The 57671-nt window shown below is 36.0% G+C and carries 61 protein-coding genes and 7 pseudogenes; 15 read left to right on the forward strand and 53 right to left on the reverse strand.

Going from position 1 to position 57671, the window contains the following annotated elements:
- Window positions 1–68: 68 nt before the first annotated feature.
- From OR571_RS12520 to OR571_RS12560, 8 genes are all read right to left on the reverse strand, one after another.
- Window positions 69–233, reverse strand: coding sequence for a hypothetical protein (locus OR571_RS12520; RefSeq protein ID WP_282243163.1), 165 nt, complete (start codon window positions 231–233; stop codon window positions 69–71).
- Window positions 234–317: 84 nt separating this feature from the next.
- Entirely contained in the window at window positions 318–758 is a 441-nt protein-coding gene (locus OR571_RS12525; protein WP_282243164.1) for a BrxA/BrxB family bacilliredoxin, read from the reverse strand.
- A gap of 40 nt (window positions 759–798) precedes the next feature.
- On the reverse strand, window positions 799–1893 hold the full coding sequence (gene meaB / locus OR571_RS12530; RefSeq protein WP_282243165.1) for a methylmalonyl Co-A mutase-associated GTPase MeaB: 1095 nt from the start codon (window positions 1891–1893) through the stop codon (window positions 799–801).
- Complete coding sequence (gene scpA / locus OR571_RS12535; RefSeq protein ID WP_282243166.1) at window positions 1893–4049, reverse strand: methylmalonyl-CoA mutase; 2157 nt, start codon at window positions 4047–4049, stop codon at window positions 1893–1895. Before scpA ends, meaB begins: the two co-directional genes overlap by 1 nt.
- On the reverse strand, window positions 4036–5685 hold the full coding sequence (locus tag OR571_RS12540; RefSeq protein WP_282243167.1) for a methylmalonyl-CoA mutase family protein: 1650 nt from the start codon (window positions 5683–5685) through the stop codon (window positions 4036–4038). Before OR571_RS12540 ends, scpA begins: the two co-directional genes overlap by 14 nt.
- 228 nt (window positions 5686–5913) lie before the next feature.
- On the reverse strand, window positions 5914–7038 hold the full coding sequence (locus OR571_RS12545; protein WP_282243168.1) for a Ger(x)C family spore germination protein: 1125 nt from the start codon (window positions 7036–7038) through the stop codon (window positions 5914–5916).
- 367 nt (window positions 7039–7405) lie between these two features.
- Window positions 7406–8128, reverse strand: coding sequence for a hypothetical protein (locus OR571_RS12550; protein WP_282243169.1), 723 nt, complete (start codon window positions 8126–8128; stop codon window positions 7406–7408).
- Between the two features lie 72 nt (window positions 8129–8200).
- Complete coding sequence (locus tag OR571_RS12560) at window positions 8201–9490, reverse strand: spore germination protein (protein ID WP_282243171.1); 1290 nt, start codon at window positions 9488–9490, stop codon at window positions 8201–8203.
- 190 nt (window positions 9491–9680) lie between these two features.
- Between OR571_RS12560 and OR571_RS12565 the strand changes: the two genes are divergently transcribed.
- On the forward strand, window positions 9681–10373 hold the full coding sequence (locus OR571_RS12565) for a ZIP family metal transporter (RefSeq protein ID WP_282243172.1): 693 nt from the start codon (window positions 9681–9683) through the stop codon (window positions 10371–10373).
- 51 nt (window positions 10374–10424) lie between these two features.
- Here the strand turns inward: OR571_RS12565 and OR571_RS12570 are convergent.
- From OR571_RS12570 to OR571_RS12580, 3 genes and pseudogenes are all read right to left on the reverse strand, one after another.
- A pseudogene (locus OR571_RS12570) lies at window positions 10425–12375 on the reverse strand (ABC1 kinase family protein).
- Between the two features lie 234 nt (window positions 12376–12609).
- Window positions 12610–13734 (reverse strand): DUF2812 domain-containing protein, encoded by a 1125-nt coding sequence (locus OR571_RS12575; protein WP_282243173.1) that lies wholly within the window; start codon window positions 13732–13734, stop codon window positions 12610–12612.
- A complete protein-coding gene (locus OR571_RS12580; RefSeq protein WP_142538603.1) occupies window positions 13731–14024 on the reverse strand; it encodes a PadR family transcriptional regulator in 294 nt (97 codons plus the stop codon). The genes OR571_RS12575 and OR571_RS12580 overlap by 4 nt, the downstream gene beginning before the upstream one ends.
- A gap of 484 nt (window positions 14025–14508) precedes the next feature.
- Between OR571_RS12580 and OR571_RS12585 the strand changes: the two genes are divergently transcribed.
- Entirely contained in the window at window positions 14509–15099 is a 591-nt protein-coding gene (locus OR571_RS12585; protein WP_282243174.1) for a hypothetical protein, read from the forward strand.
- A gap of 37 nt (window positions 15100–15136) precedes the next feature.
- Here OR571_RS12585 and OR571_RS12590 read toward each other — a convergent pair whose 3' ends face one another.
- The 9 genes and pseudogenes from OR571_RS12590 to OR571_RS12630 all read right to left on the reverse strand — a co-directional run bounded on the left by OR571_RS12590 (window position 15137) and on the right by OR571_RS12630 (window position 23366).
- Window positions 15137–16246, reverse strand: a complete 1110-nt coding sequence (locus OR571_RS12590; protein ID WP_282243175.1) for a sensor histidine kinase — start codon at window positions 16244–16246, stop codon at window positions 15137–15139.
- A gap of 179 nt (window positions 16247–16425) precedes the next feature.
- Complete coding sequence (locus tag OR571_RS12595; protein ID WP_282243176.1) at window positions 16426–16710, reverse strand: hypothetical protein; 285 nt, start codon at window positions 16708–16710, stop codon at window positions 16426–16428.
- 639 nt (window positions 16711–17349) lie between these two features.
- Complete coding sequence (locus tag OR571_RS12600; RefSeq protein ID WP_282243177.1) at window positions 17350–18822, reverse strand: protein adenylyltransferase SelO; 1473 nt, start codon at window positions 18820–18822, stop codon at window positions 17350–17352.
- A gap of 58 nt (window positions 18823–18880) precedes the next feature.
- Window positions 18881–19423 (reverse strand): D-glycero-alpha-D-manno-heptose-1,7-bisphosphate 7-phosphatase, encoded by a 543-nt coding sequence (locus tag OR571_RS12605; protein ID WP_282243178.1) that lies wholly within the window; start codon window positions 19421–19423, stop codon window positions 18881–18883.
- A 228-nt stretch (window positions 19424–19651) separates the two neighbouring features.
- Window positions 19652–20422 carry an STAS domain-containing protein gene (locus tag OR571_RS12610; protein ID WP_282243179.1) on the reverse strand — a complete coding sequence of 257 codons (771 nt, stop codon included), beginning with the start codon at window positions 20420–20422 and terminating at the stop codon, window positions 19652–19654.
- 67 nt (window positions 20423–20489) lie between these two features.
- On the reverse strand, window positions 20490–20924 hold the full coding sequence (locus OR571_RS12615) for an NUDIX hydrolase (protein WP_282243180.1): 435 nt from the start codon (window positions 20922–20924) through the stop codon (window positions 20490–20492).
- Window positions 20925–21081: 157 nt separating this feature from the next.
- A complete protein-coding gene (locus OR571_RS12620; protein WP_282243181.1) occupies window positions 21082–21519 on the reverse strand; it encodes a GNAT family N-acetyltransferase in 438 nt (145 codons plus the stop codon).
- 23 nt (window positions 21520–21542) lie between these two features.
- Complete coding sequence (locus tag OR571_RS12625; protein ID WP_282243182.1) at window positions 21543–22001, reverse strand: GNAT family N-acetyltransferase; 459 nt, start codon at window positions 21999–22001, stop codon at window positions 21543–21545.
- A 125-nt stretch (window positions 22002–22126) separates the two neighbouring features.
- Window positions 22127–23366 (reverse strand): annotated as a pseudogene (locus OR571_RS12630) (MDR family MFS transporter).
- Between the two features lie 99 nt (window positions 23367–23465).
- Between OR571_RS12630 and OR571_RS12635 the strand changes: the two are divergent.
- Window positions 23466–25115 carry an ABC transporter substrate-binding protein gene (locus OR571_RS12635; protein WP_282243184.1) on the forward strand — a complete coding sequence of 550 codons (1650 nt, stop codon included), beginning with the start codon at window positions 23466–23468 and terminating at the stop codon, window positions 25113–25115.
- A gap of 94 nt (window positions 25116–25209) precedes the next feature.
- On the opposite strand, the gene OR571_RS12640 is transcribed toward OR571_RS12635, so the two are convergent.
- Both OR571_RS12640 and OR571_RS12645 read right to left on the reverse strand, forming a co-directional pair.
- The gene (locus OR571_RS12640; RefSeq protein WP_282243186.1) at window positions 25210–26088 is read right to left on the reverse strand and encodes a phosphotransferase family protein; all 879 of its coding nucleotides are present in this window, start codon (window positions 26086–26088) and stop codon (window positions 25210–25212) included.
- Window positions 26089–26209: 121 nt separating this feature from the next.
- On the reverse strand, window positions 26210–26737 hold the full coding sequence (locus OR571_RS12645) for a ClbS/DfsB family four-helix bundle protein (protein WP_282243188.1): 528 nt from the start codon (window positions 26735–26737) through the stop codon (window positions 26210–26212).
- A gap of 153 nt (window positions 26738–26890) precedes the next feature.
- On the opposite strand from OR571_RS12645, the gene OR571_RS12650 reads away from it, so the two are divergent.
- Window positions 26891–27664 carry a Cof-type HAD-IIB family hydrolase gene (locus OR571_RS12650; RefSeq protein WP_282243190.1) on the forward strand — a complete coding sequence of 258 codons (774 nt, stop codon included), beginning with the start codon at window positions 26891–26893 and terminating at the stop codon, window positions 27662–27664.
- A gap of 207 nt (window positions 27665–27871) precedes the next feature.
- A pseudogene (locus tag OR571_RS12655) lies at window positions 27872–28111 on the forward strand (chromosome condensation regulator); the annotation flags it as partial.
- 176 nt (window positions 28112–28287) lie between these two features.
- On the opposite strand, the gene OR571_RS12660 reads toward OR571_RS12655, so the two are convergent.
- From OR571_RS12660 to OR571_RS12690, 7 genes and pseudogenes are all read right to left on the reverse strand, one after another.
- On the reverse strand, window positions 28288–29034 hold the full coding sequence (locus tag OR571_RS12660) for an aminoglycoside phosphotransferase family protein (RefSeq protein WP_282243191.1): 747 nt from the start codon (window positions 29032–29034) through the stop codon (window positions 28288–28290).
- A gap of 51 nt (window positions 29035–29085) precedes the next feature.
- A complete protein-coding gene (locus OR571_RS12665; protein WP_282243193.1) occupies window positions 29086–29550 on the reverse strand; it encodes a GNAT family N-acetyltransferase in 465 nt (154 codons plus the stop codon).
- A 29-nt stretch (window positions 29551–29579) separates the two neighbouring features.
- Window positions 29580–29741, reverse strand: a pseudogene (locus tag OR571_RS12670) (SMI1/KNR4 family protein); the annotation flags it as partial.
- 56 nt (window positions 29742–29797) lie between these two features.
- A pseudogene (locus OR571_RS12675) lies at window positions 29798–30610 on the reverse strand (NAD-dependent epimerase/dehydratase family protein); the annotation flags it as partial.
- Between the two features lie 62 nt (window positions 30611–30672).
- Entirely contained in the window at window positions 30673–30834 is a 162-nt protein-coding gene (locus OR571_RS22960; RefSeq protein WP_142538547.1) for a DUF2197 domain-containing protein, read from the reverse strand.
- A gap of 35 nt (window positions 30835–30869) precedes the next feature.
- Window positions 30870–31154, reverse strand: coding sequence for a hypothetical protein (locus tag OR571_RS12685; protein WP_282243196.1), 285 nt, complete (start codon window positions 31152–31154; stop codon window positions 30870–30872).
- Between the two features lie 38 nt (window positions 31155–31192).
- Window positions 31193–32002, reverse strand: a complete 810-nt coding sequence (locus OR571_RS12690) for a class I SAM-dependent methyltransferase (protein WP_282243197.1) — start codon at window positions 32000–32002, stop codon at window positions 31193–31195.
- Between the two features lie 139 nt (window positions 32003–32141).
- Here OR571_RS12690 and OR571_RS12695 point away from each other — a divergent pair, with 139 nt between their 5' ends.
- The 3 genes from OR571_RS12695 to OR571_RS12705 all read left to right on the forward strand — a co-directional run bounded on the left by OR571_RS12695 (window position 32142) and on the right by OR571_RS12705 (window position 33782).
- Entirely contained in the window at window positions 32142–32429 is a 288-nt protein-coding gene (locus OR571_RS12695) for a hypothetical protein (RefSeq protein ID WP_282243198.1), read from the forward strand.
- A gap of 26 nt (window positions 32430–32455) precedes the next feature.
- Window positions 32456–33109 (forward strand): bile acid:sodium symporter family protein, encoded by a 654-nt coding sequence (locus OR571_RS12700; RefSeq protein WP_282243199.1) that lies wholly within the window; start codon window positions 32456–32458, stop codon window positions 33107–33109.
- Between the two features lie 115 nt (window positions 33110–33224).
- Complete coding sequence (locus tag OR571_RS12705) at window positions 33225–33782, forward strand: uracil-DNA glycosylase (RefSeq protein ID WP_348775045.1); 558 nt, start codon at window positions 33225–33227, stop codon at window positions 33780–33782.
- Window positions 33783–34684: 902 nt separating this feature from the next.
- Here the strand turns inward: OR571_RS12705 and OR571_RS12715 are convergent.
- Window positions 34685–35230, reverse strand: coding sequence for a GNAT family N-acetyltransferase (locus tag OR571_RS12715; RefSeq protein ID WP_282243201.1), 546 nt, complete (start codon window positions 35228–35230; stop codon window positions 34685–34687).
- Window positions 35231–35316: 86 nt separating this feature from the next.
- Window positions 35317–35508, reverse strand: coding sequence for a GNAT family N-acetyltransferase (locus OR571_RS12720; protein WP_282243203.1), 192 nt, complete (start codon window positions 35506–35508; stop codon window positions 35317–35319).
- Window positions 35509–36021: 513 nt separating this feature from the next.
- On the opposite strand from OR571_RS12720, the gene OR571_RS12725 reads away from it, so the two are divergent.
- The gene (locus OR571_RS12725; RefSeq protein ID WP_282243205.1) at window positions 36022–37533 is read left to right on the forward strand and encodes a LysM peptidoglycan-binding domain-containing protein; all 1512 of its coding nucleotides are present in this window, start codon (window positions 36022–36024) and stop codon (window positions 37531–37533) included.
- Between the two features lie 83 nt (window positions 37534–37616).
- Here the strand turns inward: OR571_RS12725 and OR571_RS12730 are convergent, their stop codons facing one another.
- On the reverse strand, window positions 37617–37790 hold the full coding sequence (locus OR571_RS12730) for a hypothetical protein (protein WP_282243207.1): 174 nt from the start codon (window positions 37788–37790) through the stop codon (window positions 37617–37619).
- 67 nt (window positions 37791–37857) lie between these two features.
- On the opposite strand from OR571_RS12730, the gene OR571_RS12735 reads away from it, so the two are divergent.
- Window positions 37858–38271 carry a hypothetical protein gene (locus OR571_RS12735; RefSeq protein WP_282243209.1) on the forward strand — a complete coding sequence of 138 codons (414 nt, stop codon included), beginning with the start codon at window positions 37858–37860 and terminating at the stop codon, window positions 38269–38271.
- 67 nt (window positions 38272–38338) lie between these two features.
- Here the strand turns inward: OR571_RS12735 and OR571_RS12740 are convergent, their stop codons facing one another.
- The 7 genes from OR571_RS12740 to OR571_RS12770 all read right to left on the reverse strand — a co-directional run bounded on the left by OR571_RS12740 (window position 38339) and on the right by OR571_RS12770 (window position 43443).
- Window positions 38339–38722 (reverse strand): hypothetical protein, encoded by a 384-nt coding sequence (locus tag OR571_RS12740; RefSeq protein ID WP_282243211.1) that lies wholly within the window; start codon window positions 38720–38722, stop codon window positions 38339–38341.
- Between the two features lie 52 nt (window positions 38723–38774).
- Complete coding sequence (locus OR571_RS12745) at window positions 38775–40085, reverse strand: FtsW/RodA/SpoVE family cell cycle protein (RefSeq protein WP_282243213.1); 1311 nt, start codon at window positions 40083–40085, stop codon at window positions 38775–38777.
- Between the two features lie 7 nt (window positions 40086–40092).
- On the reverse strand, window positions 40093–40497 hold the full coding sequence (locus OR571_RS12750; RefSeq protein WP_282243215.1) for a PadR family transcriptional regulator: 405 nt from the start codon (window positions 40495–40497) through the stop codon (window positions 40093–40095).
- Window positions 40497–41030 carry a sigma-70 family RNA polymerase sigma factor gene (locus OR571_RS12755; protein WP_282243217.1) on the reverse strand — a complete coding sequence of 178 codons (534 nt, stop codon included), beginning with the start codon at window positions 41028–41030 and terminating at the stop codon, window positions 40497–40499. Before OR571_RS12755 ends, OR571_RS12750 begins: the two co-directional genes overlap by 1 nt.
- A 174-nt stretch (window positions 41031–41204) precedes the next feature.
- Entirely contained in the window at window positions 41205–41675 is a 471-nt protein-coding gene (locus tag OR571_RS12760) for a DinB family protein (RefSeq protein WP_282243219.1), read from the reverse strand.
- A 339-nt stretch (window positions 41676–42014) separates the two neighbouring features.
- Entirely contained in the window at window positions 42015–42134 is a 120-nt protein-coding gene (locus tag OR571_RS12765) for a YjcZ family sporulation protein (RefSeq protein WP_142538538.1), read from the reverse strand.
- Between the two features lie 409 nt (window positions 42135–42543).
- Window positions 42544–43443, reverse strand: coding sequence for an STAS domain-containing protein (locus tag OR571_RS12770; protein WP_282243223.1), 900 nt, complete (start codon window positions 43441–43443; stop codon window positions 42544–42546).
- Between the two features lie 160 nt (window positions 43444–43603).
- Between OR571_RS12770 and OR571_RS12775 the strand changes: the two genes are divergently transcribed.
- Window positions 43604–43945 (forward strand): ATPase, encoded by a 342-nt coding sequence (locus OR571_RS12775; RefSeq protein ID WP_282243225.1) that lies wholly within the window; start codon window positions 43604–43606, stop codon window positions 43943–43945.
- Window positions 43946–44146: 201 nt separating this feature from the next.
- On the opposite strand, the gene OR571_RS12780 is transcribed toward OR571_RS12775, so the two are convergent.
- The 10 genes and pseudogenes from OR571_RS12780 to OR571_RS12825 form a co-directional block, all read right to left on the reverse strand.
- A complete protein-coding gene (locus OR571_RS12780; RefSeq protein WP_282243226.1) occupies window positions 44147–45079 on the reverse strand; it encodes an ABC transporter permease in 933 nt (310 codons plus the stop codon).
- Window positions 45057–45973: pseudogene (locus OR571_RS12785) on the reverse strand (ABC transporter ATP-binding protein). Before OR571_RS12785 ends, OR571_RS12780 begins: the two are co-directional and overlap by 23 nt.
- On the reverse strand, window positions 45957–46679 hold the full coding sequence (locus tag OR571_RS12790) for an ABC transporter ATP-binding protein (RefSeq protein WP_282243227.1): 723 nt from the start codon (window positions 46677–46679) through the stop codon (window positions 45957–45959). The pseudogene OR571_RS12785 and the gene OR571_RS12790 overlap by 17 nt, the downstream one beginning before the upstream one ends.
- Complete coding sequence (locus OR571_RS12795) at window positions 46676–47047, reverse strand: GntR family transcriptional regulator (protein WP_282243229.1); 372 nt, start codon at window positions 47045–47047, stop codon at window positions 46676–46678. The genes OR571_RS12790 and OR571_RS12795 overlap by 4 nt, the downstream gene beginning before the upstream one ends.
- A 1-nt stretch (window position 47048) precedes the next feature.
- Window positions 47049–47843, reverse strand: a complete 795-nt coding sequence (locus tag OR571_RS12800) for a hypothetical protein (RefSeq protein ID WP_282243231.1) — start codon at window positions 47841–47843, stop codon at window positions 47049–47051.
- A gap of 232 nt (window positions 47844–48075) precedes the next feature.
- A complete protein-coding gene (locus OR571_RS12805) occupies window positions 48076–49026 on the reverse strand; it encodes a hypothetical protein (protein ID WP_282243233.1) in 951 nt (316 codons plus the stop codon).
- A 66-nt stretch (window positions 49027–49092) separates the two neighbouring features.
- Window positions 49093–49827 carry an alpha/beta hydrolase gene (locus OR571_RS12810; protein WP_282243235.1) on the reverse strand — a complete coding sequence of 245 codons (735 nt, stop codon included), beginning with the start codon at window positions 49825–49827 and terminating at the stop codon, window positions 49093–49095.
- Window positions 49828–49902: 75 nt separating this feature from the next.
- Window positions 49903–50181, reverse strand: a complete 279-nt coding sequence (locus OR571_RS12815) for a GNAT family N-acetyltransferase (RefSeq protein ID WP_188713320.1) — start codon at window positions 50179–50181, stop codon at window positions 49903–49905.
- A gap of 24 nt (window positions 50182–50205) precedes the next feature.
- Window positions 50206–50451, reverse strand: a pseudogene (locus OR571_RS12820) ((4Fe-4S)-binding protein); the annotation flags it as partial.
- Between the two features lie 320 nt (window positions 50452–50771).
- Entirely contained in the window at window positions 50772–51923 is a 1152-nt protein-coding gene (locus OR571_RS12825; RefSeq protein ID WP_282243237.1) for an MFS transporter, read from the reverse strand.
- Between the two features lie 130 nt (window positions 51924–52053).
- Between OR571_RS12825 and OR571_RS12830 the strand changes: the two genes are divergently transcribed.
- Entirely contained in the window at window positions 52054–52962 is a 909-nt protein-coding gene (locus OR571_RS12830; RefSeq protein ID WP_282243239.1) for a LysR family transcriptional regulator, read from the forward strand.
- 61 nt (window positions 52963–53023) lie between these two features.
- On the opposite strand, the gene OR571_RS12835 is transcribed toward OR571_RS12830, so the two are convergent.
- Window positions 53024–53758, reverse strand: a complete 735-nt coding sequence (locus tag OR571_RS12835) for an SDR family oxidoreductase (protein WP_282243241.1) — start codon at window positions 53756–53758, stop codon at window positions 53024–53026.
- A 242-nt stretch (window positions 53759–54000) separates the two neighbouring features.
- Here OR571_RS12835 and OR571_RS12840 point away from each other — a divergent pair, with 242 nt between their 5' ends.
- Entirely contained in the window at window positions 54001–54186 is a 186-nt protein-coding gene (locus OR571_RS12840) for a hypothetical protein (RefSeq protein WP_282243243.1), read from the forward strand.
- 116 nt (window positions 54187–54302) lie between these two features.
- Here the strand turns inward: OR571_RS12840 and OR571_RS12845 are convergent, their stop codons facing one another.
- Both OR571_RS12845 and OR571_RS12850 read right to left on the reverse strand, forming a co-directional pair.
- Entirely contained in the window at window positions 54303–55010 is a 708-nt protein-coding gene (locus OR571_RS12845; RefSeq protein WP_282243245.1) for a DNA alkylation repair protein, read from the reverse strand.
- A gap of 89 nt (window positions 55011–55099) precedes the next feature.
- A complete protein-coding gene (locus OR571_RS12850) occupies window positions 55100–55336 on the reverse strand; it encodes a hypothetical protein (protein ID WP_348775046.1) in 237 nt (78 codons plus the stop codon).
- Between the two features lie 573 nt (window positions 55337–55909).
- Between OR571_RS12850 and OR571_RS12855 the strand changes: the two genes are divergently transcribed.
- Window positions 55910–56242 carry a DMT family transporter gene (locus OR571_RS12855; protein ID WP_282243247.1) on the forward strand — a complete coding sequence of 111 codons (333 nt, stop codon included), beginning with the start codon at window positions 55910–55912 and terminating at the stop codon, window positions 56240–56242.
- A gap of 19 nt (window positions 56243–56261) precedes the next feature.
- Entirely contained in the window at window positions 56262–56600 is a 339-nt protein-coding gene (locus tag OR571_RS12860) for a DMT family transporter (RefSeq protein ID WP_282243248.1), read from the forward strand.
- 34 nt (window positions 56601–56634) lie between these two features.
- Here the strand turns inward: OR571_RS12860 and OR571_RS12865 are convergent, their stop codons facing one another.
- Complete coding sequence (locus OR571_RS12865; RefSeq protein ID WP_282243253.1) at window positions 56635–57627, reverse strand: LLM class flavin-dependent oxidoreductase; 993 nt, start codon at window positions 57625–57627, stop codon at window positions 56635–56637.
- Window positions 57628–57671 lie beyond the last annotated feature (44 nt).

Here is a 57671-nt window from a genome sequence, read left to right on the forward strand (position 1 = left end):
TCTCGATTGAAAATTACCTTTTCCTCATTAATTTCTTCTCTTTTGGTCGATTTTCAATCGTTTTTGCGTTAATCCTTCTTATAACAATCACACATTATTGCTTCTTGGTGTGTATGGAAGTGTTCTGTTTCGACAATTACACCACCATCGGGTTGAAACAGTCCCTCTGTTATCGAACAACTAAAACACTCCACTTCTATCATTTGTCCATTTGCTAAGGTTATCTTTCTCATTTTTGCACTCCCTATCTTCTCCATTTGAATGCTCACAAAAACAGCGAAAGCATATTTAAATGCCTTCGCTGTTTTATACTTGAATTAAACTTCTTCACAATGTTCTTCAAATAGTCCTTGAAGATGTGTAATAACTGATGTTGGAGCGTGCCCTTCGATTTCATGACGACCGATTTCTGCTACTGTTTGTCCATCTTTTAGTAATACAAATGAAGGTGATGAAGGTAAATGATCTTCACCAAAAATATTACGTGCTTGTTGTGTTGCTAATTTATCTTGACCAGCAAATACTGTTACCAGATGGTCCGGGCGTTTATCGTAATGGATCGCATTAGCTGCTGCTGGTCGAGCGATACCACCTGCACATCCACAAACAGAGTTAATCATTACGAGTGTTGTCCCCGGACGAGATAAAGCCGCGTCTACTTCTTCTGGTGTTGTTAATTGCTCATAACCACTAGTTTCCATTTCTCCACGTGCTTGCATAACCATATCATTCATCAATAAATTAAAATCCATATTCATTGTTCAACACTCCTTTTCAAACTAGTATTATCTTATCAGATTATTGTTTAGAGTTCGAGGAAAATAACTCATCAACTGCCTGTGAAACAGTGATTTGTTCGCCCCTTACTAATTGTTCTAATTCCTTCATCGATTGTTTCTTTTCATTGGAAGAGAAAAAGTCATCATACAACCGGTCGATGATCATTGTTTTATACCAATCAACGGTCTGTTCTTTTCTTCTCTGTACCCAAACACCATTTTCTAGCATACTTTTTTGGAAAGACAAGATTGTGTCCCACACGATATCAAGTCCCTTTTTATATAGGGAGGAAACTGCTAGTGCTGGTGTTGTCCAATTGGGTGTAGACGGTGCTAGAAAGTGAAGTATTTGTTTATATTCTGCCACTGTTTTTTTGGCAAGTTTTTCATTCGCTCCGTCTGCTTTATTCACAACAATAGCATCGGCAAGCTCCATTATGCCTTTTTTCATACCTTGCAATTCGTCTCCTGCTCCAGTCAATGCTAGAAGCAAGAAGAAATCAACCATTCCCCGAACGATCGTTTCGCTTTGTCCGACGCCTACTGTTTCTACTAAAATGACATCATATCCAGCTGCTTCACATAAAAGCATCGTTTCGCGAGATTTTTTGTGAACACCACCAAGAGTACCGGCAGATGGAGACGGTCTAATAAATGCATTAGAGTTTTTCGCTAGCTCTTCCATCCGCGTTTTATCGCCAAGAATACTGCCACCAGTTAAAGAAGAACTCGGGTCAATCGCAAGGACCGCCACTTTATAGCCTTGATCACAGAGCATTTTTCCGAAGGCTTCGATAAATGTACTTTTCCCAGCTCCCGGAACACCAGTTATCCCAATTCGGATACTGTTTCCTGTGTGTGGCAGAAGTTGTTTTAATAATTGCTGACCGATTGCTTGCTGATCACTTACCGTACTTTCGATAAACGTAATCGCTTTTGCTAAGTGTAGTCTTGAACCATTACGGATTTCACGAATAAACTCTTCTACATCGATAAAAAGCTTTTTCTTTTTCGTAAATTTCTTTACAATCGCTTTTCCCATACCATCATGCTGCGATTTAATCCCACTCATGACATGCATTGAAGTTTCGTTATTTTTTCTCGATTCGGCCATTATCCTTCTACTTCCTCATAACCCAATCGTTTATATACTTCTTCGATGACTTTTTGAGCGGCAACGGGAATAACTGTACCCGGTCCGAAAATAGCAGAAGCTCCATTTTTACGTAAAAATGCATAATCTTGAGCAGGGATTACTCCACCGACCACGATTAAAATATCTTCTCGTCCTAGTTTTGCTAGCTCTTCTCGTAATGCAGGAACAAGCGTCATATGACCGGCCGCCAATGAACTTACCCCTACTACATGGACATCATTTTCCACTGCTTGTTGCGCCGTTTCAGCCGGTGTTTGAAATAAGGGGCTAATATCGACGTCGAATCCTAAGTCTGCAAATGCTGTTGCAATGACTTTAGCACCTCTGTCATGCCCATCTTGGCCCATTTTGGCGATCAGAATACGAGGACGTCTTCCTTCGTTGTCACGGAAATCTTCTGCCATTTGTTTGACTGCTTCTATTTCTTCTGCATCACTAAAGTTTGCACTATATACGCCGCTCACTGAACGAATCACCGCCTTATGTCGTCCGGCAACATATTCAATTGCATCGGAGATTTCTCCAATCGTTGCACGTTTTCTAGCTGCATCCACCGCAGCTGCTAATAGATTTACTTCACCTGTTTTTGCTGCTTCAGTTAAGGCCTTAAGTGCTTTTTGTACTGCTTCTTCGTCGCGATTTGCTTTTACTTCTGCCAAGCGTTCCATTTGTTTTTGACGCACGACTGTATTGTCGATATTCAAAATATCAATGGCATCTTCTTGTTCTAAACGATATTTATTGACCCCGATAATGATTTCTTTTGAAGAGTCAATTTGCGCTTGTTTTTTCGCAGCTGCTTCTTCAATTTTCATCTTCGGCAGTCCAGTTTCAATTGCTTTTGCCATGCCGCCAAGCTCTTCGATTTCTTCGATTAGTGCCCAGGCTTTTTCCATCAATTCGTTTGTAAGTGTTTCCACATAATACGAACCGCCCCAAGGATCAATTACTTTAGTCATATTCGTTTCTTCTTGTAAAAACAGCTGCGTATTACGTGCGATTCGGGCAGAGAAGTCGGTGGGAAGTGCTATCGCCTCATCTAGTGCATTCGTGTGAAGTGATTGCGTATGCCCCATTGCAGCGGCATTTGCTTCGACTAGAGTTCTCGTTACATTATTAAATGGATCTTGCTCCGTTAAACTCCAGCCGGATGTTTGAGAATGTGTACGTAGCGCCAATGTTTTTGGATTTTTAGGGTCAAAGCTAGCCATCATTTGTGCCCAAATTCTACGAGCAGCGCGCATTTTTGCTACTTCCATGAAATAGTTCATACCGATCGCCCAGAAGAATGAAAGTCTTGGTGCGAATGAATCAATTTCAATGCCGGCTTTTAAACCTGTCCGAACATATTCCAAACCATCTGCTAAAGTATAAGCAAGCTCAATATCTGCAGTAGCTCCCGCTTCTTGCATATGATATCCAGAAATCGAAATCGAGTTGAACTTCGGCATATACTTGGCAGTGTATGCAAAAATATCGGCAATTATTTTCATCGACATATCTGGTGTGTAAATATACGTGTTTCGAACCATGTATTCTTTTAAAATATCATTTTGAATTGTCCCTGCAAGCTGCTCTGGAGTTACTCCTTGCTCTTCAGCAGTGACAATATAAAAGGCTAGTATCGGTAAAACGGCTCCATTCATTGTCATTGACACGGACATTTGGTCGAGTGGAATACCACTAAAGAGAATTTTCATATCTTCTACAGAATCGATAGCAACTCCCGCTTTTCCAACGTCCCCTGTCACTCGTTCATGATCCGAATCGTAACCTCGGTGAGTAGGTAAGTCGAATGCTACCGACAAACCTTTTTGTCCCATTGCTAAGTTTCTTCTATAGAAAGCGTTACTTTCTTCCGCTGTTGAAAATCCTGCATATTGACGCACAGTCCATGGTTTTGCCACATACATCGTTGGATAAGGTCCCCGTGTATTTGGCGCGATTCCTGGTAAATCATTTAAATGCTGCACATTGCTTCGGTCAGATTCTTCATATACTTTTTTTAGCTCGATTCCTTCATTTGTTAAAAAGGAATCTCCTTGTTGTGGACTATTCATTGATTTTTCTATTAGTTTTTCGATAGAAACGGCTGAATAATTAGGCGTTGACATTGGAATCCTCCTTTTGCGCAAGTGCTAGCAATTGTTGTCCCTTTTCAAGTAATGACTGTCCGGCAAAAATGCGTCCAGACAAACCAGCTTCTAACCAGTCTTCATACTCCTCGCATTTACCTGCCACATCCATTGGAACGGACAATTGCTCATTCAATAATGCAGGAACTAAACCTGCTGTTTGCTCGTCATTTCCGACAAAGATGACATAGTCAATACGTTGTTCATCAATCCACTTTTGTAAATCGAACGGTTTTAAGTTTTCCGGTGCAACAGTTGGAGAAATACCTAATGCGACTAAATAACCGCTAACGAAATCCATTCGCGCTTTATATTCTTTTAATAAGCCATATGGAATAATAGTTGTATTTAATGGTTTTTGTTGAAATGCTTGTCTTAGCTGTTCGAATGGTTCGGCAAGACGTTTAAAATCTATCTGTTTAATAGCTTCCGGTAATATATCAGCTGGATTTGCGTAAATATTCGTTCCGATAAGCGATTTTTTTCGAGTAGCTAGTAGAGCAAGCTGCTGCTGCCATTTTTCATCTGCTCGAGCTAAAAGCTTGGATTCTCTATCTTCTAGCGTTGCTTCCTTCATTAACTCAAAAAAATAGGTCCATGCTTTTTCCACTAATTCTTTTGTTAAACTCTCCACATAGTAAGACCCACCGGCCGCATCGATTACACGCTGAATATGCGTTTCTTCTTTTAATACGAGTTGCATATTACGCGCGATTCGATTAGATGTCGGTGTAACTTTTGTCAAATAATCATGTGGGTACGTTGTTACGCTGTCTGCTCCTCCAAGCACCGCGGCAAGCGCACTATTTCCTGCCCGAAGAATATTAACATATGAGTCTAGTACTGAAAATGAACGCAATGAAGTTTCCACATGCACAGGAATTGCTTCTAGATTAGTCTGTCCAAATCCTTCGCCAAAAGCTTGCCAAAGGACACGGAAAGCACGAATTTTTGCTATTTCCATAAAGAAATTTGTATCTACCGAAAACTGAACAAATGCCTTTTGAACAAGCTCCCCTATGCTTGTTTCACGAGCAAGTGAATCTGCCTGTACAAGAACACTCGCTAGTTCACTGACAGCGTCTCCTCCAGCTTGATGAATGCTTGAGCCATTTAAGAAAGTCGTTCTAGCATGTAAAGTAGTAGCATTTTTTGCTCCCTTCACTAAACCATTTAACTCCGTGAAGTGGTCCAAAAAGGACGGATTGTTTGTTACATCTAAAATAGCCTTATGTTCTGATAATAGACCTTTCCATTCCTCTATTTGCTCAGCATTCCATACATGTTCTTTTTCCACTTTATAATGAATGACATCATTGCCTTTTCCAAGCGATTCTTTTATATCCATTAAAACTTCCTCACTTGTACCACCCTCTGCAAGTTGCGCGATGGACCATTCGGAAGAATTTTTCGCTTGTCTTACAATATCCGTTTGTGAAACAGGTATAAATGCCGCATCAGCTAATGAATAAAGCGGTTTCAAAATGATATCCTCTAAGGTTTTTGTAGAAAGGGAGTCTAATGTTTTCCCTTTTAGTGATTTAAGTGCTGTTTGTTCCCAATCACCGAGTGTTGCTCTATTAAATATTGTTTGTTTCATTTTATCTATTGTCATATGAACGCTCTCGCTTCCCCCTATGTAAATAAAATTAACTTAATTATATATTAACGGACAATGATTACATTAGAAAGGGAAACTTCCTCAGAAGTCTGAAGAAAGAGCAAAAGGACTGGAGCCTGGACGGAAAAGTTCTTGAAGAAAGTTTTCCGTAAATGATAATTTTTATAATTTTCTACTAAACGAAAAATCCTCTCTCATAATCGAAAGAGGATTTTTCGTTTTTTACTCAATTGCTCCCGTACCTTTAAGCTCTACATCAACGCTTACGTCAATCGGTAAATCTGGATATGCTTTTTGCCATTCAGAAATCGTGTTCTTATTATAGAGCACCATCGACCTATACCTTAAACCAAAGCCTATCGGGTCAAAATTTTCTTTTTGAACGGTAGTGAGAAAATCTATGATCTTTTTTTTCACTGCTTTTGAAGCTATCTGATCATACTCCTTTAGGTCTTTTAAGGATAGGTTTTTATTTGACTGACCAATTACACCAACCATTTTTATTTTCATATTAATGGATGTTGGTTTTTCATCGACCATTATAATTTTATAATGTATCTTTGTTCTTTCCATATTAAGGATTAATGTTAAATCATCTGATTCTGCTTTATAACTAAATCCACTCATTCCATTTACGATAGTATTGTAATACTTTGATTCCTCTGCGTCTAATTCGAGCGGTTTTGTTTCCTCTTTCACAACTAGAGATTTATTGACTATTAACTCTTTTTTATCTTCTGATGCCTCTACAAGCGGTACTACTGCATCTATCCCATCCGACAACATATTTCTTCTAAATTCATAAAGGAAAGTAGAGGTGATGAAAGGACTATCCGTACCACTAGTACCAAAAAAGTTTATAAGAGTAGAGGATACTGCCGATTCGGCAGCAGGTTCAACTCGTAAAATAGATTCCGCAGAAGGTTTAGCAGCAGCTACCCATGCTATTAACTGAATATCACTCCGTCTCACAAAATAATCCATAAAATCCTTTATATTCTCTTGTAATAAACCTTCATTAATCACGATCATTTTGGTATGCCCAAATTCTAGTACTTTATCGGTGTGCGTCTCCAAAATTCGGATTGCTTCTGCAAGTGTTTCCCCTTCATACACTAAATATTCATAGTTAGGACCAGTAGATGATTTAATGGAAGCGACTGGTAAGGATAGTTTTAATGTTATTTTATAACCCCCTTTTTCCTTTTCCGAAGGGTCTACACCAATACCCGTTACGAAAACTCGCTTATCAATATCTTTAAATCCACACCCTGCCAATATAGAAACACATGAAAAGTATATAGCTACAACAACGACTACTTTAAAACTCTTGAATCGACGCTTCATAGTTTCGCTCTCCTTTTCACAAGAACTAAGGAACTGATTAATACGACGAAAAAAATTGGTATAGACCCAAAGAAATAATTGGATAAGGAAAATAGTTGGTACTGTGTCAATTTTCTTGTTAAAACTAAAGAAATGATGCCAAATATAACAACGAAAATATAAGGTGCCAACATTTTATCTTTCCATTTCAAACGTTTAAGTTGAAAAATACTTTCTAAAAGTTTTAAAGCCACATGCCAATGCAACAATAAACTAACAAAAGCGATTCCCAAAAAAGCGAGGATGAAAATAAAAATAACTCGTTCTATTAAACCATATTTCATGCGAACCGAATCACTCGTGGATATCCATGGAAAAGTAAGTTCTGCTATCTGTTCCACCCCGTTATACCCAATAGGGACAAAAAAGTAGTAAACAATATGGCAGCTCCTGATAACCCAATAACCAGGACTTGTTTCCATCCCATTTTATGCTTTTTTGTAAAAAGTTCGTTAAAAATGACTAAATCTGCAATTCCCATAAATATGTAAAGAGCAGCACCAAATGCCCAATAAGAGGGAACATGGTTTATATGCATCATGGCAATCTTGATAAAATCCCAGTCTAGTTTGGGGTTCACATAAAATTTTATCAATAAAAAGAAAATTAAAGGAACAAATAAAACGAGCACAATTTCTGCCATATACAACATACTTCTAGATTTCATCAATATTCCAAAGGATATAACCAGAACAAAGGCTAAGGTTGTTATAACAATGGATGTTTCTGGTGCAAAAAAAGTGATAAATAGAAATACGTACGTAATGAGGGTAATAAGTCCAGCACCAAACCAACATAAAAATAGATAAAAAAGCACCGGGTAAGCAAACCATTTAGGTGTATATTGTTTCAACATATCCGGAAAACTTTTACCCGGGAACGCGTTGAATAATTTAACTAGAATAAACACGTATATTGTTCCAATAATAACAGCGGCAAACATAGAAGGAATTGCACCAGTTTTGCTTTCAAATAAAAGTATTTTAGGCACAGAGGCAACGATATTAGAAATCATCGTTAAAAAAATTAAATAATAAAGAAAACGATTCATTCGCTTTTCACCCCTTTTTCACTCCTTCTACTCTTCCAATACATTTTTAAATAAGGTTCGCCAAAGCTTTCCTTATTTATTAAAAACATAAGAATCCCTAAAAAGCCCAATATGAAACCGACTGTACCAAAAAAAAGTTGTAAAAGCGAGTAGAATATATCTGCAAAATCTAATTGAAAAACTCATTTCGTTAATAGGGATAACGAAACTCGAGATAGCGACCGCTGATACGATGATAATCATGATATTGGAGGTTAGCGCTGCTTCAGTAGCTGCAGATCCCAATATTAAACCACCAACCGTGGTAGCTGTGGCACTAATGGCTTTTGGCAGCCTAATACTCGCTTCTGTTAATAGTTCCATAAAAATAAGCATAAATAACACTTCGATAAAAGATGGATAAGGTACTCCAATCCTACTCCCCGCAACAGTTAAAGCGAGCTCTGTTCGGAAAATGTCAGGATTATACGAAGTAATGGCAACATATAGAGCAGGCAATATTAAACAGGTTATGAGCCCAAAATATCGAAGTACGAGCGTAAACGAAGTAATCCAAAATAAATGATAGTTATCTTCCATGGACACCATAAAATCAAAAAAGACGACTGGAGCTATTAAAGCGTGTGGACTTCCGTCAATCATAATTATGACTTTTCCAGCATCCAAATTATAACAAATACGATCAGGCCTCTCTGTCAGCATTAATGTTGGAAACAAAGTAAACTTCTTTCCATTTAAGTACAGTTGAAGTTCCCCCGCTGATTGAATAAGCGGTGAATCTAATCCTTCCAGTCTTTTCCGAATCGTTTTTAAAATGGCTGGCTTTACAGTTTGATCATCGTAAATTATAGCAATGTCATTATGCGTTTTATCTTTTAACTCTAAGATTTCAATCTTCAGAGTGGGCTCCTTATACCGGTGTCGTATTATATTCAAGTTGGTAAGAATATCCTCGCTTAATGCTTGCTGAGGTCCATATACAGTTGGTTCCATAAGCGTTTGCTGAACTGTACTCGTGTTTACCTTCTTCACATCTATTAGAAAAAATTGATGCTGAACCGCTATTAAGACACTTCCCTTTGTAAGCTCAAGCGGGATTTTTTCTTCTGATTTAATTTCTAGAATATCAGGCGACGATTGAACATAAGACGCATAATGTTGCATCGACTTCATTTCGAAAAAAGGCTTAATAATCATATTTTGTAATTTATCGCCGTCTACTGCTGTTTTTAAATAAAGTAAGAATGCTGCCTCTTCTTCTAGCTGTAAAGGGATTAGCAAAACATCAAAAGAAGGACTCAGTTGCTCCTTAAGTTCACTCATCAACTTAGGAGGATTCGGTTTCTCTTTTAAATTTGTCATGTACAAACCTCCAGGAAAGAGAATCTTCGATAAGCATAGGTTAACCGAAAGAGCACTTTTCAATCCTATTAGCAGGAAATATACATGCTTTCATTGAAGAAAATTTATGATCAGGAATACATACACTTACACAAGGAGCATATATTTTGTAAATAGAGTTCAAATTTATTTCATCAAAGGGAATGATATATTGAGTGCAATAGTTCTCGGGGGAATTCTTTTTATAAGTATGGTTATCGGAGCTGGAATGGCTTGGTTAATCGCCACTATATTTCAACATTCCAAGGAAGGTTTGGCTCTTTTATGCGGGGGATTCTTAGTAGGAATACTGGCACTCGATCTTATCCCATCTGCAATAAATTCATACAAATTACCTGGAATAGCGCTTGGGATACTCATCGGATTTATATTTCTATTACTAGTGAACACATCATTCCACTCTTCTAACCAACATAAATCGTCTGTCTATTTGCTAACGATCGCTCTTTTTATACATACCATTCCCTTGAGTTTAACTATTGGAAATTTACTAGAGGATTCTTCTTTCGCTCGCTCCATCACAACTTCTACCATTTTGCATCATATCCCGGAAGGCTTTGCGCTTACTTCTCTATTTGTTTCACAGGGTCAGAAAATAATAAACTTATTCCTATGTTTTATTAGTTTATCTTTCTGTTTTAGTATGTTTATTTGGATTGGCAACCATATACATCTCGACATGAAGGCGCAAAGTATCCTTTTAGGCATATCTATTGGACTTATTGCTATTACTAGTGTAAATGAATTTATTCTACGTAATATAAAGGCCATGTCTACTAGATCAGCCGCAACCTTTATCCTATTAGGGTATCTTCTAAGTGTAGTATTTCATGTAGTATTCTAATTAAATCTCAAAAAACGCAAGAAGGAGTTCTAGTCCTTCTTGCGTTTTCCTCTAGCCTCGCTTCATCAAGCGTATCGCCTGAATCGATAAACGGACGAGTAGCACTGCACATAAGAATAACCCTACATACGCAGCACTGTTTAAATATACTGCATATGGTGCTTCGATGAATTGTGCGATCGCTAAAAGCGATACCGATAAGATGCCAAATGTAATACCAACAAACAATAATACAAATCGGGAAAACAATTGTGTCACGAACATCGCATTCTTTTTATCTGAGAATATATCGTGATGTAACGTAATTTTTCCACTTTCTACCCGTTGCATAAGCTTATCCACACGTCGAGGAAGCTTACGAAGAGCAGGTAATAACAATGCTAACTCTTCTTCCAATCTCTCTTTTGTAGCAAGCGGTTCTTTAAACGGTCTTTTAATCATGGAAGTAATATAGTGTTTAGAGAATTCTTTTGCTTCATTAAATAAATTAAAATCAGGCTGTATCAAACGCAACGTCCCATCTAAAGTGATAAACGAACGTAATGCTAAGCCGACCGATGGATAGAAGGATAAACCAAAATCTCGAATAACTTCAAAAAAAGAATGTATTAATTCGTCCGTTTGTATCCGTGGAACATACGAGATACGTAACAAAATTTGAGCCATCGCCTGCTCCATTTTCGCTTGGTCTATATGTTCATGATCTTCTACGAGTTGTGTAATAGCATCATATAAAATATTTGCGTCATTTTGCTGAATTCCCATCAGAAATAACTTAATACCTTCTTGCTGAGGACCTGCTAATCGCCCAACTGCTCCGAAATCCAACAAAATAGGAGTTCCATCTACTTCGTCGATAAAAATATTTCCTGGATGTGGATCCGCATGGAATATTCCTGAAAACAACATTTGCTCAAAAAAAAGAAAATAATACGGTTTGAGCAAACTCTTCCCTATCTACCTGCAAAGTAGTGAATAATGCATTTCCGGTAGCAACGCTTTGTCCATGAACAAATTCAGAGATAATTAACTGATTGTTGCTAAACTCCGAATAGACATGAGGAATCTTCAATTTGTATGGACTATTTCTTAGGGCTGTCTTCACCTGTATCGTATTCCGCATCTCAATATCAAAATTTACTTCTTCCCGCAAACTCGCTGCAAATCCAATCGCCAATTCTCTGAATCCTAAGTTTTCTGCCCATGTAGATTTATCCGACACCCATTGCGCAAATTCTACTAATATATTCAAATCATCTCGCATCATATCTTTTACATCCGGTCGCAGTAATTTGACGACTACTTGTTGCTCGTTCTTTCGTAATACTGCTCTATGTACTTGTCCAATGGAAGCAGCCGCAATTGGGTTCATATCAAATTGTGAAAACACTTCCTCCATCTTATATGGTAAGGACTTTTCCAATATTGTTTTTACTTGTTCGCTAGAAAGCGGCCGTACGTTTTGTTGAAGCGTTCCTAATTCTTGAACAAAAGCCTTTGGAAAAATATCATTGCGAGTAGAAAGCACCTGACCAAATTTGATGAAGATTCCTCCAGACTCCTCGAGCGTATCTCGAAAAGCTATCGCTAACTCATGGTCGTTTTCTCTATGTCTTGCGTATTTTAACGTTCGAGAAATTCCATTTTTCACAGCAATTTGTACAACCTGGCGCAATCTTTTTTGACTTCTCCACTGGTTTCGCAAACGTAATAACAGCGATTTTTGCCTCGGTAAACGCTCCCCTTTTTCACCGATTGCCATTGGATCAAACAATTCGAAAAAGAGATAAAGGAGCATCGAAATAAGTAACATACTGCCGATCCAAATAATCGTTCGTACATCCATAAATACATAAACATCTTCTAAAAAATCTGTACCTCGCAAATACGAATACCAATAGACAAGAGAAGTAAACGCTACACTAATAAAAACGGACATGATTCGTTTCATTAGATTAATTTGCGAGCCCATCAATCGACCACTCACATAAAAAATAAACATAGCTATGATGAGTACTTGAATGATTATTTTACATAAACCATAAATCACACCCCATTCACTTTCTTCTATGTACCCACTAATACAGTTTATTAATCGAGTTCTTTTTAATATATTATCACTGAAACTACAAAAATACCTATCGCACACATTTGGTTCGATAGGTATTTTCGTTTTATTTTCAGCAGATACTAATCCCATATACCGATTATAAATTTATATTCAATAGTTTTTGGCTTATTGCTCTAAAGCCTTTATCGTTTTTCGGTAACTGATTAAAATTTGACCGAATTTATAAATCCAATATAATAATGCGAGAAATAATAAAGGTCTCATCACTCCGCCATAACTCCAAGCAACAAAAGATTCGTCTTTTATTAGGATATTCATATAAAAAGAAAAGGATAAGATGAGGATGAGATAGATACTCATGCCAAGATTCATTTTAAAAGCTCGTTTAATCGATTGTCTTTGTTCTTGTTTATCATAGGAGAAACGAGGGATCTCTTCTTCCTCTTCATAATGTTTTGCCCAAATTGAATAATTTAATAGCGTCATGTTGGAGGAATACTTAAGCTTCCACCCCATTTCTTTATGCGTTGCAAAATAGGAAGGCTGTACCTTATATTCGAACATACATTCATATTTTATATGATTAGGATCTGTTTTTCTAAATGTAAAAATGGAAGCTCTCACGCTTTCTAGTTCATATCCTTGTTTTGCAAGACCTTCTAACCATTCTCTTGTATCCTCTAATTGATACATCCAAGCTCCTCTGAATTTACGCATTTTTTTGCCGAGAGGTATTGAATCGATAGCTACATCCATCTCGTTAATTTCAAAACGACGATACGCTCTAAATACGTAAATAGCAAAGCTAGCGATCGCTACAATTCCAGTTAAAGGAAGTATGAAGAGCCATAAATTTTCAAGTGGAACTTCCTCCCCTGTCTGTACTGACGAAATAATTGATATTAACATAATTGGTAGCATCGATGTGGAAACATAAAAGGTAGCGATAGCGCTCATTACGTATGCATGTGTGCGATTTCTTTTCACAAGAGCATCTCTTGTTGGATACAGCCGAACTGTCTGCTCTTCATTCACTAGAAATAACCATTTTCCGTTAGATAAAGCAACTGACCAGCCTGCTTTTTGCAGAGTTTGGGGAAGAGTATTAGTCTTTGAAGCATATTGAATACGATAAATTACCTCTTTCGACTCCCCTTTTTCAAAGATAAAAGTTCGTGTCCACCGGTTGACGCTTGTTAAATGCCAACCTTCCCCTGCCATTTTAGAGAGCCATTGCTCCGTTTTCTCGATATTGTAGCTCCATAGCCACTTCACTTTCTTTTCAATCATTGAAAGTCCCCCTCGAAACGTAATACATTGTTATGTAATTCTTTCAATCGCTTCATTTCTACACGCATCAGCTTCTTACCAATATCAGTTATTTCATAAATAGTTTTACGTTTTTCATCTGCATAGATTGTAATAATTTCATCTCGTTGCATTTTAGTTAATGTACCATAAATGGTACCAGAGCCTAATGTAAGCCGACCTTCCGTCATTTCTTCAACTCGTTTAATAATGCCGTACCCATGCCTTGGTTCAGTTAAGGAAAGCAATATATAAAATGCCGTTTCTGTCATCGGCACATATTTCTTAATAACTTTTTCCACTAATTCACCCTCTTATATGTCATACCATGACTATGTCGTATTATGACTATATCACAACGTGACATAAACATGCAAATCCAATAAAGTGAAACTTCAATCAGGGGAGGGCGACGCACAGGACGTGCTAGTGGGGACGTTGCGACATGGACGTCACGCTTTTAGTCCCCGTCATCCCCCACTGATTGTTAGTTGTGTCCCACACGATGTGGGTCACACAGACGTTGTAAACGCTCTTTTATTTTGCGACGTGCTTTGCCCGGGAGCAACACGATATTGCTTACTTAGTCTGGGATCATTTCATCGGGCGCATGCCAGCAGTTGATCTCCCACTTATCTTTTCGCTTTTCTTCAATCTTGAAGTGGGAGTCTTACTGCCCGTTAATGCGGGATAAAATATTTTCTCGTCTTTTTGCATACAATAAAAGACTTGTCCCAGTAAGAAAGGAGATTTACTTTGTCAGAAAATAGGAAGGATCCTTTTTATCAACAATGGTGGTTTATCATATTAATAATTATTTTAGCGGTAGGCATTATTGAGAATGCATTTGATGACAGCGACCAAGCTAAGATGGAAAGGGCAGACGCGATTACAGCTGCTTTTCAAGAGGAAGCAGTGAAGGAAAAAATAGTGGAGAACAAGCCGAAACCAGATGTAATTGCAGAACATTTGATCAAAAAAAGATTCGGATTCACAAAGGAAGAAAAAGAAAATACGATGATATCTGCTGAATATGAAGATGGGGTCGTGGAAGTAATTATAGTGGCAAACAAAGTTTTAACTGCGAAAACACTCAAACAGGCTTCGTTGACTACAGCTTTTGATTATATGCAATCCATGAAATCTCGTCCAGATGTAAACCAGGCTAATTTCATTGTTCAAGCACCACTCACGGATCCATTTGGCAACGTAAAGACTGAAGATGTGATGATTGTGCTCATGAGTAGGGATACATTAGATAAGGTAAACTTTGAATATTTCAAAGTTGGAAATTTTAGTAAGGTATCCGATAGTTACTGGGAACATCCTACCTTAACTGTTAAATAAAATAGGATGTGCATAGACACATCCTATTTAATCACCTTTATGTAGGAATAGCGATAGTAAATGTTGTACCCTCACCTACTTTGCTTTGGACATCAATATTCCCATTTAGCTTAACGATCGTTCCGTACACGAGTACCATACCAAGACCAGTTCCCTCTTTTGTAAAGGAATAGTACGGTTTACCTAGGTGATAGAGATCCTCCTTTGTCATACCGACCCCTTCATCCACTATTCGAATAACGATATTCTTCCGTTCCTCTATTACGGAAATAGAAAGAATACCTCCTTTTTCTTTCATAGACATGATTCCATTATTAAGCAAGTTCAGCAAACATTGCCTTATCTGATTTTGGTCATAGTTCTTTTTTAACGAATTAGAAAAATGGAAGCGGATTACTACATTATGGAGACTCGCAACCGGCTGTAACATATCCTTTACATATTGAATTTCTTCCTTCAAATCCGAATAAATCATATGCTCTGACTGAGGCTTTGAAAATGCCAAATAGTCATTTAAAATTTTTTCCGCTTGCATCACTTCTTTTAAAGAGTAATCGATATACAATTGATCTTTATCTGTTTTTGTTTTAGATATGGCTAACAATTGTAGAAACCCTTTCGTCGCCGTTAATGGATTCCTTAATTCATGTGAAAAGCTTGCAGAGAGCTCTCCCATGACATGAAGCTGCTCCGCTAAAAGAAAGTACTCTCGCTGTTTCTTATTGGAAATTATTTTTTCTATTAGAATTAGATTTATCATCATGAAACTTGCTTTAATTATCAATGCATAAAAAGCTAATGTCCAAAATTCAGAAGTTATTTTTTCCAAAAATAGGGACAACGTTAACAAGTAAACTAAAACTCCTATAACCGCGCTGTAAACACCAACTATAACCCGTTTATTTGAGTCATATTCTTGAAAACGCTTAGTTAGGAGTGGCAACAAAATAAAAGTAGCTGTCGCTAATAGAAATGACTGAAACGTCCCTTCCCCACCAATCATAAATCGCTGTATATTTAATAATACATACATTGGAAATAAACCCTTATATCCACCGTATAACGCTACAATTGTAAATGGGATATATCGTAAATCATAAAGTATATCAGCTTCCAGTTTAAACGGATAATTCATACATAAAATCATCGAGATAGCGAAAAAAAGCAAGAAAATCAGCTGCTCATATTTTTTTCGGTACTATCAAAAAAGAGATTAATAAGTAAAATTGGTAAAATAATAAATAATATATTGACCAAAAAGCTTTCTAGCATTTTTTATTCTCCTATCCCCCCATATTAAGAAATGCCCGGTCTGGAAGATTTATTTTATTTGTTACTTCGATAAAGATAAAGTTCGTTGTAATCAAATATATCAAAGCTACTCGTCCCTCTGCAAGACACTTTTAGAATTGTTTCTGATGTTATCATTTCACCTTCTAAATATACATTAAATTCTGATAAATGCACTTTTATTCTTGCATCATAATTTCCACTGTCTATATTCAAGGAAGTGAATTCACTTTTCATAAGTCTATTTCCACAGCCATAATATTTTTTAGTCCGGATCTTCTTCGTTTCTTTCAATAACAAGCACATTACCAATGCTTCCATAACAGTATTTACCGAGTCGAAGTTTCCGGGATTATCCCTTCCTAATTTACGCTCCTTTTCTAGATAGAAGCTTTTAATACTATCGATAAACTTGGTAATTTATTTATTTCCTCTTTTGTCCGTTCGGTTGTTTCTTCAAGATTTGAGTCGTTTTACGTTTTACTGAACTCTAGTTTTAACTTGTTTCCATTTATTCCATATACTTTTCTAAGGAGGTGGCTGTATCATTTCTTATTTGCTGCAAAGATTATTTATTTAGCCATAGGTTTGAATGTAGGATCGCTATCCAAGTTAAAAGCTCCCCCAAGTCAGTCAAAATAACGACTTTTAGATGAGTCCTTCATTATATTATCTTTAGTCAAGAAACCAACATAAAAATAGATTAAGTACTATTAAAACTTTATTCATTAATGTAACTACTACTGTAAAGAAGCATCTTTGGATTTTGTAAGTCCTGATAGTGAAGTTATAAACAAAAAAGACTGAGTTGATATCTTTATCAATCAGTCTTTTAAGCGAGATTTTTAGTTCAATTAACCCTTTTGTCATGGCGTCTTTTTATTTGGTTAGAAAGACACCATCTTTTTCTATTGCATTTAATATGATATAAACAATATTTTCAAGCAGATGAACGTAATCTTACGTTCCACAGAAAGTTTGATACTTACAATCAGATTGCACAGGCAACGTAGTATAATCAACTTGTTCTTGAGAATACGCAAAAGGATCAGATAGAATTTTCAAAAGTTGCTCCATTACAGTTAAATCACCTTGCTCAGCTGCACTTAAAGCTTCTTCAACACGGTGGTTGCGTGGTATTACTGCTGGATTGCTTTTACGCATAAACTGATATGCGGATTCTCTTGACTCCTCCTGAGCATTTAATCTTTCTTGCCATTGTGCATACCAGCTGTTAAATTCCTTCTTCCCAAATAAAATGGTGTCTTCCATTTTATCCAATGTTAATGCTCTGAATGTATTTGTATAATCCGCTCGATACTTTTGCATTATCCCGAGGAGTTCTTCGATAAGTGCTTCATCCCCTGCCTTTTCATCAAATAATCCTAATTTTGCTCGCATCCCTGACAGCCAATGGGCATAAAACAGTTCAGGAAAAGCTTGTAGCGCTTTTTCGGCCAGTTTGTAAGATTCCTCTAGGTTTTCATGAAGCAATGGCAATAAACTTTCTGCAAAGCGAGCTAAATTCCATCCACCAATATTTGGTTGGTTACCATATGCATAGCGCCCCTGTGTATCAATGGAACTAAACACCGTTTTCGGGTCATACACATCCATAAAAGCACAAGGACCATAATCGATTGTTTCTCCACTAATGCTCATATTATCTGTATTCATCACTCCATGAATAAAACCAACGAGTTGCCATTTGGCAATCAGCTCCGCTTGTCGCTTGATTACTTCCTGAAGAAGAGAAAGATACCTATTTTCATCCATTTCAACTTCTGGAAAATGCCGTTGTATTGTATAGTCAGCCAACGTACGAAGCTCCACTATACTGCCCCATCTTGCAGCGTATTGAAAAGTACCAACACGCAAATGACTTGAAGCCACTCGAGTTAAAATAGCTCCGGGCAGTATTGTTTCACGGATAATTGGTTCTCCTGTTGCCACAACAGCCAGACTTCGGGTAGTAGGTATACCAAGACCGAACATCGCTTCACTAATGATATACTCCCTTAACATTGGTCCAAGAGCGGCTCTACCATCCCCTCCACGTGAATACAGTGTTCTTCCTGCCCCTTTAAGCTGGATATCAAAACGCTTATTAACAGGTGTAATTTGCTCCCCAAGGAGCGTAGCCCGTCCATCACCTAACATATTAAAATGTCCAAACTGATGTCCCGCATAAGCTTCGGCTATCGGCCAGGCTCCTTCTGGTACTTTGTTACCTGCAAGCTCGGCTACTCCATCATCACTTTTTAATGACTGGACGTCTAGCCCTAATGATTTCGCAAGTTGATCATTTAAAATCGTTATCTTTGGTGCACGCACTGCGTTTAAGTTTTGTTTTGTAAAAAACACTTCTGGTAGACGAGTATAACTATTATCGAAATTCCATCCCGTTTTGATTGTTTCTTTTTTCTGTGTCATCGTATCTCCTTTTCTTCTTCGTCTTTTTATTAATCTTCTTTACCCTCTCAAGCCGAACTTAAATCCGACTTTCTCTCGAAGTTGCATCTTTAATAATCCAGTCAGCTGCAGTTATTAGGTCAGGGAATACGGCATCAGCAAGCGGGTCACTTTTACCTAAGTATACTCCTTTTGTGCCTGCCTTTTTCCCTGCAATAATATCCGTATCAGTATCTCCAACCATGTAAGATTGTTGTAATTCAATATCGTATTTTTGACCAAGATCTACTATTAGTTTGCTATTTGGCTTACGACAAGCACAACCCGCTTTCGGTTTATGTGGACAATAAACCGCTTCATGAATAATTGCTCCTTTTTTGTTGAGTTCTGCAATCATATAGTCATGAATGTTTTGGAGCTGTGATTCTTTCATAAATCCGAGTCCAACACCGCCTTGATTTGTTACAACAAATATGTAATCAAAGAAAGCATTCAATTTCTTAATTGCTTCTGGCACTCCCGGTAGAAAATAAAGCTCTTTAGCTCTGTTCACAAATTTAACCCGATCTGATAGAACTTCATTTATGACACCGTCTCTATCCAAAAATACCGCTTTCTTCATTTACTTCCCGCCTTCCAGTCGTCTTCAAAAACCTTTTGTACTTAAGATTCCCAAGAGGAACAATAAAATACAAGAGAATAAATCCCTATAGTTTTTTTAACTTTTGGCTAAGTTAAAGATAATGGTTGATGTAAAATGCAGATAAAAAAGGAGCTGAGAAAGAGATCTCCAAGCTCCCTGTATTTTGAATAGGATAAAAAGTGAACATAGAATTAACTTATTTTAGTTTTAGGAACGGTTTTCTTGCAGCTTCATAATATGCTTTAAACCTTGATGTGCATCTACAAAAGTAGCTATATTTCCTAACGTTCCAATTCTAACTGCCAATTCAGGCTTAATACCAACTATAATGCATTGTACTCCTAATAATCTTAAACAATCATGTAATTTTTGAAGGATTTGCCTCACGCTATCATCAAAATTTCCTATACCACTGAGACTAACCATAACAAATTCTATACCTTTTGAGATACATTCCTCTAATACAATAGGTATTAGTGTCTCTCCTCGAACTACATCAAACTCCCCTACAAGCGTAAGAGCTATCGTGTTATCCCAAATATGTAGTATGGGAGTTGATAATTCACTGACTTTATCCTCCAATCTCCTTGCTTCATCCGCTTCACTAGTAACATCCATGAGCATTACCATGTAACCCTCAATCTCCTGATTCTGATTCCGTATACTCTTAATTGGTGTTATGACAATATCAGCAATAAAGTTATTTTTTATATTGATCCTCGCTTTATGGCCATTTTTTATTTCAGACATCACTTGTCGCTGGTGACTAGGCTCTTTATGAAAGAAATCCATGTTCATACCAATAAAATCATCTGAATTGGAAAGATCATACCATGGAGCTATTGAATTAAGTGATTTCCTAGCATAAGCATTTAACCAAATAATATTGTAGTTTATATCTGCAATAATAATATTTTCACCAATACTATTTAGAGCATCTGTGCCAGTAATATTTATTGGTAATAATCTATTGTTCACAATTCTGCCACCTTTTTTTGATATAACTTTATTATATACCTATTTGATCTCACTTGAATACCAGACATCAAAAGTTATCCCTTTTTCTAAGAATATATGGCACTGTATTTTTGTCTTTTACCAACCCTTCAATTTCACTGGAAATATGTATATACTTTTCTGCTTGTTTCACATCCATCCATATTACTTCTTCAATTTCTTCTGGCAATGATATGTTTATTTCTCCATCAATTATTTTACCCGTAAAAGTAAAGAAAATAGCATGGTGTCCTCTTTCTTCAAAAAAAGCTTCACCTACAGAGAAAACACCATCCACTTGTACATCTAATCCTGTTTCTTCCTTCACTTCACGTACAGCAGCTTCCTTAAGCGTTTCTCCCTTTTCAACTGCCCCTCCTGGGAGTGTATAGTAAGAGTCTCCTGTGCCTTTATTTTTTACCATCAATACATTCTGCTCAAGTTCGTCAAACAAAAGGACATAGGTCACGTCTACTCTTTTCATGTTACTCCATTCCTTTCTAAACATATATTTTGTCGCTTAATAGAATGATTTTCAATGATTATCGATAATTAAACATATAATCAAATCAATAAAAAGAGTTACTGATCAATTATTTGATCGGTAACCCATTAATGCTTCCATTTCCATCATATAAAAGTTATTTGGGTTTCAAAGACTTCCTAAAAGAAAAACACCATTTATCATAACCTAGTTTTTCTTCATAAAAACGATGAGCATTACTTCGCTGTATGCCTGATTCTAGTGCCACATATTCAGCGCCATTTCTTTCCGCAAAACTATGTAAAAAACTTAATAATTTCTCTCCGTATCCAAATGAACGGTGTGAATAATCAGTTACCAAATCATAGATGAAAATATGTCGTTTGTTGTAAAAGTTAGTTCTCCAGCTAAAACCGGCTAAAGAAACAATTTCACAATCTTTATATAGAGCGTATAAGGTATATCCATCTTTTTTCATTTCTTCAAGTAACGCCAGATATGTCTCTTTAGTTAACTCGGTTCGCAACTGATTCATAACTGGAAATGCCTCTAAATATTGTGCCCGGCTCGTTAACTCTTGTATCGTTTCGGTCATATCGTTGCTTTTCCTTTCCAAGTTTACTGTTTTGTGTCTGGTATTTCTTCTAAATAAGCTTTAGCAGGAGCAGGATGTGTGTATCTACCCATCGCTGTTTTATGCTTTCGAAGCCCAAGTTTTTCATAAAATCCTTCTCTACCATGCGTTGCTGTTAAATGAAGAAAGAAAATATCACTACACTTTGTCAATAAATCTGTCATTACCATTTTACCTATGCCTATACCTTGAAATTCTGGATGAACAATAATATCATAAATACTTCCATAAAAGACTCCATCCGTAACTACCCTTCCACATCCAACTAACCTACCATCTAAATAAGCAAGTGAAACTAAATAACTAGCCTTAAAAGCTTGTTGAAGTTTATGCTTAGGAAAGCCCTCCCATTCAACCGCTAGAAAAAGTTGCTCTAACTCGTCCCAATCCAAATTGTCTAATGTATTTACAATGGAAATTTTAGATACTATGTTTAAATCCATGTTACCACGTCCCCCTTAATCGCTTATCCCTATCCGGAACACTATTATATTCGATGTATCAAACAAAAAACCCTTTTTTTACTACGTAGCTATACGTGAACAGAGTAAAGTACTTATTTACTCATTTATGTTAATTCTTTTTTTATAAAAGTATTTAGATTCATAAACAGACCAGTGTACACAAAGATAATTCCTATCATTAAAATAATGCCAATATAAACGGACATCATTGTAGGGACTAAAAAAGCACCGATGATGATGCTTGATCGAGCGATTAAATCCGCTCCGCTAAACGAAATATTTGAAAATGCAGAATAGGATCCTCTTTTGTCTGCAGGAATCATATTTGCTTGTTCTGCATTTCTAACCGGGGAGTAAACTAATTCGCCAATTGTTGCAATTAGATTGAACAAAATCAGCATATACCAAGTGTTTGCTGAAGTCACCGTAATGTATCCGATACTGTAAATAATCAGACCAATCAATAATACCCTTTGCTTGCTGAACCGATCAGTAAACCTATTGATCAAAAATGTGAAGCAAACCACGAGCAGCATATTTTCTATATTAAGTATACTTAACATACGTACACCGACTAGCTCAAACGCTCCAACTTGAACCGCTTGAAACGTTTCTGCTAATCGGACACCAATATAGCTATTTAATGTAAATTCAGCGGAAAAGATAAACATAGAACCCACTACCACTTTAACAAAAGGGATATCTTGAAAAGCCACTTTATAATTTTGAAATAAATCAATAAATACATTTTCATAACGCTTTTCTAAGGTGTGTGTATGTTCATCAATCAACCAAATCTTATAAGCGATTGGAAGGATTATTGAAGTAAGAGTTAGCAATGCAAATAGCTCCATTTGGTGATTTATGTAAAGCAAGCCACCAAGTGCCGCTCCTATAGCCATAGATAAATTTACTAGCCAATAATCGAGTGCATACACTTCTTTTCTATTTTCAGGCGTAGTGGAATCAATAATTATAGCATGCATCGCCGTCGACCAAGACTGCTGGTAATAATGTAGACAACATACGCAATAGCAAATAGCCAAATAATATTATCATTGGAATTAAGCTTAAAGTCATGAAGAAAAACATGAAACCACTTAAAAATGACGTAAGCACTAGCACACGTTTTCGTGGAAAACGATCCGAAATATAGCCACCTATCAAACTCACAAAAAAACTGATGATAACTGTAAAAATTAAAAAGACACCAGCCCACACTTTATCTAACTCTTGGGCAAAAAATAAGGCCATAAAAGGCATTACCGCTGATGAAACCGCACGATTAAAAAATGATGTAATTAATCGCACTTTAATGTTTTGTGGATACTTTTTCCAAGACATGTTGTCAACCTCCTCTGTCTTATGTATATTAAACTAGACTCAACTAACTATAAATGGACACTTCCAATACTTATGTCCACTTTTAACAGGAGGCCTTTAATGGATAAACATTTACTGACTTTATGGCAGTCCGTCTCTTCAGGTAGTATTAAACAAATAGAAATATCCGATTTACTTCAATTAAGCCCGAAACAAACTGCTCGTTGTTTACAAAAGTGGACTAAAGATGGATGGCTAAAATACATTCCTGGTCATGGAAGAGGAAATGTTTCTACACTTAAATGGCTAAAAAACGTGGAAGCGATTTTTGAAGAACAGGTAATGAAAATGATTGACGAAGATTCTGTAGAACTTAGCAGTAAATATTTAGTATTAGATTGGTCACCAGACAGTAAACTTCGTCTGATGAATAAATTTAGAACAAAATTTGGATACGATCAATCAACTAATGATAAGCTTGTCATTCCTAGAAGATACCCTTTTTTGACCATACATCCATTAGAGGCTGCCGATGTTAATAGCGCCAGCCTGGTTGCAAATTTATATAATCGATTGGTAGCCGTTGATGAAAAGGGCTTCGTTTCACCTGAATTAGCTCATAGTTGGGATGTCAGTTCTACTAAAGTTCGACTTTATATAAAAAAAGAGATTAAATTCCATGATGGTTCCATATTAACCGCTGAAGATGTAGTAACTTGCTTAGGGAAATTACGTAACTATCCGCAGTATCAACTACTCTGGAAACCTGTACAACAAATAAAAGTAGCAGCACCACTCGTAATCGATATTCATTTCCCTACTGGATGTAGTTATTGTCTGCAGATGCTTGGTACGATGAATGCAAGCATTTATAAAGAAACTAAAAGTGGATTGGTTGGCACAGGTTGTTTTTACATGGAGGAAAACGATGAAAAGAAAACAACTTTAGTAGCGTTTAAGGATTTTTTTGGAGAACGACCTTTACTCGACATGATTGAATTTGTACAAGTTCCAGAGGAGTTTGATGTAGTGTATCGATCCTCCGCACTAGAAGAGAATCACTCAACATTTCAAGTAGAAAGCGATTCTGGTTTTGGAATAGTTATGATGAATACATTTAGAAATTCTGCGATACAACGGAAGGAAATTCGTGATTATCTACATTATATTATTGCGAAAAAACGACATGAAATTGCCCTAACAAGTTCTCGTAAACTGCCAAATCATAAAGGCTGTCTCATTGGGAAAAGTCAAAGCTACCCTATCCCTAAGACAAAAAAGCCAGATTTTACGGAACCTCTTGTTTTAAAATTAGTAAATTACACAGAAAATACGACATTGTGGTTGAAAAATCTATTGGTGGAGGAAGGCGTTCCAGTTGTAACGAAGTGGGTGTCTTTTAAGGATACAGTGATAAATAATAGTGCAAACGAAGAAGCTGATCTTTTTATACATGGTGAAGTATTTGAGATGAACCAAAATTTTTCATTTTTCTTTTTCTTACTGAATGGGTATTCAAAATTAGCTAGCATTCTCAAAAAAGAAAAGAAATTAGCAAGTTATTTAGAGGAATATATACATACCCCTTTTGAAGAATGGACTGATTTAAATCTAAAGGTAGAAAAAGAATTAATCGATCAATCCATTATTGTTCCCCTTTATTATGCAAAACGGCAAATACCTTTTTCCGCAGATTTGATGAATATTAACATTAAGCATTTTGGCTATGTAGACTTTTCTAAATTATGGGTACGTCCAGAATTAGACTAAGAAAAAAGGATGTGCAAGATTGCATATCCTTTATAGATTCGCTAACCTGGCGTTTAACATAAAAGAATGTATGAACAGCTTTGAGCAACTGATATTATTGTTCATTCGTTAGAATAGATTTTAAAGTAACATAATTTTCGTCAAAAAATTGTTGATGCTTTTGGATTCCACGCCTTTTACACCAACCAATCGAATTGAATGCATCCGTAAAGCGATAAAACGGTAGTACAATTTCTAAATCTATCAGCTGGCGAATTGTTTGATATCCTTTTTGATAAGCTTCTAAAGTGCCTGGGTTTTTCATAAAAATATCGCGATTAATTTTTGTAAAATCCATTTCCGTTGAACCAAAGCGAGCACTCTCAAAATCGATAATTCCTGAAACTAGATTTTCATGGATTATTATATTTGCTGGACGAAAATCCATATGTATAAAGCTTGGTCCATCTGGATGAGGAAGCGATTTACGCTGTTTTTCAAATAGTTCTAGTGATTGTTCATATAAAGCCTCAGGAATCACATCTTTTACATCTTCGGCAAAACTGTAAAATTGGTTCTCAAGAAATGTGGACCATTGATCGTATACATTTGAAATTCCCTTATATGAATAGTTTTTTTGTGGAGCTACTTGATGTAATTTTGCATGGTTAACGCCAATATCAAAAGCTAGTTTTTCATCCACTTTTTCGGAGAGTGGTTCTCCTTTAATGGCTGACAACAGAAGCGCTCCTGCTATTTCATCGTTCCCTTCCCAATATTCTAATAATCTAGGAACTTCCAGCGTATCACTTAGTATCTCTAACGCTTCGTATTCACGTGCTAATTTTACTTTAGAATAAGGTATTTTCAGATATACTATTTGTTGATTAATTTGCTTTATTTTATAAACTGTTGAGCTAAAAGAATCTGGAACATCTTCAATTGAAAGCACGTTCAGTTTTAATTTATCTATTATTTGATTTAGTTGTTGCAATCAATTTCACCCCTATCTTCTTTGTATGTTTTAACTCACATCTTGCCGCTTAGTTCTTAAAACTGATTCCCATTCCTCAAAAATTCTAGTTAGTTCAATAAGTAATAAAAAAGAATATACACTATTTCATTATTGAAATCTCCTGGTTGATAGAATTTGCAATAACTTCACACTTTTTTATAGCCCAAATGTAATGTTGCGAAGTATTCGCCATAAAATAGCTATATAAATTACTTGTTTTTGTCCACTTATAGTATTGTTTTGTCAACATTTCTTCATTGCTGTGCGACTTAATTAAATTCATTACTCTTTCATGGCTTAATTTCAATTTCTTAATCGCTTTATTTAAAGTTATATCTTGATAGTTTTCCCAAATTTGCATATTGAGTAACTTAATAGTACTCCATTTATTGCCAGGTGCTGGTATAGAAGGAATATCTCCATCCATCCCCTCTCTATACCATCTTTCAAGCATCGCATGCCATTCATACAAATGCATTATTACATCCCGAAAATTCTTATCTCTTTCTCCCGTTTCTATAGAAATATTCCTTCTTCTACTAGGTACAGATTCAATTATTTCAAATAATGCATTTAAATTCTTATCGCTATTCTGTAAGAGCATTTCTTTTTCATCTTTCCTTATCATCACTTTTCCATCCTTTTTCTTTTTATTTTAGCACAGGAATATACGTTATCGAGCTAAAATTCAGAAATTATAAACAAATCGTTTCTTCCATTTTTTTGATAGAATGGGTTATAGTTTATTAAGAGTTCTATATTCATTAATGGGGAGATTTTTATGAAATATAAAATAGTATTTTTCGATGTGGATGGAACAATTACGAATCATGCGGATGGTAGTATTTCGAATAACACAAAAGAAGCGATAAGAACATTAAAAAACAAAGGATTAATAGTGGTAGCTGCAACTGGAAGACCATTATCCATGTGTAAAGAAATAAAGGAATTAGGAATAGATACATTCATCACAGCAAATGGGGCTTATGTGAAGCATGATCAAATGGTTATACATAAAGTGCCGATGGATAACAGAACAATACAAGAAGTATTTGAATTTGCATCTAGGGAGAATCAAGATCTATCTTTTTTCACGGAAGAATTTAGTATGAACGGTGTAAAAAATACCGAAACTTTAAAAGCATTAAAGGAAACTTTATCATTAAATGACTACCCTATTGTTGATCATTTAATACACAAACAAGAAGTTTACTTAATGTGCTTGTATGCAAACGATGAAACTGTTAAGAAATACATGCTAAAATTTCCGCATTTAACTTTTTTGAGATGGCACCCTTTTGTATCAAATGTATTACAAGAAGAAGTTTCTAAATCTATAGCGATTCTAAAAGTTTTACAGTACTTCGACATTGATAAATCTGAGGCTATCGCATTTGGGGATGGAGAAAATGATATAGACATGTTGGAATTAGTAGGGCTTGGTATAGCGATGGGAAATGGATCTGAAAACTTAAAAAAAGTGGCAAATTTCGTTACGAAGAAGTCAAATGAAGACGGCATCGATTTTGCGTTAAAAAAGTTCGGAATCATTTAAGTTACATCCCCTCCAATACTTAACAGTAGACTTAAAAGAAGTAAGTTCATATTACGTTACCTAAAAGTTCCTATCGAGTCCCTTCGTATTCTAAAATAGAATAGTGCTTTAAACTGTAAACATATTAGTGAGGTGAGAAACATTAATAGTGATATTCGGGATACTCACGAAGACAAACCCAAACATAAACGATATCCTAAAGATACTATAGCTGCTGGACGCCGTCATACCATCGCCCTTTAATCAGATGGTACTGTCATGGGTGTGGGTGATAATAATTATGATCAATGTGATGTAAGTGGATGGTGTGATATTGTGGCAATTGCAGCGGGGTGTGCCCATAGCGTCGGGTTAAAATCGGACGGCACGGTGGTTGCTGTGGGTGATAATGAATATGGACAATGCGATGTAAAAGACTGGAGCGGCATCCAACGGCCAGACTATTAGTTTCTAGGTATCCTGTGAATGTGTGTTGGAGAGGGATCATAAAGACCACTCTTCAATTCGCTTGATTTAGATTGAAATATCTGCACCAAAGATGACAGCTCCTAACTAAAATAGAAGTCTGAAAAGCTAAACCATTTAAAAGCGGCGATGGAAATTTCTACTCGAATCGCTAATTATTAAGGACAGTATTGTTTTATTATATCTAAAAGACGTTCCGCTTTTTCAGTTGAAACATTTTCAGCTAATCTTGCAGCAGCAATGATTGGAGCCCACTGAAAAATGTTATTTTTAGACAATCCACTTTTCTCACAATAGAGTCGCAAATACATTTCAGCCATCTCTTCGGAAAATTGGAGATACAAAAGATATGTTCGATATACATCTGCACGTATATCCCCAACGCTGGAATCGACCCAATCAATAATCGTCACTTTGTTATTTAACATGATTAAATTAAATAGATGGAAGTCTCCATGGCAAAGTCTTTTTTCAAAGGTTATTGAGTCTAATTTGTTTATTAAATTTGACTTTTTTCTTTCATCTAAAATATCAACTGAATTTATTTGACGACATAACTTTTCAGTCATTGGTTCCAGGAGATCTGTTTTAATCATATGAATCTTTTGCTGTATTTCAATGGAAACTTGCATGTAGTATTCCGCTTGTTTCCTGTTTTCAGTTAAGAGCTCACCCAACGTTTTTCCCTTAATATATTCCATTATAATAGCTTGTTTACCATCTATCTTAGTGACATTCCATATTTTAGGAACCGAAAGTCCACATGTATAAGCAAATTTCTGCTTATTTGCTTCGTATAACGCTTCTGTATCGGGCAAATAATCATTAAATATCTTGATAACCTTGTTTTCGTAAAGATAAATTTTAGCTGTATTTCCTGTTGCTATTGGGTCCCCCAGTTTCATTTTTTATCCCTCCCAACTTTGTGTTTATTAATGGACATCTTGCCACTTCATCTAACAATTATATTCCATACTTAAAAATTCAAATGTACAACCATTTGTTTCTTGCATAAAAGTTTCGATATCTATAAAGCCAAATCTTTTGTATACTTTTATCGCTCTTTGATTAAAAGTCGCAACTGATAAAGTTATTTTTTCGACTGTATAATTAGATTGAACAAAATCCATTCCGGCCTTTAGAAATTGTAACCCCTGCCCTTTTCCAGTTAAGTTAGGACTCATTCCTAAACCGATATCAAAAATTCTATCAGCAACTTTGTTTACAACAAAGAAACCAATCAAGTTACAATCAAATGTTACTGCATATGTCGAATTTCCCCTTGTTTCAGGATTTAAAAATTCTTCTAAGTCTTCTTTGTCTGATTCCATATCGTAAAATGAATATTCTCCATCATAATGCCAATTAAATGCAATATTTTCAGCTTGTTCTTGTGTCATAATTCTAAATTGATATGCCATTTTAATCCCTCTTAATTTTCATATACTTCTTAAATATTAATGTCGTCTGTAATCCAGACTTTCACATAGCTTTCCAACGAAGAGGCAATCCATGTTCTGCTATCGTCTTCATGATTCCACACAAAAATTTCATCATCTTGAATGCTCCCATTTAATATTCTGTAGCCGAATAGGTCCCCATTTCCAGCATCTCCCCATTCATCTCCAATTTATTAAGATGCTTAGACTTAAATTCCTCACCAACCAATTAGACTTCTCGAAAAGCTGTTTCAAGTAAAGTTCTTGCTTTTTCTGTGTTTAAAGAAGTATCATGTGCTAAATGTGGCATTTGCCCGTCTTCTATTAAATACGGTTGGACAAGACTATTTTCATATCCAAGTTGTGACAATCGCTTCTTAAAAAAAGAGTAATAACTCTCTTTTTGCATTGGTCCTATATGTAATATTCCAGTAAATTGTTTACTTGAAATTTCAAGTATCGCTTTTGCTAGATCTTCCACATGTACAAATATTTTATATACGTTAACGTAAGCTTTAGGTTGTTCGCCAATTTCTATTTGTTTAATCATCATTTGTGTTCGTTGTTCTATCTTTTGATTGAAATCCTCTCCATACAAAGGTCCCGTGCGAACTATTACATTATTTAAATGTTTATGCTGAATAATATTTTCAGCCTTTGATTTAGCTGTTACATATGTAAACAAAGGAGCATCCGGGGCAAGCGAACCCGTTTGGTCTGATTCCGTATAATTACCTCTACCATCTACAAAAATAGCATCTGTTGAAAGAAAAATAAGTTTTGTCTCATTTTCAATCATCTCTAATAAATTCCTAAGTCCTATATCAGTTAGCTCATCTTCTTTTTCTCCATTCATTAGAGACCAAACAACAACATCTGGCTCAATTTGTTTGATTGCTTTTTCAATAGATTGTTTATCTATTACATCTACTTGAATAATATGAGCATCCTCATTAGAATAACGGGAAGTACCTTTTACGAAGGTATTAGGCATCTTAGTAGCCAATCCTAATAAAGTCGAACCTAAAAAAACCTGTTGCCCCCAATATAAGCATTTTCACTATTATCATTCCTTTTATAAATATAGCTTTTAACACCGTATGTTCAAAATCTCATTTTTCTGGCATCGCTCTCGATTCTTTCCTTACATGTAGGACATGAAAATTTCCCTTTCATATTGCGCTTAAACTTTTGATACTGCGGGTCATTGTCGTAAAGCTTGAACTCTTTTTTGCAAAACAAACATGTTACTGTATAAAAAAGCATCTAACAACCTCCAGTTCAATTTCTTGTTTCTCCTACTACTCCATATTCCAAAGAGTAAACGCAAAAAGAAACAATATAGCTGTAAAGCTGAATTCACCAAGATAAACTTTTCTATCTTCTTTTCGAAGGTAACTTTCGATTCCCTCTATAAGTGATCCAACACCTGCTAGTAATATGACAATTCGAAAATAAAAGATATCTAATTCGTTAGCAAAGGCTAATATTAAACAAATAACCATCACAATATTTAGTAAGATTCTAATAGTAAAAATCGGCTTTGTACTTTTTTTTCTTTCCACTTTTTCAAAAAAAATCCCCATAAATAAAACCTCATCTTCAATTTTTTTAAAATAACCTTTTATCTTTTTCTTCCAATGTAAAGTAAGTGAGAGGAAATCCCAAGTATATATGGATCTGCTCCTTTTTCAATGATTAAATCTATTACTTTTTGTAGCTCTTGTTCTCCTTTGTCTCTCCAATAATTCCAACTCTCATTGTTCAATATGGTTCCGATATTAGAACCAATCAATTGTATGCTTTCAAATCCCTGCGATTCCATGAAAGGGTTAATGTCTTCTATATTGAAATAGTAGGCACCTGTAAAACGCCCTTCATCTGCATGATTAAAGCAACCAGTTTGGGAGAATTGAACAATCGTATCTATATTATTATTTGGTTTCCAGTTTTCCGGAGCTAAAAGGGAGGTAAGGATATGCCTAACTCTTGGCATATAAGCAACAAAGACAAGTCCATTCTTTTTGGTCACTCTATATAATTCTTCAACTGCTTTTAAACGATCTTGTTCATCCTGCAAATGATACATTGGGCCAAGCATTAAGGATGCATCGAACTGTTCATTCTTCAACATGTTAAGCTTTCTAGCGTCAGCTGCATATAAACCATCAAATTGCTTTTCTAAACCTAATTCTATAGCTTTACTTTTTGCAAAATCGACTAATTTAGGTGTTAGATCAGTTAAGGTCACTTTATAACCTTCTGCAGCAAGCTTCATTGAATATTTTCCAGGCCCTGCTCCATTATCTAGTACTCGTCCAATTGTAGGTAAATATTTCTTTATATAGTGCCAATTTACTTGAAATTCAATCGGTTCTCTATCTAGCCTTCCCCACTCGTCGAATTGATTGTAGTAGTTGATTATGTTACTCATTAATTTCCACCCCATTTTTTGAACTAATATGTAATATTCTCCATATCCACTTCAAATTCCTTTTTAATATATTAATCTCTCTTTTCTATTTTTCAGGTGTATAATGTACACACCCTATAATTAGAAGGAAGGAAGTCTTTTGCTACAAAAATTCAATTTCTTTATTCAAAAATGGATGGCTGTGTTAACTCCTTTAAGTTTAGTACTAGGTGTATTACTGGAAGATGTGGGTGGGCATCTACTATTTTTAGTTCCCTGGTTATTTGCTTTTATGACTTTTTCTAGCAGTCTGAGTATGAAGTTTAATGATATCAAGGTATTTACTACATATCCGAAAACTATTTTGTTTAGCATTGCATTTTTACATATTTTGATGCCTATTTGGGCCTATTTCTTATCCACCCTTATTTTTGATGATCATTATTAACGGTTGGATACGTTATTTCTGTTGCTGTGCCAACTGGTGTTACAAGTGTCATTTGGGTCAATATGTGCAAAGGCCATTTACCACTTAGTTTATCTATCATATTGATTGATACGTTATTATCTCCTATTGTTATGCCTTTTTTATTGGATGTAATTGCAGGTAAAAGTATAGCAATTGATACAAAGTCCATTATCATCGACTTACTTTGGATGATCGTACTTCCTTCAATTGTTGGAATTATACTTAATGAGGTTTCTAAAGGCTCCATTCGAAAAAACTTCGGGAAATACTTAGCACCTTTTTCAAAACTGAGTCTTTTTGGTGTAGTGATGATTAATAGTAGTGCAGTGGCACCTTACCTAAAGGATATTAGTTGGGAATTGATCGGTGTGATATTCGTAGTACTTCTTCTCGCTATCTCCGGTTATACCTTTGCTTTGCTGCTTGGCCGATTTATCTGGAAAGATACAAGCATCCTTACAACCTTTGTTTTCATTGGTGGTATGCGAAATATTGCCGTTGGTGTTATTGTTGCTACGACGTATTTCCCACCAAAAGTGGCGATGCCCGTAGTTTTTGGCATGCTTTTTCAACAAGTGCTAGCTGCGGTTTTTAGTAAGGTGATTCAAAAAATGCAGTTAAAGAATGACGTTGTGCCAGAAATAAGTGAACGCAAATAACTTTGACCCAAGTGTTTTAAATACTTGTTTAATCTCCACTGTATTATGGAAAGCTTTCATTATTGAAAATAAAAGTCAAAGAGAGCTGAATATAATGACTAGATTTTGCCAAAAAATGCTAAAGGAGGAACCGACCCCCGATCATCTTATAAATTGCCAGGAATGCGGACTTTATAAACAAGGGACCCGGATGGTTTGGGGTGAAGGGAATTCGGAAGCGCGGATTATGATTATTCTAGATAATCCAGGAGCTCGTGAGAATCGTGATGGTGAATCATTTGTTTGCGGGACGCGGCAAACACTGCAAGAAGTGGCTAATGAAGCCGGCTTAAATATAGATGATTTGTATGTTACTTTCATCCTTAAAAGAAAACCCGTCCGTACATATGATAAAGAGTTAGTTCGTCAAATTTGTATGGGACATTTAGAAGAGCAGCTAAAAGAAAAAAAGCCTCACATTATTCTTTGCTTAGGCAACGTAGCGGTCCAATCCTTTTTTCAAAACCCAGAAGCCGAAGTGAAATCATTGCGAGGCAGTTGGCACAATGTACGAGGATTTGAGACAACAGTCGCCTATCATCCACTTGCAATTAGGCGTCGTCCTAATTTACGTGCTTTATTTTTGGAGGACTTGACGCTTGTAGCAGAACGCTTTCATAGTTTAAATCTCTAAATTATGAAGTGGTTTTTAATGATGATTTTTTTTACTTCCTACGAAGAACACAATTGCTAAAGCACTTGTCTCTGGCCAATTTAGCTCATTTTAAAAATAAAATGGAATAATGCACATAATAGGGAAACTGCCCGGTAAAGCTTTATTATGTGTCCGCCGTGATTTTCATTACAGTCGTACGCTTTCCGTGGGGTGAGTGATGAGCCATCCCCTCCGCTTTGGTCGTCGTTGGGTTGGCTCATTAGTCCACTCATCCCATAGGAGTCACCGCCTGCAGTGAAAATCAATGGTAATTTCTTTTTTATTTATAGTCAACTTTCTAGTAACCAAACGAATGTTAAGAGCAACTAGATCTAGTCTGAAAGCAACCAAATTACCCCTGAGAGCAACCATTTTTTCATAACACAAGATTACTTGAAATGTGATGGCAATATTTATGGACATTATTTAGGATTACTTTATAAAAAGCTTCAGCTTGATCGGCTATGTCGCATCCGCACCGAGTTTTTTTGTCGCGTTCATAGCATGTTATGTCGCGTTACACCACTTATTGGTATTTAATAAGCGGAAAATCTATGTAGAAGTTTGATTTGTTAAACAGTGACGCTAATTAGTTAGCGTTATCCTTATGGATTGTAGCGGAAGGTGGCGACTCCGGCGGGATTAAGCGGGACAGGTGAGACCCCGCAGGAGCGTCAGCGACGAGGAGGCTCACCGCCCGCCCCGCGGAAAGCGCCCGCCTGCAGCTAAAATCCTAGCGGTCATTTTAAAACATTCGACCGCGCAGTTTCCCTATACCACGATTAAATTAAAGCATGCAGTTAATTATGCTTCCTAAAAAAGTTATTCACATTTCTAAATCTTCTATAGTTTCCTAAAACAATAAAAAACGAGAACCATCTCTACCCATTAAACCTTCCCATAACGATGGTATTATAGTATTTGCCGTCTGAAAGAATTTTATCTTTTTCTAGTACACCTTCTATTTTAAAACCAAATTTCTTATAAAGATTTACTGCCTTTACATTTGTTTCAATAACCTGTAGTGTAATTTTAGTAATTTTGTTTGAATCCGCCCAACCAATAGATTCTTTTAACAGGTTTGTTCCAATACCGTAGCCCCAATAATCTTTTAATACGCAAACTCCAAACTCCACTTTATGAGCAAAGCGTTTTAAGAGATTTCCTTCACATCTTGAAAATCCCACAATCTTGTCATTCATAACGGCAACTAAAAAAAGATTATTCCTTTCTTTTGTATCCGCATTAATTAGTTCCTCAAAACCAAGTGTGTCTATATAGGCTTCTCCTTTTTCTCTATCGAGATTCTCGGTCTCTCCATCAATTTGTACCCTAATTTCAGATAGTTCCTTTGCATCTTTCTTTATTGCTGGTCGTATTATGTAACCTATTCCCTTAATTTGAAATTCTCTTTGATCCATTTCCATCTTTTCCTCATCCTTTATGTAAAATTCGATTGAGTTGTCTCGCTTAATAATGCACATTGCTATTCCAGCTTAAAGATATAATCTAATTAATCAATGCTGTTCCCCGATAGCATAGTGATTAAATTTCCCTCACCACCTACTTCAACAAAACCCAATCTACGATAAAGATTTATAGCATTAGTGTTAGCAATATCTACACTTAATGATAATCTTCTATAATTATTGTTTTTTGCTTCTTTTTTTAGTGCAATTCCTAACTCGGGAGTATAATCGTCCACATAACCATACCCACGTTTTTCACTGCTAAATAATCTGTACCACACTGCTCCAATAGGTGTTCCTAGATGATCATCAGTAGCAACTTATACCGTATCCCCTTTTCTTCCCCAATCCTGATGGTATTTTATTAATTCATTGGTATATAGGAGTACTTCTATGCTTGGTTTTCTCTCTTCTTCAATATATAGATTCATAAAGCATTTCTAGAAAAAAATTCTTTTCATTTTCTTTTAGGTATCTTACTTCGTACAATTTCCTCTTCCTACTCGATGGACAATTAGAATTTTAATTTTTACACTCCTGATAGCAAGGTGGAGTGCATAAATCATAGAAACTTCCAATACCTATTCAATTTTGTTTTTTCTCCCAAAACCTTTATTAATTCCAGAGTGAGAGATTAGTTTATTGTAATTGGTCTCCTTACCACAAAGTACCTGTATCTATTAGTCTTCATCCATAGTAATCTAGGAGAGTTATAATAATACTTTCAAACCAGAGGAGCATGGGTTTAAGTGAAAAAAATACTACCTATTATTCTATTTATTTTACTTTTATATGCAGGACCTGTACAAGGTTTAGCTGCAGCGAATTCACTTTCAATCGGAACTGTTCTAACAGATAACGTAAATGCATTAAGTATGCCTAAACAAGGTTCTTCGGTTATCACTACTTTAGATAAAGGAGAAGAATTATCCCTTCTATCGACTGTTTCGGGAGACTCTTCTACTACTATTATTCATACAGTAGTTCCAGGGAATACATTATGGAAAATTTCAAACCAATACAGCATTTCACTGAATGACCTAGTAACAGCAAATAAGCTCTACACTACAGAAATTCGTATCGGACAACAATTAATCATTCCACAAAAGTACAACCTATATACTGTTATTAAAGATGATACTTTATGGAAGATTTCAAAAAACTATGGAGTATCTATAAATGAATTAACCAAATTGAACAATTTACGATCTTCCAACTTGGATATCGGACAGAAATTAAAACTCCCTGACTACTACGTACAAGTTCAGTTACTTGGTGGTAAAACAGGATGGGTTAAAAAGTCATTCTTACAACTAAAGACGCAGGAACGTATCGTCATGGGGTGGAAGTATAATGGAAGTTCCAAAAATTATACGGAACAATTAAATCATCCAAATTTAAATGTAGTATCACCTCGTTGGTATACGTTAAATAATACGGGCAATTTTGTTACCATTGCATCCGATTCAAAATATCTACAAGCTGCACATAGTAACGGCAAGAAAGTATGGCCACTAATTGGAAATAAATTCGATCCAATTTTGACTGACAAAGTACTAAGTAATGCTGGGAATCGTCAAAAACTAGTGTCAGCGCTAAAGAATTCTTTAGTTCAAACAAAAAGTGACGGAATCAATGTAGACTTTGAAAATATTGATCCGAAAAACAAAAAAGATTTTGTTCTTTTCATAACGGAACTGAAAAAAGCACTTCAGCCTCATGAAATTAAAGTCTCTGTAGATGTCACACGCGAAAACAGCGACCCTTTTTGGTCCGGTAGCTTGGACCGTAAAGAGCTAGGAAAGATAGCTGACTATATAATAATGATGGGTTATGAGGAGCATTGGGGAGGCAGTCCGAAAGCTGGTTCTGTAGCTTCTATGCCTTGGACAAAACTAGGGGTGGAGCTTTTAATGGAGGAAGTACCCTCACAAAAAATCGTTTTGGCGGTCCCCTTCTTCACAAGAGAATGGATCACCAATTTATCTACAAAAAAAGTGAAAAGTATAGACCGCACAATGGGTGAAGTGGAGCAAATTATTTCTTCCAAAGGTCTCCAAAAAACTTGGGATTCAACTACGCAACAAAACTATATAGAATACACTACTAATGGTGAGATGCATCAAATTTGGGTAGAAGATAAACAATCTATGCAACTACGAATTGACCTAGCAAAACAATATAATCTGGGTGGTATAGCCGCTTGGTACGTTGGTTCCGAAACACCTGATATTTGGGATGTATATCATTTTAATAAATAATTTTAGAGAAGAACATTGCAAACAAGCTGAGTACATATATACATGGACTCAGCTTGTTTTTTATATCTTTATTAGCGTTAACTTTATTGGATTTCAATTGTTATATCTCTTTCTGAAGTCACCCATACTTTATACTGATTTAAACCACTACCAGCTGAATTTACTTTAAATTCTTCTAGAGAAGCTAATCTAAAAGCAAGCGAACAGGCTATCTTATAGTCAGAAGTAATATATCCATCCACTGAATCTGCCCACATATCGGCAAGTGGTTATTAATACAACTATGTAAACATATAATTGAATAAACGCTATAGGAGGGGCAATGTGAGGAGATGGAATCGCCTTATAGGCAGCTTTGGTTTCTTTCTATTAATGCTCGTTGCTTTATTTATGTACCCTCAGCCATCTGGATCGAAAAAAGAAACAAAAGAATCCCTTTTTCAAATTACCGGTGAGGAAGAGCAAGCTTTATACGATGTTCAAGAGTACCTTTATACAGATGGAGGATTCTTTGAACAAGTGAGGATAGAAATGGAAAGAGCGGGATACGAGTATTCCATAGCGGCTATGTTATATTCTTCCAATGATATTAGGGTTGATATCATTCTAAATAATATAAAAGAAATTTCAGAGCATCAGCAATCAGAAATATTACAGATTTTCAACGACATGATGATAAAAAATCATATTGACCAACAGGCTTTTACCATACAAGTGATTACTCCCAATCGTCTATAGTTAAACATCGAATTAGTTCATTTTTACTTTTACATATTGACGACACAAAGGGAGACATCTGCTCCCTTTATCCTTCGCCGAGTGCTAAGTATTTTTTAGTTTTCCCTTTGTAATACACCAATAAAATATCTTCTCGCTCTTTTGTGGAGAAGATTTTCGCTCCTATTGGCAATTTGCTTGCTATTCCGTCCTTAAAATTAAGATTATTATCGTAAACTTCTTCTATTTCTCCTACCAATTCATCTTTAGTAAGTTCGATTTCATTCACCCAGTCGATATTAGTTTTATAAATTAACCCCTCCCATTGAAAAATATCTGCATGTGAATCTAAACGTAAAACTTCCTCTGCATCTGGATTTTTAGAAACTGTGACTTCAGTTTCCGCACCGGAGCAGCTAGTTAAATAGATTGCACATGTAATGATCATTAAACTTACAATCACTTTATTCATTTCCCACCTCCAACCAGTTAGTCGTTGTGAGGAGGGATTTGGTTTCAAAAAATCATTTACCATGAACTGGAACTGACCTAAAACCACTAGCGACCGAATCCTTCCGTCGATATACACTTAACACGACACCGATTAAAAAGGAATTAAAGATAGTAGGCATTAAACCGTAACTAATAAATGGCAGTGACATAGAAATCAACGGGAGAAACCCAAGCATCATTGCAATATTCGTAACAAGCTGAACGCTATAAAGGGCTACTACCCCAATAAGTAATAGCTTCCCATATGAATGCTGCACTTTACGAGCAATTACAATAATTCTTGCGATGAATAAAGATAGTATAAAAACGAGCGCAATCGCAAAAATCCAGCCAAAGTATGAAGTAAGATTTACAAAAACAAAGTCAGCATGAAATTCCGGTATGAACTCTGTTTTTGTAGCATTTCCAAACCAGCCTGCTCCTGCCAGTAGCTCTTTTAGTAGCAATATCATATAACCTGCGCTATCTTCATACTGTACAGGATTTAAAAATGCAAGCAATCTAATTTTCTGATAAGGTAAACTAGCTTGCCAGAAAATGATACTAATAATAAAAAATGAACTAATAATTAATCCTATTACTGATAAAATTGTCATTCGACTAAATTGACTCCAACAAAACATGACGAAAACCATGACACCGTAAATATAAGCTGTTGAAATACTTGGCAGCGAAAAAATAAAGTAACAAGGAATAAAAAACAAAATACCCAGTTGCCAAATTTTTAGTCTCTTATCATTGAAAAAAGATGCCCATGCAAAAAACAAAAAGGGAACAGCCATCAAGCTTTCAATTGTTAAAGGTCCGATTTCTATAACAGAAGTACCACTAATTATTCCTGTTGAGAAAAATCTTATTATGAAAAGAATGATTATTCCAATTCCGTAAAACAGCCAACCTTTCTTCTCTAACTTTCCAAAATCAAACATCATCATACCAAATGCTATAATACCACCTAAGATAACAAATAAGATTTTATGTTTAGAACAATAGCCCATACTCATCGCTTCATCACTAAAAAAATTGCCGAGAGAAAGCATCGGTAAAAAACTTAAACCTAACGTGATAACTAGCAATATTATTGTAAACCAATCTACTTTTGGTCGATGTAGCTTGTTAAGCCTTTGCCCAAGCGTTATAGGGTTTCCCATTTGCTTAACTGCTTTTTCTTCTGCATCCTCTTCATTTAGACCCTTATTAATCCATTCGCTTTTCATTGCTGTAATATGATAATTCAGTTCAGCCGATACAAATTCCTTAGCCTCCTTTGAACGGATTTGGTTTTGCACTTCCATTAAATAGGATTGCTTGTTGTTTTTCATTTGTATCTCACCTCTCTACTAATTCTTTAAATGCAAATGGTTTAGGTATTGATTGTTTTTCCGATTTTCGTAACAGTTTTGTTCCTTTATTATTTAGTCGGTAATGTTTTATATTTGAATCGTTCCAGCGTGTATTCAAATAGCCTTCTTGCTCGAGCTGATGCAGGAATGTATATAATATGCCTTCATTTTCTTCAAATTTTCGGATGCCCCGCCCTCTTAATAATTTCACTAATTCGTAACCTGTTTTTTCTTGAACAAGCAGCTGCATCACTGCTATAAAAATCGTATCCTCATTTTCTTCTTTCATTATTTTTTCTTGAATTGCCTTACGATGCTGTTCATCAAAAGTTAGTTCCGAAAATGTCGTTTGATCCATCGATTTTTTCAACTTTTTTAAACGTTCTTCCATTATTGTTCCCCCAATCGCTCTTCCAGAAGTTGCTTGGCACGTCTGAGTCTCGTTTTAACTGTATTCGCACTTACTTCCGTTAGTATGGCAATTTCCTTCACAAGTCGTTCCTCATAGTAAAAGAGATAGATTACTTCCCGGTATTTAATAGGCAATGTCATTAGTGCAGCGATTAATTGATCATCCGTTTCTTTTTGTATAATTACTTCTTCCACGATTTCTTTTTTCGTTGGACTATTCTCCGTATGCTCTGCAATGAATACATGTTTGTTGTACCAGCTCTTTAAGAAATCTTTGCAATGATTGATAGCAATTCGCCACAACCAAGTTTTCAGTTTAGATTTCCCTTTAAATGTATGTATAGATTGATAAAATTTCACAAATATATCTTGGGTTAAATCCTCTGCGACTTCTTTGTTATTCACATATGAATAGACAAGCCTTAATATATCTTGACCATATTTGTTCATCATTTCATACATTAGTTCTTTCCGATTTTCTAGTTCAACTGCTTTTTCGAATACTTCTTCCACAGTACCCCTCCTCTCAATTCATTAGACGATGTGCCTATCTGGAAGGTTTGTTTAATTACAATAAATTTCTAATACAAGCATTGCCATCATAAAATCCCCTTTAAGTAACTGCGTATCATTGCATACACTGACTACTTAAAGGGGATTAAATTTTACAAACTATACTAGCAATATTTAATTAGAAATAGTTTTGTATATTCTTTTAATCGTTTCCATATGCATTGCTTCATGGTAAAAACTGAACAATAGAGTTTCACCAAGGGTATAGAAAGAGATACCCATCCGATTTGTAAATGGAGTTGGCAGTTTATCGGAAAAGCGTTCTGGAACGAATCTTTTTATTCTTTCAGTTTGTTCAGCTAGTATAGAAGAGATCTCCGTGAGTGTTGGAGGAGTTTCTTTCCAATCAGCTGGTTTTGTTCCTGGACCAAAAAATTTCTCATACTCTACTGGGAGACTCGTTTTTTCACCTAAAACACTATATACCAGTCTTTCTTGCACAAATGCAATATGTCCAAAATTCCAACGAATATTATTATTAAAGCCTTCAGGAACAATATCTGTTATCTCTTCTGGTATTGTATTTATAGATTTTATCGTTATACTTCGTACCGTTTCCATATGATGCAAAATAGTTTGTTCCATTTATAAAATCCCCCTCTAATTTCTGCTTCTAACTCTAATTTCCACATATATATGTAAAAATCCTTCCGCCTTACAAATTATGCGTATTATATTATTGATAGTACACACATATTTTATGACTCCACCATTTAATTGTTTCTATTGAATAAAAAATCGATCAACCCGATTAGAAGAAGATCGATTTTTTAGAAGAGGAGTTATGGGACATCATCTATCGTTTTAAACTTTCTTACTAACCACCATTCTTAAAGTCCTCAGGTACAGCGGACAAAATATACCGTATGACTAAAGTGATTTTGTTAAAGCTTGACATTCTCTCTTAATCTACATCATATTTGTTTAGTAGCTCATAAAACTTGCCCCCACAATAATTAGTAGGATAAACAGCACTACAATCAACGCGAAGTTCGATCCGCGATTACCGTATCCGCCACCTTCACTTCCACAATATCCAGACATCTTATTCCCCCTCCTTTCCTCTTGCTATATATAGATTATGCAGAGAATTTAAAATGCATAAGGTAATTTATCTTGGTAAATCCTTCTTCAAGGTTTCTTTCAAAAAAAAGCCTCACTCAACTTAATGAGCAGAGCACTTGAGGGCTATCCCCAAAGACTGCTGTGGGAGGTTCAATTAAAAAAGTCACCACAGCAATTGACACTGTAATGACCTAATGCGGAATAACGCTTTTTTTGTTATCTCCAATACCATTGTCCAAGCGTTAAAACCTCAAAGTCAACGCCAAATGTTACGCCTGCTGGCACTACTTGCTCTTTAGCCACATTTTGGACTATGATTATAAACAAAAATAAAAACTATGTTAGAGGGGGAGCATTGATAGAGAAATGAGGTCTTCAATAGTCAATCTTATTTTCCAATAAAGAATTCATTTAAAGCTTGTTGTAAAGTACCAAAAGTTTTTGTCTCTTTATTAAATTTGATACCTAAATTAATCATTTGTCTGACAACGTCAGGGCGCAAGCCTGTAATAATTGTGCGACATCCCATCATCGAAGTACCGTATATAGTTTTCATTAGGTGTTCTATTACTTTGTTTTCCATTTCAGCTATACCCGATAAATCAATTATTAAAGTTTCAATTTGAAGTCTATTAATCTCTGTCAGAACCTTTTCCTCTAAAACAGTTGTTCTAAAGGAGTCTATTGTTCCAATTAAGGGCAATATACATATAGTTGGAGTTATAGGGATAATTGGAACTGACAACTTTTCAACCACTTCTCTTTGAGCGAGAATTAAAGAATCCTTAAATGTAGAATAGCTTATAAAGAATGAATTTAAAAAGTCATCAACATTATTATTGAGTTGTTTTTCTAATAAGAATATCGCATCTAAATTAAACTTTTGCGTTTGATTGTTAAATTTCTGCAAGAAGCTCCATAGGGTCCTGCGAATTGCTTGTACCCATTCCAGTTTAAAAGATAAAGTTAAAGAATGTGTTGCCCAGGCTATTCCTTCTTGTTTAGCAAATAAACGAAGTTCTGTCTGTTTTTCTCCATCGATGATGAAATTAATGAGTTTGTGTGCATTATTAATGAGGTCAATTTCTCCAATCTTTAGGATATCATCTATTTTGTCTCTTACATTCACAGCTTGATTTAATAAATGATTTTCAAAGTCTTGTTTATGGCTCTTAAAATAATTTTTAAAATCCTCATCTATAAATATTTTTTCCAAAATATTTTCCCCTAGAATTATTAATAACTTTAACAATTCTTTATTACCATTAATAAATCCTTCTTTAAACATATTTTATTGATAATGGCTCCTATTATGTCCTATATGGGACAGCAATAAAATTACTTTAAGAAAATTAGTTAATCCGTTTAGAGTATTAATAGAGTACTGAATAGAATGAATGTATAATCTGCAGATTATAAATCTCTCAATGTGAGGAGGTGTATTTTAAATGCCTTTAACAACTGGACCAATTGAAAATCAAGGAAATCAACCGGCTAACGCAACTAATGCTCGAGTTAAAATTCTTAATCGTACAGGAGGACCACTTACTGGTGTAGTAAGAGTTTTCAGACTTAATGGGACAAGACAACAAGTTGCATCAGCTAACTTTAGCGCAGCTGCTAATGCTTCTACTTTTGTAACCCTTTCTGTTGGTGGAGCAGCTCAATATGAAGTTGAAATCGTTCCTAATCAAACCGGCGGATTGTATTCAGTCTACGGAAGAACAGCTTCAGGTGTAATTATTACTGCTCAACGAGTTTTACACTCAGAATTAGTACAAATTCTCTAGTTATTAAAAAAGAATCTACAAGTTAATATCTGTTGTACGTGGCAGCCCCTCTGTCAATTAAATTAATGATCGATGGGGCTGCCCTTTTTTGTTATGACAAACAAGCTATCACTAACGAAAGAGCTATTAACATAGGTGTTAGGAAATGAATAAAAAAAGCACTGCGAACTGCAGTGCTTTTCCAGTTAATAGTTTATATACTTATGCTGTGACGTCACGTTTTGTAAATGTCCAATAGCTGATTGCTAAGAAGAAAATAAAGTAACCAACTAATACAGCCACTGAAAATGGTGTCGACATTCCTTCAATAAAGGAACCCCCTGTCTCCATTTGAGTGAACGTATGAGAGAATAATATATATTTCACGATTTCGTAATTTCGTAATAAAAAGGCAAACTGGCTACCTGTGAACATAAGGAAAATCGCGATTCCAATTGCCAATGAACTAGAACGGAAAACGGTACCGATTGCAAAGGCAAAGCTTCCAATAATGATAACGTCACCTAATGCCAATACATTTAACCAAATCGATTTTAGCCAATATGATACTTCTGTCACTTGCCCATTCACAACTTCTAATAATCCACCACCTGAAGCCTCATAAAAAATAATACCCATCAAGAGTGAAACAACGTAAGAGACCAAAGTTAAGAACAAAGCAAAAGCCACGACTGTCAAAAATTTCGACGTTAGAATTTTCCATCTCCGCACAGGACGTGCCAGCAACATTTTAATAGTTCCTTGTGAAAACTCGGAAGCGACAATACCTGCAGCTACAATTACGGACAACAATGTAATTATAGATGACATGCCATATGAATCCATTATGAACCCTTCCAAACTATTACTTGCTAGAGGTGCGATACCTTCATCTAGACGATATTGAAGTAACATTTGCTGTTCTTTCAAACTCTTTTTCGTTTCTTCATCTATACCCGGTGTCGCCAACTGTTGCTCAACAATTGTAAGTTCTTCTGAAACTGTATGCTCCCAAGCAGGAGTTTCCGTATTACGATCTATCCATTTCGTTATAGCAACCATTCCAATAATCATCGCAATTAATAATGCTACCATTACCCATGTTGCCTTTTTATGCCAAAGCTTCATCCATTCATTTCGTATTAGATTCAACAATTTGCCCACCTCCTGTCATTTCTAAGAACTGCTCTTCCAGAGTTTTACGATGATGTGAAACCGCATAAATTAATATATTTTGTTGCACTAATTGTTCAACAACTGTTGGAACATCAGCCTGTTCTACACTAATTAATAAACCGTTTTGGTAGTCTTCTACACTTATTCCATTTTCAATTAGTATGTGACGAGCCTTATCCACCGGCTGTGCCTCGATATAATATTGTGACTCTTCTATAGCGTCTACTTCTCGAATCGTTACAAGTTTACCGTTTTGAATGACTGCAATCCGATCACACATTAACTCAATTTCGGACAATAGATGACTCGACACTAATACGGAAACACCATCTTCTTCTGCAATTTTCCGTAAATAGGTACGAAATTCTCGAATGCCCGCAGGATCTAGACCGTTCGTCGGTTCATCTAAAATAAGAAACTTTGGTTTATTTAACAATGCCTGAGCTAAACCTAAGCGTTGACGCATACCAAGCGAATAGGTGGATACCTTTTCATGAATGCGTTTTTCCATTCCTACTTGTCGAATGACCTCGTCAATCCTTTCCTTCGTCACATTTTTATGCATGCGAGCGAAATGAACCAAGTTTTTATATCCCGACATAAACTTATACATTTCAGGATTTTCCACGATTGCCCCCATTTACTAATACCTTCTTCAAAATTGGACTTCAGGGAAAGACCGTCAATCATCACATCCCCAGTAGTTGACTCCATGAGACCCGCCATCATACGGATCGTCGTAGTTTTACCAGCTCCATTTGGTCCTAAAAATCCTGTAATTTGTCCGGGATATAAGGTTAGATTCAATTGATCAATAATTTTTTTCTTTCCGATTGTTTTCGATAGATTTTTTAATTCAACGATAGGTTTCATTTCCACTTAAATCACCTTCCTTTATTAGTTTTGTCATCCATGTTATGGCATCCATACGGAACTGATCACGGATAGTTTCCACTTCCTCATATGCTAAAATTTTCCCTTGGTTTAATAGTATAATAGCGTCGAGTAATGGCTCTGCTTCCCTAATTTCATGTGTGGACATAAGAACCGTTTGCGTTTCAGTATCAGTAAATTGTATCATCCCTTTGATGATGTCCTCCCTAACGATTGGATCGAATCCCGAAAATGGTTCATCCAACAAATAGTAAGAGGCTTCCCTTCCTAATGTTGCCGCCATTTTGGCACGACCCCTGTTCCCTTTTGATAAGGTTTTTAGCTTCGCGTCCAAAGGTACATTTAAATATTGGGCAACAATACAGGCTTTCGAATAATTGAAGTCTTCAAACTGTGTTTCATAAAAACGGAATAACTTCTCGACTGAATAGAACGGATAAAAGACATCTGCGTCCGGCATATAAGCTACCTTACTTGCGATGCTTCTCGTTGCCTTAAGTCCATTTACCTGAATGGTTCCACTTGAGGGAGTTGTGAGACCAGCAATGATCTTTAAAAGCGTGGATTTTCCGCTTCCGTTTTCGCCTACTAATCCAATAATCTTTCCGGGTGGAATGATGAGATTTACTCCTTTTAACGCTTGCTTCTTTCCATAATTTTTCTCAACCTGTTCTAAGGCAATCACTGTTTCTCCCCTCGTTCCCTTGTTTGAATAAATTCAATCATCTCTTTTTTTGAAAAACCTAATGCTTCGATACTGTTTAGAAATGACTCCACAAGCCCTTCCTTTACTTCATCGCGTAATTGCTGTAAACGTGTTTCGTTATCCGTTACAAAAGTTCCTTGACCACGTTTTGTTTCTGAAATTCCCATCATCTCCAGCTCCTTATATACACGTTGCATTGTATTTGCATTCACACCGACTTCCACTGCATATTCACGAACCGAAGGCAATTTCTCGCCTGGTTTCACATTTCCTCGAATAATTTCCCCAGTAATTCGGTCAATTAGTTGTTGATAAATTGGTTTGTCCGGCAAAAAATCGATACTCATCTTAAATCCTCACTTTCTTGTCGAACCATAGAGCCGACACCCAAAAAAGAATGATCGCAAACGCAGTGATGAAAACAATTTCACTGACGTAAATTGTCGGTTCTACTAAAAACGTCAAATCTTCGTAGTTCTCATACTTTCTAAACTTCTGAATAAAATCTGGGATCGGAATCTTAATGCCTCCAAAACGAGGAAACTTTTCAAATAATTTAACGGTGCTGTTCATACTCCAAATGATAGAACTAACGATAAACAAGAAAACGGTAATAATAATAGAAAATCCTTTTACGTATGGACGCATCAAATGGTAAATGACCCAAAAGAAAAGCACGATAATTAAGTTCAATAGGATGGAGAAAAAGATACCAACTAATACATACACTTTCATTTCTAATAGCTGACCCATTGTCATAAACTTGGGATCGCCATATAGCGCTTGCAAGACGACTAACAATAGCTCGATCAACAGTAATGACAATGATGTGAGGACAGTAGCAAATGCTAGTTTTGTGCCAATTAGCTTATAAATAGAGCTTTCCGTATGCAACCAGATATCTGGTCTTTTCATATCGAGTTGCAAACTTACAATGAAAAGAAGGATGGCAATCAGATGACTAAAAATAAGCCAAATCCCTGCTAATATTACCGCGGTCTTAAAAATAGGAACATCCTCTATCCATGTTTTCAACAGTAATGGAATTCCTACAATTCCTAATATATTCAATATGAATAATACGACAAGCCAAAACCTCATCAGCATCCATTCTTTTTGAATAAGGCCTTTCAATTGTTTCATATGCTCTTCTCCTTAAGTATTAGTGTATTAGTTACATAGTACACTACAACTAAAAGTTTTGTAAAGTATTATTATCAATAATACTTTATATGGTGTTATTGGAAATTAAAAAAACGTCCCGATATAGGACGTTTTCAATGAAAATTTGCATGATGAGTTCGATTTTCACAACAAATAAAATTGTTTTACTGCATTTGGCTTTTAACTTTAACCAATTTGAACCACGACAATTTCACATTTCTATAATACTTTTTAGATTATCTTTGACATTTTCTAATTCAGACTTCACTTCATCCATCTTAGTGCTCAACTTTTCTACCACTCTTTCCACTTGGTCCAAGACTTCTTCCAGTCGATCTTTAGATGTATTAATCTGTGAATGAATCATCCAATCCGTAAATATATTATCGAAGAAATAATCGGTAAATGTCATGAAATTGCTACGATCCACTTGAATGACTTCTGTCACAATGTTTTTTACATCCATCAATTCCGTTTCAAAACGACGAAGGGCCATTTGCGCTAAATGGATATAGTCTTGTGAACTATTGAGACTGTTATGCTTCATAGCTGTCACAAAAACACCGCCGCCGAGGAAGGTGTCCCAAGTCGACAACGCAGATGCTGAATCGAGTTCCGAGTTCGCTTGTTCAAGTGCGCTTTTGGCAGCTCTACCCGCTACCAGAGCTTCTTCTATTTCTTTTTGCATCGACTCCAAACCTGCCCGATTTTCATATAGATTTTCCAGCTCTTGTCGTTCATCGACAGTGTTAGCGTAAAGCCACTCCTTCTTTTCATGCATTAATGATTCCCAATGCTGATCTATTAAACAATAATCAACATTTTGCAGTTCTAGTTTGACAATTTCTATATCTTTCTTGAGATCACTTAAGGTTTTTTCAGCTTCTTGATATTTCATTTCAACTTCTGTTGCTTCTGAAATTTCTTTTTTTTGTTTTTCGTTCATCGTTCCATTCCACTTGCTAACTAAATTGGAAAAGGAGAACTTCTCTAATTTTAGAACATCTTTTTGCTCTTTCAAACGCTTTTCTTCCAACCTCTTACATACAATTTCTAATTCCATCCGCTGTGTTTGGAGCGATGCCTGCTTTCTTTGCAGCCGATCGCGTTCATTTTTCTTGACGATTAACTGAGCTTGTTTTTCTTGTAAGTGTTGCCACATCATGCATTCCCCCTTTCCTTATGTACGCGACCACAAGGATGAAAGTTTCATTTAATTCCATTTTTATCAAACATCAGGGCCGAGAAATTGAATGATTTGTCTATATATACCACCCTTTTCTTTACTTAATGTCATAAGATGTGAGGTGTTTTCAAACTTTTTTAGTTCGATTAATGCTGAGGAAACACTTTCAGCAATTTCAACCGCGCTTTCTTCATAGGTTTCCTCATCACGCCCTCCATAGTAAATAGCTATTGGAGATGTGATTACAGATAAGTCACTCATGGTCTCATGTATAAATTCTTGAAATCGCTCAAATGAGTTCATTGGTATTCGATCAAATTTCTTTAATTCGTCTTGTATCTGTACTTCGGATTTATTTTCTAATTTCTTATAACGTACAGCATAATCAATAATGCGTTGTTTCGCTTGTATAGGCGATTTATCTGTAGGCACAGACATGACTACCATCCGCTCAACCGGAAATTGTTGGGCTAATTTTAAAGCGAAAATTCCCCCTACCGATAATCCAATGACAAAGACCTGATTATATTTCTTTGCTAATTGCTTATAGCTTTCTAGTGCATCCTCCCACCAATTATCAATTGTATAAGGAATTAATGCCTCTGCTTCCTCACCATGTCCCCTATATAATGGAGCAAAACAAGTAAACCCTAATGTTTGATGAATTGATTCGGCTAACGCTTTCATGTCACGCGTATGGCTTGTATAAGAATGTAGTAATAGAACTGCGGTATCGTTTCCTTCCAAATTAATCAATCGGGCTTTTTTTATGCGCATATCCTCACCTCTTATTAAAAGTCCTCTTAAAGATATAATATTATAGTGGGGATTTCTTATATATTTTGTTCTAGATTAACGTTTCCACACATCAGTATATTCTGCTTTTTTTTCAAATTCCAATTTAGCGAAAGGACATAATGGTATGATTGTTTTATTTTCTACTCGTGCTTTATTTGCAACAGCTTTTACTAACGCTTGCGCTATGCCCTTCCCTCTCAATCTATCATCTACAAAAGTATGATCAATAATAAAGAACTCATTATTAGGCTCTGTAAAAGTAATTTCGGCAATTAATTGTTTATTATCATCTTCTAAATAAAATCGGTTCTTACCTTGTAATAAATCTACCATAGGTTCTACTTCCTTTCTTATATAACGCAATGCCTCTGATGGGCATGCATCGATTATTATTGTTACTTCACTTGTTTTCCCGTTATCCGGTAGAATCCAAGGTTTACGTTTTACTTGAAAAACATCTCCATTACCTTGAACGCAAATTCCGGCGTGTTGACATTTTTTTGCTGAGTAAAATATATCTAGATCTGTTCCTTCGTATTTTCTATACCCCTCATTCATATATTCTTCTTCTGTCATAACGCACTCTCCCAACTTTTCGATCATTCGTATTATTCATGCTATATAAATACTAACATAAATTTATACTATTAATATTATTTTTTTTTACAGTTTCTTGAAAGGATAATTTTAGAGAGATGAAGAAAATAACTTAATGAGAGCACTGCAACAAACCTTAAATTTGTTTTGAATGAATATATAAGGCTAACTTGGGATAGGCGGTACTTTTAATCTATCGCTGCGGTTACCCATTCTGATATTCTTCCAGGTGTAGTAATTTATAATGAAGTTTGCTCCTCAAGCGATGGAGGCAACTGCTAGTGCATCGAATACAACTAGTTGATTTTTCTCACCTCGACAGTATTTTATTTAGCACTATACATGTTGTTTCTTAGAAAAATAAATACCACACTCAATATTACGGATAATAATCCTACTAAGATAACGTATTGCGTTCCCATTATGGAGATAAATAAGCCTCCTACAGCTGTACCAATTGTTGTTCCTATATTTGCAGATGATAAAAACAATCCGTTAGCAAAGTCAGGGGCTTCAGGTGCCGCCGATGAAACTACATATTGAGTAATGTTTGCTGATATTCCAGCTAAAATTCCCCATAGTAAGATAATAATTACCATAGCCAAAGTGAGATATCCCATGAAAAATTGAATGATATAGACAATTCCCAATAGAAAAGGAAGAGATAAGATTGTTTTGATAGGATTAATAGTTAGTAGCCTTCCAGCCAAAATGTTCCCAATAATATTTGCTGCTCCGTAAATGAATAACATCAAGCTAGTTATATTTGCCGCTATGTTCGTTACGGTTTGTAAATAATCTGCGAGATAGCTATAAACTCCAAAAACAGCTGAGTTTAGCAAAATGACAATTATAATAGACAGCCATGTAACTGTTTTTTTCAATACCTTCAATTGAGTACCATAGGAGATTTTTTCTTTAACTGGCATGGATGGAACGAATAATAATGTAGCAATAAGTACAAGTACATTAACAATAGCGAAAAACGCCATCGCTAGTTGTAGATTAGACACGCTAGCGATAAAACTAACGATTGGAACTCCCACTACCATCCCCGCAGACACTCCTATAAAAATTTTGGAGACAGCTTTTGGAGCTTCCTCTTTACTGACAGAATCGGCAGCCGCTGAAAATGCCAAAGAAACATAGACCGGATGAAAAAGCGCAGGAATGATTCGAGCAATTAATAAAACAGTAAAATTGGATGTAAATATGGATATAATGTTTCCCGCAACAAAAACACTTAGGACAACTATCATCACTTTTTTTCGATTTATCCCTGAAAATAATAGCGGCATGGTTGGTGCCGATATTGCAACGCCAATGGCAAAAATACTTACCACCCATCCTGCTGTTGAAACACTAACGCCAAAGTGATTGGCGATATCAGGCAATATGCCGATAAACCCCATTTCCGTATTTAAGATGCCAAAAACACCTATTGTTAAAATAAATATTAATAAGTTTTTTCGTTGCAATTTAAAATAGCTCCTCTCTTGCACATCTGCTTATTTATTTTACTTTTATGTACGATTGATTACCAATACCTATATCTTATTCTGTGATATGCTTTAAAGGTATATTTAGAGTGTGGAGGATGATTAATTTATGGAATTTAGAGTACTTCGTTATTTTCTTACCGTCGCAAGAGAAGGAAGTATAACAGGAGCGGCAAATTTTTTGCATATTACACAGCCAACTTTGTCTAGGCAATTAAAAGAGCTGGAAGAGGAGTTGGGAAAGAAATTATTTATCCGGAAAAGTCATCATATTGTTTTGACAGAGGAAGGAATGATCCTAAGAAAGAGAGCAGAAGAAATCATTGACATGGTAGTTAAGGTGGAAGCCGAATTTAGTTCTATGGAAGAATCTGTAGGAGGAGATATTTACATAGGTGGCGGAGAAACAAAAGCTATGAAGCTAATTGCCCAGATAGTAAAAGATTTGCAGTTAAAATATCCAACTATTAAATATCACTTTTATAGTGGAAATTCCGATGATGTGACGGAGCAACTTGATAAAGGTTTACTCGATTTTGGAATTCTAATTCAACCGGCCGATTTGTCTAAATACAATTACATCAATCTTCCAGCCAAAGACGTATGGGGAGTTGTGATGAGAAAAGATAGTCCGCTTGCTGAAAAAGAAAGCATACAGAAGACTGATTTAATAGATGTACCTCTCCTCCTATCAAGACAAGCTATTAAACCAGGATTATCTAAAAATGAGTTTTCAGAGTGGTTTGGAGAGGACTATGATAAATTGAATGTTGTCACAACGTATAATCTTGTTTATAATGCGGCCATCTTAGTTGAGGAAGGAATCGGTTATGCAGTCACCCTTGATAAAATAGCTAATACATCCAGTGATAGTAACCTTTGTTTTAGGCCATTAGAACCGAGACTTGAATCGGGTCTAAATATTGTTTGGAAAAAGCATCAGGTTTTCTCCCATGCAGCAAATCTGTTTTTTGAAGAAATTAAGGATAAGTTTTCCAATCATAAGCCTATTGAGTAAAAAAACAAGCTTAACCCTCCCTGTACTTATCCAATCCAGGTAGGGTCAATGAGAGCTTGCATTAAACTTGTTGACTGGTTGGACGTACAATCATATCACTTATAGACATACGATCAGGAGTACTTATCGCAAACATAACTGCAGATGCAATGTCTTCAGGGATTAAACCGGATTCTATTTGCATCTTATGGACTTTCTCCGCAACGTCTTTATCATTTATGGTATTGTACAATTCAGTATCTACAGCACCAGGGGAAATAATAGTTGATTTGATATTATTCTCCCTCTGTTCCTGTCTTAACCCTTCCATGATTGCACGTACGGCAAATTTTGTTCCACAATACACCGCTGAATCTGGATACACTACATGTCCTGCTACAGAATCCGTTGCAATAATATGTCCTGACTTTTGCTCAGCCATAAACGGGATAACAGCTGCAATGCCGTTTAACACACCCATGATATTAATATCAAGCATTTGTTTCCACTCATCACGTCTTCCTTCTATGATAGGAGCAGTCGGCATAATACCTGCATTGTTGTACAATACATCTATCTTTCCAAATGTGTCTAATGCAAGCTGAGCAACCTTTTTTACATCTTCAAAGTTTGTTACGTCTGCTTGCTGTATGAGAATATTTACTTCTGGATACGCTTCTTTAATAACTTCCAGACGATCCATTCGTCTAGCAGCTAAAACTAATTTTGCATCATGCTGTGCTAATAATTTCGCTGTCGCTTCTCCTATTCCACTAGAAGCGCCCATAATAATGACTACTTTATCTTTAATTGCCAATTAAAACTCCTCCTCTTGTATGTCACGTTTAAATCATAAGACGTCATAATACAATATACCAATACCTATATCAGATAACGTGTTATGCTCGATAGGTATATGAAACGTTAAATAATATAGGTATCAACTATTTCACCTATACTTTCGACTTTTCAACGAAATATGTTGAAACAGAAAGAGGGTATCAGTTCAACTTTCCTTCCATTTGTTCATATACTGTACAAAAGAGGAGGCATAATGAAATGGATCGTTTTATTCTTTTAATGTTGGCTAGTATTTTAGCTGGTTTCGCATTATTAAAGGCTCCATTAGCAGGTACTTTCTTATCTGGTTTACAGCCAGTAACTGACCTTATCGGTATTGTGGCTATTGTAATCTTCTCGCTTGTCCTGATCTTTAAAGGTGTAATGGCACTAGTAAGTAAATAGATGGTTAAAAGTAAACCGCTAGAGAATGGATTTCTTCTCTAGCGGTTTTATAATGCGTGTTCTTTTGAAACAACTTCCTCCGAAAGCAGAAAACTGTTTTGCATTGCAAAGCTATATTAACATCTTACATATTTACGTTTAAAGCCTAGCCTTCCTCTATCGAGTTCTTTTTGAATACTTTCGTAAGCATTAAGAAAACTACTTTTTTTATTATCTCGTTTCATTTCTACTACTCCTAACTCCTTTGCTGTCTCTACTGCTTTTTCATGAAGAGGCAAATAGGAAATTCCTACTGTGTATAGAAAATTATTCATAGCAGATTTGGTACGTTCGGGGGAATCGTGAATCGTATCTTTTACCATATCTAACATATTTGAAATCTTGGTTTCTGAAAACTCCACGTCTTTTCGATTACCTAATAGCCAACAATAACAGCTCCAGCCCGCTGACATTTTTAGCTCTTCACCACTTGCTATCCATTTATCCGATACTTCCTGTGCAATATCTGACTCTGATAATGTGACGGCCACCACATAATCAGACAGCATATAAAAATACGCTGCATCCACCCACCGATCGTAATCCGACTCTGTCATACCTTTTGGATCTGCAATAACACCCGCAAAATACATGGCATCATAATTCCCTGTAGCATAAAGTTCTTCAGCTAAAGGCTGATTTATTTTTATTTTCTTAGCGATTGGCTTCATCGCTCCGGTTGCTACCCCAAATAATGGTTCACGTGCACCATTTGATATGTACATTTTTTTCGTTCGTTCCTTTCCTAGGGCTTCAAGCTCCTGCATAACCATTTCCAAATCCATCGTTTAACACTTCCTTCTTTTTATTGTTATTCTCTCATGTCTTCCACCAAATACAATTATCCAATACACCACTACCATTGTCAGCAAAATCAATGATTTTCTTGATAGATATCATTCATTTTAATATTGCTGTTCACAGCCATTTTGTAACGATACATAAGCAGTGTGATGACATTTAATACAATAGTGACGATGAGAAGTACTGCAGTGGCTAAAGCAGTAGCATGCGTTGTGTCCATAAGAGCAGACCAATCCTCAATCTTCACCAAATGAGCAGTGTAGAAAATTTGGAAACTTAATGAAATAGCACAGGCGATCAGGCTCATAACAGATAGGGCTATCCAGTTTCTGTGAGTCTGTTTTGATATCTCATGAGATAAACAACAGGCAGTATCCAAGCAATTATTCCAAGCACGAGGCTACCAAGATTAAGTAAACCAATCATATCTCTTCTCCTTTGTATTTATTCTTTATACTTTTTTATCTTCTTAAGCTTAATCTTCAAACCCTCATTTTCTCGAAAACTTCCACATAAAGTGAAACTTCAATCAGTGGGGTTTTCGACGTATGGGACGTGCTAGTGGGGGCATTGCGACATGGACGTCGCGCTTTTAGTCCCCGTCATCCCCCACTGATTGTTAGTTGAACCAATCGGGCTTTTACGGGCAGTTAATCTCCCACTTATATTTGCGCTTTTCTTACATCTTGAAGTGGGAGTCTTACTGCCCGTTAATGTGGGATAAAGTAAAATTGGTCTTTCCAACTAGAATCCACTTTTCTATCTATTTATCCATGTACCTTCCACATACTTATACAAAACTCCTTCTTTAAAATTGAAAGTATGTAAGTTTGACGTTTGCTTGCTTTTAACGTTTTAATAATGATAGGAGGTGTTTTATATGAATGCATACATATTACTTGCAATCGCAATTATTAGTGAAGTTTTTGGTAGCTCTATGTTGAAAGTGACAGAAGGTTTTAAAAAAGTGCTGCCTTCTGTTGGGGTGGTGTTAGGTTATGCCCTTGCATTTTATGCATTATCTTTATCGCTAAAAGCACTTCCAATTGGAACAGCTTATGCAATTTGGGCCGGAGTAGGTACTGCATTAACTGCTTTAATCGGCATAGTTCTCTATAAGGAAGCCTTTAATAGGAAAAAACTTATCGGACTTTTATTGATTATTTGCGGAGTTATCTTATTAAATTTATCAACTGGAGATGCGCTTGCGTAGAGAAGGAGAGAAATCATATATGAAGGGCTATAGCTTACTAAGTATTTCAATTTTAACGGAGGTTTTTGGGACAGCTATGTTGAAATTATCAGAGGGTTTCACAAATCTTGGCCCTACTATTGGGGTTATTGCCGGATATGGCTTATCATTTTATTGTTTGTCCTTGTGTTTAAAAACAATTCCTCTAAGTTTGGCATATGCCATTTGGTCTGGTGTCGGTACTGCAATTACCGCAATTATAGGTGTGCTCATTTGGGATGACCCGTTTAACTTACTCACTCTTTCTGGATTGGCACTTATTATAGCCGGAGTTATACTACTTAACGCATCAGACAGTAGAAAAGAACCATCTCAGTGAGAGTGGTTCTTTTTCTAATGTCTTTGCCTATAAATTAAAATAATTCACGTGCAAGAAGTCGGTAGACGTCCAACCGTTTTTCTTGAGAGTGTGGAATGCTACAAATCATCGCTTCGTCAAATCCATACCTGGCTTGTTCTTCTTGTAATATAGTGGCAACCTCATTTGGCGTTCCAACTAAGTGTATTTTGCGATTTTGTTGAATTGCCATACCATCCATTTCCGTTAATGGATAATTTTGAGCCTCTTCTGGTGTTAATGTTTGGCGAATTTGCCCTCTCATTAGTGATAATCTGGAAATATCCTGGGGCAACGCTTCAAATTCTGCTTCTTCTTTCGTTTCAGCAACAGTTACCATGTATGTTACATTGATCTCTGGTTTTTCCATTAATGCGGAAGGTGTAAAATTGCGTCTATAAGCATCAAAAATTTCTTTCGTCATTCCGCCTTGGAAAAACTGTGCAAATGAATAGCCGACTCCTAATCGACCTGCTTGAATGGCACTATTTCCAGTGGAGCCGAGTAACCAAGCTTCTGGTAAAATGACATTCGAAGGAGTAGCAATTGAACGATTATATAAGCTATCCTCTGGTACTTCATCGTTCAAAAATTGCAAGGTAGTCGACAGCTTTTCATACATATTATTTAACATTGGCTGACGACCTTCTGATAGAGCATACATAGCATAATTATCTCCACCTGGAGCACGTCCCACACCAAAATCTATACGCCCCGGTGAAAATGCACTTAATGTTTTAAACACTTCCGCAAGCTTGAGTGGTGAGTAATGCATCATCATCACACCACCTGTCCCGATGCGAATATTGTTCGTTTTCGCGGCTAAATGTGCTGCAATAACCTCCGGAGCTGAGCTCGCAATCGTTCCAGTTCCATGATGTTCTGCCATCCACATTCGATGATAACCCAACTGTTCAGCTAATATTGCAAGCTCTTCCGCTTTCTTTAAAGCATCTACCGCAGTATTACCTACGGTGATAGGTGCTTGATCTAGAACACTTAACTTCATTCGATGATCTTCCCTTCTATATATGTAAAGTTAGATAGAAATTG

The sequence above is a fragment of the Psychrobacillus sp. NEAU-3TGS genome, assembly GCF_029955155.1.
GTDB lineage: Bacteria > Bacillota > Bacilli > Bacillales_A > Planococcaceae > Psychrobacillus.

What these genes read in the sequence shown, in the direction of transcription:
- OR571_RS12520 (WP_282243163.1), bottom strand. Translation starts at nt 233, where the DNA reads ATGAGAAAGATAACCTTAGCAAATGGACAAATGATAGAAGTGGAGTGT.
- OR571_RS12525 (WP_282243164.1), bottom strand. Translation starts at nt 758, where the DNA reads ATGAATATGGATTTTAATTTATTGATGAATGATATGGTTATGCAAGCA.
- meaB (WP_282243165.1), bottom strand. Translation starts at nt 1,893, where the DNA reads ATGGCCGAATCGAGAAAAAATAACGAAACTTCAATGCATGTCATGAGT.
- scpA (WP_282243166.1), bottom strand. Translation starts at nt 4,049, where the DNA reads ATGTCAACGCCTAATTATTCAGCCGTTTCTATCGAAAAACTAATAGAA.
- OR571_RS12540 (WP_282243167.1), bottom strand. Translation starts at nt 5,685, where the DNA reads ATGACAATAGATAAAATGAAACAAACAATATTTAATAGAGCAACACTC.
- OR571_RS12545 (WP_282243168.1), bottom strand. Translation starts at nt 7,038, where the DNA reads ATGAAGCGTCGATTCAAGAGTTTTAAAGTAGTCGTTGTTGTAGCTATA.
- OR571_RS12550 (WP_282243169.1), bottom strand. Translation starts at nt 8,128, where the DNA reads ATGAATCGTTTTCTTTATTATTTAATTTTTTTAACGATGATTTCTAAT.
- OR571_RS12560 (WP_282243171.1), bottom strand. Translation starts at nt 9,490, where the DNA reads ATGACAAATTTAAAAGAGAAACCGAATCCTCCTAAGTTGATGAGTGAA.
- OR571_RS12575 (WP_282243173.1), bottom strand. Translation starts at nt 13,734, where the DNA reads ATGATTGAAAAGAAAGTGAAGTGGCTATGGAGCTACAATATCGAGAAA.
- OR571_RS12580 (WP_142538603.1), bottom strand. Translation starts at nt 14,024, where the DNA reads ATGACAGAAACGGCATTTTATATATTGCTTTCCTTAACTGAACCAAGG.
- OR571_RS12590 (WP_282243175.1), bottom strand. Translation starts at nt 16,246, where the DNA reads ATGATTTTATGTATGAATTATCCGTTTAAACTGGAAGCTGATATACTT.
- OR571_RS12595 (WP_282243176.1), bottom strand. Translation starts at nt 16,710, where the DNA reads ATGGAAGCATTGGTAATGTGCTTGTTATTGAAAGAAACGAAGAAGATC.
- OR571_RS12600 (WP_282243177.1), bottom strand. Translation starts at nt 18,822, where the DNA reads ATGACACAGAAAAAAGAAACAATCAAAACGGGATGGAATTTCGATAAT.
- OR571_RS12605 (WP_282243178.1), bottom strand. Translation starts at nt 19,423, where the DNA reads ATGAAGAAAGCGGTATTTTTGGATAGAGACGGTGTCATAAATGAAGTT.
- OR571_RS12615 (WP_282243180.1), bottom strand. Translation starts at nt 20,924, where the DNA reads ATGAAAAGAGTAGACGTGACCTATGTCCTTTTGTTTGACGAACTTGAG.
- OR571_RS12620 (WP_282243181.1), bottom strand. Translation starts at nt 21,519, where the DNA reads ATGACCGAAACGATACAAGAGTTAACGAGCCGGGCACAATATTTAGAG.
- OR571_RS12625 (WP_282243182.1), bottom strand. Translation starts at nt 22,001, where the DNA reads ATGGATTTAAACATAGTATCTAAAATTTCCATTGTAAATACATTAGAC.
- OR571_RS12635 (WP_282243184.1), top strand. Translation starts at nt 23,466, where the DNA reads ATGGATAAACATTTACTGACTTTATGGCAGTCCGTCTCTTCAGGTAGT.
- OR571_RS12645 (WP_282243188.1), bottom strand. Translation starts at nt 26,737, where the DNA reads ATGATAAGGAAAGATGAAAAAGAAATGCTCTTACAGAATAGCGATAAG.
- OR571_RS12650 (WP_282243190.1), top strand. Translation starts at nt 26,891, where the DNA reads ATGAAATATAAAATAGTATTTTTCGATGTGGATGGAACAATTACGAAT.
- OR571_RS12660 (WP_282243191.1), bottom strand. Translation starts at nt 29,034, where the DNA reads ATGAAACTGGGGGACCCAATAGCAACAGGAAATACAGCTAAAATTTAT.
- OR571_RS12665 (WP_282243193.1), bottom strand. Translation starts at nt 29,550, where the DNA reads ATGGCATATCAATTTAGAATTATGACACAAGAACAAGCTGAAAATATT.
- OR571_RS22960 (WP_142538547.1), bottom strand. Translation starts at nt 30,834, where the DNA reads ATGCTTTTTTATACAGTAACATGTTTGTTTTGCAAAAAAGAGTTCAAG.
- OR571_RS12685 (WP_282243196.1), bottom strand. Translation starts at nt 31,154, where the DNA reads ATGGGGATTTTTTTTGAAAAAGTGGAAAGAAAAAAAAGTACAAAGCCG.
- OR571_RS12690 (WP_282243197.1), bottom strand. Translation starts at nt 32,002, where the DNA reads ATGAGTAACATAATCAACTACTACAATCAATTCGACGAGTGGGGAAGG.
- OR571_RS12705 (WP_348775045.1), top strand. Translation starts at nt 33,225, where the DNA reads ATGCTAAAGGAGGAACCGACCCCCGATCATCTTATAAATTGCCAGGAA.
- OR571_RS12715 (WP_282243201.1), bottom strand. Translation starts at nt 35,230, where the DNA reads ATGGAAATGGATCAAAGAGAATTTCAAATTAAGGGAATAGGTTACATA.
- OR571_RS12730 (WP_282243207.1), bottom strand. Translation starts at nt 37,790, where the DNA reads ATGTGGGCAGATTCAGTGGATGGATATATTACTTCTGACTATAAGATA.
- OR571_RS12740 (WP_282243211.1), bottom strand. Translation starts at nt 38,722, where the DNA reads ATGAATAAAGTGATTGTAAGTTTAATGATCATTACATGTGCAATCTAT.
- OR571_RS12745 (WP_282243213.1), bottom strand. Translation starts at nt 40,085, where the DNA reads ATGAAAAACAACAAGCAATCCTATTTAATGGAAGTGCAAAACCAAATC.
- OR571_RS12750 (WP_282243215.1), bottom strand. Translation starts at nt 40,497, where the DNA reads ATGGAAGAACGTTTAAAAAAGTTGAAAAAATCGATGGATCAAACGACA.
- OR571_RS12760 (WP_282243219.1), bottom strand. Translation starts at nt 41,675, where the DNA reads ATGGAACAAACTATTTTGCATCATATGGAAACGGTACGAAGTATAACG.
- OR571_RS12765 (WP_142538538.1), bottom strand. Translation starts at nt 42,134, where the DNA reads ATGTCTGGATATTGTGGAAGTGAAGGTGGCGGATACGGTAATCGCGGA.
- OR571_RS12770 (WP_282243223.1), bottom strand. Translation starts at nt 43,443, where the DNA reads ATGTTTAAAGAAGGATTTATTAATGGTAATAAAGAATTGTTAAAGTTA.
- OR571_RS12775 (WP_282243225.1), top strand. Translation starts at nt 43,604, where the DNA reads ATGCCTTTAACAACTGGACCAATTGAAAATCAAGGAAATCAACCGGCT.
- OR571_RS12795 (WP_282243229.1), bottom strand. Translation starts at nt 47,047, where the DNA reads ATGAGTATCGATTTTTTGCCGGACAAACCAATTTATCAACAACTAATT.
- OR571_RS12800 (WP_282243231.1), bottom strand. Translation starts at nt 47,843, where the DNA reads ATGAAACAATTGAAAGGCCTTATTCAAAAAGAATGGATGCTGATGAGG.
- OR571_RS12805 (WP_282243233.1), bottom strand. Translation starts at nt 49,026, where the DNA reads ATGTGGCAACACTTACAAGAAAAACAAGCTCAGTTAATCGTCAAGAAA.
- OR571_RS12810 (WP_282243235.1), bottom strand. Translation starts at nt 49,827, where the DNA reads ATGCGCATAAAAAAAGCCCGATTGATTAATTTGGAAGGAAACGATACC.
- OR571_RS12815 (WP_188713320.1), bottom strand. Translation starts at nt 50,181, where the DNA reads ATGGTAGATTTATTACAAGGTAAGAACCGATTTTATTTAGAAGATGAT.
- OR571_RS12830 (WP_282243239.1), top strand. Translation starts at nt 52,054, where the DNA reads ATGGAATTTAGAGTACTTCGTTATTTTCTTACCGTCGCAAGAGAAGGA.
- OR571_RS12840 (WP_282243243.1), top strand. Translation starts at nt 54,001, where the DNA reads ATGGATCGTTTTATTCTTTTAATGTTGGCTAGTATTTTAGCTGGTTTC.
- OR571_RS12845 (WP_282243245.1), bottom strand. Translation starts at nt 55,010, where the DNA reads ATGGATTTGGAAATGGTTATGCAGGAGCTTGAAGCCCTAGGAAAGGAA.
- OR571_RS12850 (WP_348775046.1), bottom strand. Translation starts at nt 55,336, where the DNA reads ATGAGCCTGATCGCCTGTGCTATTTCATTAAGTTTCCAAATTTTCTAC.
- OR571_RS12855 (WP_282243247.1), top strand. Translation starts at nt 55,910, where the DNA reads ATGAATGCATACATATTACTTGCAATCGCAATTATTAGTGAAGTTTTT.
- OR571_RS12860 (WP_282243248.1), top strand. Translation starts at nt 56,262, where the DNA reads ATGAAGGGCTATAGCTTACTAAGTATTTCAATTTTAACGGAGGTTTTT.
- OR571_RS12865 (WP_282243253.1), bottom strand. Translation starts at nt 57,627, where the DNA reads ATGAAGTTAAGTGTTCTAGATCAAGCACCTATCACCGTAGGTAATACT.